Origin of the sequence: Geodermatophilus sabuli (genome assembly GCF_900215145.1) — a bacterium.
GTDB classification, from domain to species: Bacteria; Actinomycetota; Actinomycetes; order Mycobacteriales; family Geodermatophilaceae; genus Geodermatophilus; species Geodermatophilus sabuli.
This window is the reverse complement of record NZ_OBDO01000001.1, coordinates 1-56,511: the sequence shown is the minus strand read 5'-3', so window position 1 is coordinate 56,511 and position 56,511 is coordinate 1. Positions and strand designations below refer to the sequence as shown.

At 74.5% G+C, this 56,511-nt stretch carries 55 protein-coding genes, 1 other RNA gene and 1 pseudogene (1 of these 57 only partly in view); 26 read left to right on the top strand and 31 right to left on the bottom strand.

The window, feature by feature from the left end; translation table 11 throughout:
- Window positions 1-619, top strand: partial view of a response regulator gene (locus CRP39_RS00275; protein WP_097203400.1) — the 3' portion only. It extends 80 nt beyond the left edge of the window; only the last 619 of its 699 coding nucleotides appear in the window; its start codon lies off the left edge, out of view; the stop codon is at window positions 617-619.
- On the opposite strand, the gene CRP39_RS00270 is transcribed toward CRP39_RS00275, so the two are convergent.
- A complete protein-coding gene (locus tag CRP39_RS00270; RefSeq protein ID WP_097203399.1) occupies window positions 620-1,420 on the bottom strand; it encodes an ArsR/SmtB family transcription factor in 801 nt (266 codons plus the stop codon).
- 225 nt (window positions 1,421-1,645) lie between these two features.
- On the opposite strand from CRP39_RS00270, the gene CRP39_RS00265 reads away from it, so the two are divergent.
- Both CRP39_RS00265 and CRP39_RS00260 read left to right on the top strand, forming a co-directional pair.
- Window positions 1,646-2,398 (top strand): ABC transporter ATP-binding protein, encoded by a 753-nt coding sequence (locus CRP39_RS00265; protein WP_097203397.1) that lies wholly within the window; start codon window positions 1,646-1,648, stop codon window positions 2,396-2,398.
- Between the two features lies 1 nt (window position 2,399).
- Entirely contained in the window at window positions 2,400-4,868 is a 2,469-nt protein-coding gene (locus tag CRP39_RS00260; RefSeq protein WP_097203396.1) for an FtsX-like permease family protein, read from the top strand.
- A 42-nt stretch (window positions 4,869-4,910) separates the two neighbouring features.
- Here the strand turns inward: CRP39_RS00260 and hrpB are convergent, their stop codons facing one another.
- The 7 genes from hrpB to CRP39_RS00225 all read right to left on the bottom strand — a co-directional run bounded on the left by hrpB (window position 4,911) and on the right by CRP39_RS00225 (window position 14,220).
- Window positions 4,911-7,388, bottom strand: a complete 2,478-nt coding sequence (gene hrpB / locus CRP39_RS00255; RefSeq protein ID WP_097203394.1) for an ATP-dependent helicase HrpB — start codon at window positions 7,386-7,388, stop codon at window positions 4,911-4,913.
- A 74-nt stretch (window positions 7,389-7,462) separates the two neighbouring features.
- Window positions 7,463-9,571, bottom strand: coding sequence for a xanthine dehydrogenase family protein molybdopterin-binding subunit (locus CRP39_RS00250; protein WP_097203392.1), 2,109 nt, complete (start codon window positions 9,569-9,571; stop codon window positions 7,463-7,465).
- Window positions 9,568-10,563: an FAD binding domain-containing protein gene (locus tag CRP39_RS00245; RefSeq protein WP_097203391.1), complete on the bottom strand. Its 996-nt coding sequence runs from the start codon at window positions 10,561-10,563 to the stop codon at window positions 9,568-9,570. Before CRP39_RS00245 ends, CRP39_RS00250 begins: the two co-directional genes overlap by 4 nt.
- Window positions 10,560-11,084: a 2Fe-2S iron-sulfur cluster-binding protein gene (locus tag CRP39_RS00240; protein ID WP_097203389.1), complete on the bottom strand. Its 525-nt coding sequence runs from the start codon at window positions 11,082-11,084 to the stop codon at window positions 10,560-10,562. The genes CRP39_RS00245 and CRP39_RS00240 overlap by 4 nt, the downstream gene beginning before the upstream one ends.
- Before the next feature lie 51 nt (window positions 11,085-11,135).
- A complete protein-coding gene (locus tag CRP39_RS00235; protein WP_097203388.1) occupies window positions 11,136-12,017 on the bottom strand; it encodes an enoyl-CoA hydratase-related protein in 882 nt (293 codons plus the stop codon).
- The gene (locus CRP39_RS00230) at window positions 12,014-13,003 is read right to left on the bottom strand and encodes an acyl-CoA dehydrogenase family protein (protein ID WP_097203386.1); all 990 of its coding nucleotides are present in this window, start codon (window positions 13,001-13,003) and stop codon (window positions 12,014-12,016) included. Before CRP39_RS00230 ends, CRP39_RS00235 begins: the two co-directional genes overlap by 4 nt.
- Window positions 13,000-14,220: an acyl-CoA dehydrogenase family protein gene (locus tag CRP39_RS00225; protein WP_097203384.1), complete on the bottom strand. Its 1,221-nt coding sequence runs from the start codon at window positions 14,218-14,220 to the stop codon at window positions 13,000-13,002. Before CRP39_RS00225 ends, CRP39_RS00230 begins: the two co-directional genes overlap by 4 nt.
- Window positions 14,221-14,327: 107 nt before the next feature.
- Here CRP39_RS00225 and CRP39_RS00220 point away from each other — a divergent pair, with 107 nt between their 5' ends.
- Together CRP39_RS00220 and CRP39_RS00215 are read left to right on the top strand one after the other, a co-directional pair.
- Entirely contained in the window at window positions 14,328-14,960 is a 633-nt protein-coding gene (locus CRP39_RS00220) for a TetR/AcrR family transcriptional regulator (RefSeq protein ID WP_097203383.1), read from the top strand.
- Between the two features lie 163 nt (window positions 14,961-15,123).
- Window positions 15,124-16,695, top strand: coding sequence for a long-chain-fatty-acid--CoA ligase (locus CRP39_RS00215; RefSeq protein ID WP_216359554.1), 1,572 nt, complete (start codon window positions 15,124-15,126; stop codon window positions 16,693-16,695).
- A gap of 34 nt (window positions 16,696-16,729) precedes the next feature.
- On the opposite strand, the gene CRP39_RS00210 is transcribed toward CRP39_RS00215, so the two are convergent.
- Complete coding sequence (locus tag CRP39_RS00210; RefSeq protein ID WP_097203379.1) at window positions 16,730-17,581, bottom strand: patatin-like phospholipase family protein; 852 nt, start codon at window positions 17,579-17,581, stop codon at window positions 16,730-16,732.
- 83 nt (window positions 17,582-17,664) lie between these two features.
- On the opposite strand from CRP39_RS00210, the gene CRP39_RS00205 reads away from it, so the two are divergent.
- Window positions 17,665-19,410 (top strand): class I adenylate-forming enzyme family protein, encoded by a 1,746-nt coding sequence (locus tag CRP39_RS00205; RefSeq protein ID WP_097203378.1) that lies wholly within the window; start codon window positions 17,665-17,667, stop codon window positions 19,408-19,410.
- A 69-nt stretch (window positions 19,411-19,479) separates the two neighbouring features.
- A complete protein-coding gene (locus CRP39_RS00200; RefSeq protein ID WP_245853443.1) occupies window positions 19,480-20,553 on the top strand; it encodes a potassium channel family protein in 1,074 nt (357 codons plus the stop codon).
- 31 nt (window positions 20,554-20,584) lie between these two features.
- Here the strand turns inward: CRP39_RS00200 and CRP39_RS00195 are convergent, their stop codons facing one another.
- Both CRP39_RS00195 and CRP39_RS00190 read right to left on the bottom strand, forming a co-directional pair.
- Window positions 20,585-22,096, bottom strand: a complete 1,512-nt coding sequence (locus CRP39_RS00195; protein ID WP_216359553.1) for an adenylate/guanylate cyclase domain-containing protein — start codon at window positions 22,094-22,096, stop codon at window positions 20,585-20,587.
- A gap of 31 nt (window positions 22,097-22,127) precedes the next feature.
- The gene (locus CRP39_RS00190) at window positions 22,128-22,754 is read right to left on the bottom strand and encodes a PadR family transcriptional regulator (RefSeq protein WP_097203376.1); all 627 of its coding nucleotides are present in this window, start codon (window positions 22,752-22,754) and stop codon (window positions 22,128-22,130) included.
- 280 nt (window positions 22,755-23,034) lie between these two features.
- Between CRP39_RS00190 and ssrA the strand changes: the two genes are divergently transcribed.
- From ssrA to CRP39_RS28270, 9 genes and pseudogenes are all read left to right on the top strand, one after another.
- Window positions 23,035-23,409: a transfer-messenger RNA gene (gene ssrA, locus CRP39_RS00185) on the top strand.
- A 427-nt stretch (window positions 23,410-23,836) separates the two neighbouring features.
- Entirely contained in the window at window positions 23,837-25,471 is a 1,635-nt protein-coding gene (locus CRP39_RS00180; protein ID WP_097203375.1) for a sodium-dependent transporter, read from the top strand.
- Window positions 25,468-25,602, top strand: a complete 135-nt coding sequence (locus CRP39_RS00175) for a methionine/alanine import family NSS transporter small subunit (RefSeq protein ID WP_097203373.1) — start codon at window positions 25,468-25,470, stop codon at window positions 25,600-25,602. The genes CRP39_RS00180 and CRP39_RS00175 overlap by 4 nt, the downstream gene beginning before the upstream one ends.
- Window positions 25,603-25,788: 186 nt before the next feature.
- The gene (locus CRP39_RS00170; protein WP_097203371.1) at window positions 25,789-26,304 is read left to right on the top strand and encodes an RICIN domain-containing protein; all 516 of its coding nucleotides are present in this window, start codon (window positions 25,789-25,791) and stop codon (window positions 26,302-26,304) included.
- A 150-nt stretch (window positions 26,305-26,454) separates the two neighbouring features.
- Complete coding sequence (locus tag CRP39_RS00165) at window positions 26,455-27,447, top strand: alpha/beta hydrolase (protein ID WP_097203370.1); 993 nt, start codon at window positions 26,455-26,457, stop codon at window positions 27,445-27,447.
- A 183-nt stretch (window positions 27,448-27,630) separates the two neighbouring features.
- The gene (locus tag CRP39_RS26540) at window positions 27,631-27,795 is read left to right on the top strand and encodes a hypothetical protein (protein WP_172442188.1); all 165 of its coding nucleotides are present in this window, start codon (window positions 27,631-27,633) and stop codon (window positions 27,793-27,795) included.
- An 83-nt stretch (window positions 27,796-27,878) separates the two neighbouring features.
- On the top strand, window positions 27,879-28,169 hold the full coding sequence (locus CRP39_RS28275) for a CocE/NonD family hydrolase (RefSeq protein ID WP_101811037.1): 291 nt from the start codon (window positions 27,879-27,881) through the stop codon (window positions 28,167-28,169).
- A gap of 108 nt (window positions 28,170-28,277) precedes the next feature.
- Complete coding sequence (locus tag CRP39_RS00155; RefSeq protein ID WP_097203368.1) at window positions 28,278-29,189, top strand: dioxygenase family protein; 912 nt, start codon at window positions 28,278-28,280, stop codon at window positions 29,187-29,189.
- A gap of 58 nt (window positions 29,190-29,247) precedes the next feature.
- A pseudogene (locus CRP39_RS28270) lies at window positions 29,248-29,343 on the top strand (2Fe-2S iron-sulfur cluster-binding protein); the annotation flags it as partial.
- 9 nt (window positions 29,344-29,352) lie between these two features.
- Here CRP39_RS28270 and CRP39_RS00145 read toward each other — a convergent pair.
- The 4 genes from CRP39_RS00145 to CRP39_RS00130 form a co-directional block, all read right to left on the bottom strand.
- Window positions 29,353-30,492, bottom strand: a complete 1,140-nt coding sequence (locus CRP39_RS00145) for a magnesium and cobalt transport protein CorA (protein WP_097203364.1) — start codon at window positions 30,490-30,492, stop codon at window positions 29,353-29,355.
- Window positions 30,493-30,722: 230 nt separating this feature from the next.
- On the bottom strand, window positions 30,723-32,339 hold the full coding sequence (locus tag CRP39_RS00140) for an SLC13 family permease (protein ID WP_097203362.1): 1,617 nt from the start codon (window positions 32,337-32,339) through the stop codon (window positions 30,723-30,725).
- 46 nt (window positions 32,340-32,385) lie between these two features.
- Window positions 32,386-32,925, bottom strand: coding sequence for a carboxymuconolactone decarboxylase family protein (locus CRP39_RS00135; protein WP_097203361.1), 540 nt, complete (start codon window positions 32,923-32,925; stop codon window positions 32,386-32,388).
- Window positions 32,922-33,788: an SCO6745 family protein gene (locus tag CRP39_RS00130; RefSeq protein WP_172442185.1), complete on the bottom strand. Its 867-nt coding sequence runs from the start codon at window positions 33,786-33,788 to the stop codon at window positions 32,922-32,924. The genes CRP39_RS00135 and CRP39_RS00130 overlap by 4 nt, the downstream gene beginning before the upstream one ends.
- A 201-nt stretch (window positions 33,789-33,989) precedes the next feature.
- Here CRP39_RS00130 and kaiC point away from each other — a divergent pair, with 201 nt between their 5' ends.
- Genes kaiC through CRP39_RS00110 form a run of 4 tightly spaced genes read left to right on the top strand, consistent with a single transcriptional unit; the run spans window position 33,990 to window position 38,128 of the window.
- A complete protein-coding gene (gene kaiC / locus CRP39_RS00125) occupies window positions 33,990-35,735 on the top strand; it encodes a circadian clock protein KaiC (RefSeq protein ID WP_097203360.1) in 1,746 nt (581 codons plus the stop codon).
- Between the two features lies 1 nt (window position 35,736).
- Complete coding sequence (locus tag CRP39_RS00120; RefSeq protein ID WP_097203359.1) at window positions 35,737-36,069, top strand: circadian clock KaiB family protein; 333 nt, start codon at window positions 35,737-35,739, stop codon at window positions 36,067-36,069.
- A complete protein-coding gene (locus tag CRP39_RS00115) occupies window positions 36,066-36,404 on the top strand; it encodes a circadian clock KaiB family protein (protein ID WP_097203357.1) in 339 nt (112 codons plus the stop codon). Before CRP39_RS00120 ends, CRP39_RS00115 begins: the two co-directional genes overlap by 4 nt.
- Window positions 36,401-38,128 (top strand): SpoIIE family protein phosphatase, encoded by a 1,728-nt coding sequence (locus tag CRP39_RS00110; protein WP_097203355.1) that lies wholly within the window; start codon window positions 36,401-36,403, stop codon window positions 38,126-38,128. The genes CRP39_RS00115 and CRP39_RS00110 overlap by 4 nt, the downstream gene beginning before the upstream one ends.
- A gap of 24 nt (window positions 38,129-38,152) precedes the next feature.
- Here the strand turns inward: CRP39_RS00110 and CRP39_RS00105 are convergent, their stop codons facing one another.
- The gene (locus CRP39_RS00105) at window positions 38,153-38,560 is read right to left on the bottom strand and encodes a protein-tyrosine phosphatase family protein (protein WP_097203354.1); all 408 of its coding nucleotides are present in this window, start codon (window positions 38,558-38,560) and stop codon (window positions 38,153-38,155) included.
- Window positions 38,561-38,576: 16 nt separating this feature from the next.
- Window positions 38,577-39,560, bottom strand: coding sequence for a GNAT family N-acetyltransferase (locus tag CRP39_RS00100; RefSeq protein WP_097203352.1), 984 nt, complete (start codon window positions 39,558-39,560; stop codon window positions 38,577-38,579).
- A gap of 167 nt (window positions 39,561-39,727) precedes the next feature.
- On the opposite strand from CRP39_RS00100, the gene CRP39_RS00095 reads away from it, so the two are divergent.
- A complete protein-coding gene (locus tag CRP39_RS00095) occupies window positions 39,728-40,048 on the top strand; it encodes a GYD domain-containing protein (protein WP_097203351.1) in 321 nt (106 codons plus the stop codon).
- A gap of 4 nt (window positions 40,049-40,052) precedes the next feature.
- On the opposite strand, the gene CRP39_RS00090 is transcribed toward CRP39_RS00095, so the two are convergent.
- The 8 genes from CRP39_RS00090 to prfB all read right to left on the bottom strand — a co-directional run bounded on the left by CRP39_RS00090 (window position 40,053) and on the right by prfB (window position 46,140).
- A complete protein-coding gene (locus CRP39_RS00090; RefSeq protein WP_097203349.1) occupies window positions 40,053-40,421 on the bottom strand; it encodes a VOC family protein in 369 nt (122 codons plus the stop codon).
- Window positions 40,421-41,311, bottom strand: coding sequence for an amidohydrolase family protein (locus CRP39_RS00085; protein WP_097203347.1), 891 nt, complete (start codon window positions 41,309-41,311; stop codon window positions 40,421-40,423). The genes CRP39_RS00090 and CRP39_RS00085 overlap by 1 nt, the downstream gene beginning before the upstream one ends.
- Before the next feature lie 85 nt (window positions 41,312-41,396).
- A complete protein-coding gene (locus CRP39_RS00080) occupies window positions 41,397-42,320 on the bottom strand; it encodes an NADP-dependent oxidoreductase (RefSeq protein WP_097203346.1) in 924 nt (307 codons plus the stop codon).
- On the bottom strand, window positions 42,317-42,793 hold the full coding sequence (smpB, locus tag CRP39_RS00075; protein ID WP_097203344.1) for an SsrA-binding protein SmpB: 477 nt from the start codon (window positions 42,791-42,793) through the stop codon (window positions 42,317-42,319). The genes CRP39_RS00080 and smpB overlap by 4 nt, the downstream gene beginning before the upstream one ends.
- A gap of 10 nt (window positions 42,794-42,803) precedes the next feature.
- Entirely contained in the window at window positions 42,804-42,983 is a 180-nt protein-coding gene (locus tag CRP39_RS00070) for a hypothetical protein (protein WP_097203343.1), read from the bottom strand.
- A 192-nt stretch (window positions 42,984-43,175) separates the two neighbouring features.
- Window positions 43,176-44,060: a permease-like cell division protein FtsX gene (gene ftsX / locus CRP39_RS00065; protein WP_097203341.1), complete on the bottom strand. Its 885-nt coding sequence runs from the start codon at window positions 44,058-44,060 to the stop codon at window positions 43,176-43,178.
- Between the two features lie 90 nt (window positions 44,061-44,150).
- Window positions 44,151-44,840, bottom strand: a complete 690-nt coding sequence (ftsE, locus tag CRP39_RS00060) for a cell division ATP-binding protein FtsE (RefSeq protein ID WP_097203339.1) — start codon at window positions 44,838-44,840, stop codon at window positions 44,151-44,153.
- A 181-nt stretch (window positions 44,841-45,021) separates the two neighbouring features.
- Window positions 45,022-46,140, bottom strand: a complete 1,119-nt coding sequence (prfB, locus tag CRP39_RS00055; RefSeq protein WP_097203337.1) for a peptide chain release factor 2 — start codon at window positions 46,138-46,140, stop codon at window positions 45,022-45,024.
- Window positions 46,141-46,185: 45 nt separating this feature from the next.
- Between prfB and CRP39_RS00050 the strand changes: the two genes are divergently transcribed.
- Window positions 46,186-46,497: a DUF6343 family protein gene (locus tag CRP39_RS00050; protein ID WP_097203336.1), complete on the top strand. Its 312-nt coding sequence runs from the start codon at window positions 46,186-46,188 to the stop codon at window positions 46,495-46,497.
- A 48-nt stretch (window positions 46,498-46,545) separates the two neighbouring features.
- On the opposite strand, the gene CRP39_RS00045 is transcribed toward CRP39_RS00050, so the two are convergent.
- Together CRP39_RS00045 and cutA are read right to left on the bottom strand one after the other, a co-directional pair.
- Entirely contained in the window at window positions 46,546-48,318 is a 1,773-nt protein-coding gene (locus CRP39_RS00045; RefSeq protein ID WP_097203334.1) for a putative bifunctional diguanylate cyclase/phosphodiesterase, read from the bottom strand.
- A 125-nt stretch (window positions 48,319-48,443) separates the two neighbouring features.
- On the bottom strand, window positions 48,444-48,776 hold the full coding sequence (gene cutA / locus CRP39_RS00040; protein WP_097203333.1) for a divalent-cation tolerance protein CutA: 333 nt from the start codon (window positions 48,774-48,776) through the stop codon (window positions 48,444-48,446).
- Window positions 48,777-48,839: 63 nt separating this feature from the next.
- On the opposite strand from cutA, the gene CRP39_RS00035 reads away from it, so the two are divergent.
- Window positions 48,840-49,076 (top strand): hypothetical protein, encoded by a 237-nt coding sequence (locus CRP39_RS00035; RefSeq protein WP_143426491.1) that lies wholly within the window; start codon window positions 48,840-48,842, stop codon window positions 49,074-49,076.
- A 16-nt stretch (window positions 49,077-49,092) separates the two neighbouring features.
- Here the strand turns inward: CRP39_RS00035 and CRP39_RS27130 are convergent, their stop codons facing one another.
- The gene (locus tag CRP39_RS27130; RefSeq protein ID WP_216359552.1) at window positions 49,093-49,254 is read right to left on the bottom strand and encodes a hypothetical protein; all 162 of its coding nucleotides are present in this window, start codon (window positions 49,252-49,254) and stop codon (window positions 49,093-49,095) included.
- A gap of 50 nt (window positions 49,255-49,304) precedes the next feature.
- Here CRP39_RS27130 and CRP39_RS27125 point away from each other — a divergent pair, with 50 nt between their 5' ends.
- Entirely contained in the window at window positions 49,305-49,502 is a 198-nt protein-coding gene (locus tag CRP39_RS27125; RefSeq protein ID WP_216359551.1) for a hypothetical protein, read from the top strand.
- Between the two features lie 235 nt (window positions 49,503-49,737).
- Here the strand turns inward: CRP39_RS27125 and CRP39_RS00025 are convergent, their stop codons facing one another.
- Together CRP39_RS00025 and CRP39_RS00020 are read right to left on the bottom strand one after the other, a co-directional pair.
- The gene (locus CRP39_RS00025) at window positions 49,738-50,604 is read right to left on the bottom strand and encodes an alpha/beta hydrolase (protein WP_097203329.1); all 867 of its coding nucleotides are present in this window, start codon (window positions 50,602-50,604) and stop codon (window positions 49,738-49,740) included.
- 11 nt (window positions 50,605-50,615) lie between these two features.
- Entirely contained in the window at window positions 50,616-51,437 is an 822-nt protein-coding gene (locus CRP39_RS00020; RefSeq protein ID WP_097204983.1) for an alpha/beta fold hydrolase, read from the bottom strand.
- 228 nt (window positions 51,438-51,665) lie between these two features.
- Between CRP39_RS00020 and CRP39_RS00015 the strand changes: the two genes are divergently transcribed.
- Complete coding sequence (locus CRP39_RS00015) at window positions 51,666-52,613, top strand: AraC-like ligand-binding domain-containing protein (RefSeq protein WP_097203328.1); 948 nt, start codon at window positions 51,666-51,668, stop codon at window positions 52,611-52,613.
- A 19-nt stretch (window positions 52,614-52,632) separates the two neighbouring features.
- Here CRP39_RS00015 and CRP39_RS00010 read toward each other — a convergent pair whose 3' ends face one another.
- Window positions 52,633-55,302 (bottom strand): putative bifunctional diguanylate cyclase/phosphodiesterase, encoded by a 2,670-nt coding sequence (locus tag CRP39_RS00010; RefSeq protein ID WP_097203326.1) that lies wholly within the window; start codon window positions 55,300-55,302, stop codon window positions 52,633-52,635.
- 216 nt (window positions 55,303-55,518) lie between these two features.
- Between CRP39_RS00010 and CRP39_RS00005 the strand changes: the two genes are divergently transcribed.
- The coding region (locus CRP39_RS00005; protein ID WP_097203323.1) for a flavin-containing monooxygenase at window positions 55,519-56,511 on the top strand (993 nt) is incomplete at its 3' end.

Sequence of the window (56,511 nt, the reverse complement as noted above, 5' to 3'; positions counted from 1 at the left end):
GCCCGACCTGACCGTCGTCGGCGAGGCCGGCACCGGGGCGGACGCCGTCGAGCTGCTGCGGCGCACCCCCGCCGACGTCGTCCTCATGGACATCCGCATGCCGGCGATGGACGGCATCGAGGCCACCCGGCAGGTGACCGCGCTACCGGAGTCCCCGCGCGTGGTGGTGCTCACGACGTTCGACCTCGACGAGTACGTGGTCTCGGCGATCGGCGCGGGGGCCAGCGGGTTCCTGCTCAAGGACGCCCCGCCGGAGGAGATGCTCGCCGCCGTCCGGACGGTGCACGCCGGCGACTCGGTGATCGCGGCCAGCTCCACCCGTCGGCTGCTGCAGCACGTCGCGCCGATGCTGCGCGGCTCCTCGCCGCGATCGGCCGTGGCGGCCGACGAGCTGGCCGAGCTCACCCCCCGCGAGCGCGAGGTGCTGGAGCTGATGGCCTTCGGCGCGACCAACACCGAGATCGCCGGGGAGCTCGTCGTCAGCGAGGCCACGGTGAAGACCCACGTGGGCCGGGTGCTGGCCAAGACCGGCTCCCGCGACCGCGTGCAGGCCGTCGTCCTCGCCTACCGCACCGGCCTGGTGCAGCCGGCCGACCTGCTGCGCGACGCGCCCGCCTGACTACGCGGACGCCGGCTCGGGGACAGGCAGCGTCTCGCCGGTCTCCAGCAGCGTCTTCAGGTCCGACAGCAGGTGCGGCCAGCCCTCGCCGACCATCGTGACCACGGTGCTGCCCGGGTCGAAGCCGTCGTGGACGACGGTCAGCCGGACCACCTCCCCCATCGGCTCGATGGCGAAGGTGACCTTCGAGCGGCGCTCGCCGCGCAGCCGGCCGAGCAGCTCGTCGTCGAACCCGTGGGCGGCCGCCCACTCCGGCGTGAAGGTGTGCCAGGTGTAGGCCAGCCGGCGGCCGGGCTCGGCTTCGAGCACGACCTGGTCCGGGTCGGTGATGGTCACCCCGCCCTCCTCCCAGGTCACCGGCGACCCGACCGCCCAGTCCGAGTCGAGGGCCACGCCCCAGTAGCGACGCGTGAAGGCCGGCTCGGTGAGCGCCTGCCACAGCCGATCGGGCGTGGTGCGGATGTAGGTGGTGTAGACGAACTCGGGGGTGCTCATCTGCTGCTCCAGTGCGGTCGTGAGGTCCGCGAGGGCACGCACCCGCTCGCGGTCGTACCGGCTGATCCACCGGTCGGAGATGGCCTGGATCGGAGCGGCGTTGAGGTGGTGCACCTTCTCCCTGCCGCGCCGGACCGTGGTCACCAGCCCCGCCGACTCGAGCACGGCCAGGTGCTTGCTCACCGACTGACGGGCCATGTCGAGCCCGGCGCACAGCTGGCTCAGGGTCTGCCCCGGCCGCTCCTCGAGCCGGTCGAGCAACTGCCGACGGGAGGGGTCGGCCAGCGCGCGGAACGTGCGGTCCACTCCGCCTCCCTCCATGCAGCCATCCGGCTGCATGAACCATAGGCAGCCGGACGGCTGCACGTCAACGTGCGGCGGCATCAGTCCCCGGATGGACGGCGGATCGGCCTCGGGGCGGACACCGGGATCAGCTCCCGCTCCGACGCGGGAGACCTCCCCCACCGGCAGCGTGATCAGCGTTTCCCGATCCCCTCCGGAGGTAGCCCCGTGTCCGCTCCCGTCCCTGTCATGACCGTCCCCGGCGCGCCGCCGGCCTCGGCCGCCGCCGTGCGGGCCCGCGGCCTGACGAAGACCCACGGCAGCGGGGAGACGGCCGTGCACGCCCTCGCCGGGGTGGACGTCGACTTCGACCGGGGCGCCTTCACCGCGATCATGGGCCCGTCCGGGTCGGGCAAGTCGACGCTCATGCACTGCCTGGCCGGGCTGGACGCGGCCTCCGGCGGCTCGGTGTGGCTCGGCGACACCGAGCTGACCAGCCTGCGCGACGACCAGCTCACCCGGCTGCGCCGCGACCGGATCGGCTTCGTCTTCCAGGCGTTCAACCTGCTGCCGGTCCTCGACGCCCGGGAGAACATCGTGCTGCCGCTGCAACTGGCCGGCCGGCGTCCCGACCCCGCCTGGTTCGACGCGGTCATCGCCCGCCTCGGGCTGCGCGAGCGGCTGCGGCACCGCCCGCACGAGCTCTCCGGCGGCCAGCAGCAGCGGGTCGCCGTCGCCCGGGCGCTCCTCCCCCGCCCCGACGTTGTCTTCGCCGACGAGCCGACCGGCAACCTCGACTCCCGCGCCGGCGCCGAGGTGCTCGACCTGCTGCGCAGCAGCGTCCGGGAGACCGGCCAGACCGTCGTCATGGTGACCCACGACCCGATCGCCGCCGCCTACGCCGACCGCGTGGTGCTGCTCGCCGACGGCCGGCTGGCCGGCGAGATCCAGCGACCCACCGCCGACTCCGTCGTCGCCGCGCTGCGCGGACTGGGGGCCTGAGGTGCGATCGGTCGTCCTCGCCCAGCTCCGCACGCACGCCGCGCGGCTGGTCGCCTCGACGCTGGCCGTGGTCATCGCGGTCGGCTTCGTCGTCGCCACGCTCGTGCTCAACCAGACCGCCCGCAGCACCGTGCTCGCTGCGGTCGGCGCCCAGTACGTCGACACCGCCGCCGTCGTCACCTCCGACGACGGCACCCCGCTGGACGGCGCCGTCGACACCGTGGCGGCGCTGCCCTCGATACGCGCGGTCGCCCCCACCTGGGAGACCTCGGTGCAGGCCACCGTGCCCGACCGCACCGGGTCGCAGTACCTGCTCATCGGCGCCGTCGCCGCCGACCCGGGCCTGCGCTGGCAGCAGCTGTCCGCCGGGTCGCTGCCCGACGCCCCGGGGGAGGTCGCCGTCAGCGACCGCGCCCGCGCCGACGTGGGCGACGTCCTCACCGTCACCGCCTCCGCCGCCGACGGGCAGGAGGCCACCTCGCAGGTCACCGTCACCGGCATCGTCGACCTGCGCGGGGACCCGGAGGCCGGGCTCCACGGACGCGGCTTCGTCGTGCCGGAGCAGGCCCTGGCCTGGGGCGCGACCGACCCCGTCGAGCTGCGGCTCGCCGCGGCGCCAGGCGTCTCCGACGAGCAGGTCCGCGCCGACGTCGCCACGGCACTGCAGGACTCCGCGGTCACCGTGCGCACCGGCGACCAGCAGGCGGTCGCGGCCGCCGCCGCGATGATGGGCAACGCCTCGGCGCTGGCCGCCGTGCTGCTGGTGTTCGGCACCGTCGCGGTCCTCGTGGCCGGGCTGGTCATCGCCAACACCTTCGCCGTGCTGCTGGCCCAGCGCACCCGTGAGCTGGCGCTGCTGCGCTGCGTGGGCGCCACCGCCCGCCAGGTGCGGCGCAGCGTGCTCGGCGAGGCCCTGGTCACCGGACTGGCCGCCTCGACGATCGGTGCCGTGGCCGGCGTCGGCCTGGCCGCCGCGGTGTCGGCCATGGTCGGAGACCTCGACTCCCCCATCCCGCTCGCCGGGATCTCGGTGCCCTGGTACGCCGTGGTCATCGGGCTGGCCGTCGGCACGCTCACCACCCTGCTGGCCGCGCTCGCCCCGGCACGGGCCGCCACCCGCGTGGCCCCGCTGGCCGCGCTGCGGCCCGCGGACCAGGCGCCGCTGCGCTCGCGGCCGGGCGTCCTGCGGCTGGCGCTCGGGCTGGTCCTGCTGCTGCCGGGCATCGCCCTGATGGCGCTCGGGGTCGTCATGGCCTCGGTGCTGGTCGCCCTCCCCGGTGGGGTGCTGAGCTTCCTCGGCGTCGTGCTGCTCGCGCAGCGCGCCGTCCCCCCGGTGGTCGCGGCGGCCGGCCGGCTGGCCGCGTGGTCCGGCGGCGTGCCGGCCCGCCTGGCCGCCGGCAACGCCACCCGCGACCCCCGGCGGACGGCGGCGACCGCGACCGCCCTGCTCATCGGCGTCACCCTCACCACCGCGATGGTCGTCGGTGCGGCGTCCACCAAGGCCTCGGCGACCGCCGGGCTGGAGGCGGAGTTCCCGGCCGACGTCGTCGTCGAGGGACTGTCCTCGTCGCTGCCGGACGGGCTGCTGACCGACCTGCGGGCGCTCGAGCTCGTCACCGCCGGCACCGCCCTCACCGCCGCCGAGGTCACCGGCCCGGACGGCGAGCAGTGGGAGGCCACCGGGGTGGACCGCGCGACCGCGCTGCCGGCGCTCCGGTCGACCGACGACCTGGCGCTGCCCGACCCGGGCGAGGTGCTGCTGCCCGAGTGGCTCGCGGAGAGCTGGTCGGTCACCGACGGCGACCGCGTGCAGCTGGCCGCGGGTGACCGGACGGGGTCCTTCCTCGCCCAGGTGGTCGGCGAGACGCCGCTGCTCATGACGGCCGCCGACCTGGCCACGGTCGCGCCCGATGCCGGCGTCGGCGCGCTGTGGCTGCGGCTGGCCGACGTCGACGACGCGGCACGAACCGCGGCGGTCGACGCGGTCACCGACACGGTGGGGTCGGCGAGCTCCGACGTCTACGTCGGGGGCATCCTCACCGTCCGGGCACAGCTCGAGCAGGTGCTCGACACCCTGCTGCTGGTCGTCACCGGGCTGCTGTCGATCGCCGTGGTCATCGCGCTGATCGGTGTGGGCAACACGCTGGCGCTGTCGGTGGTCGAGCGGCGCCAGGAGAACGGGCTGCTGCGGGCGATGGGGCTCACCCGGCGGCAGCTGCGCGGGCTGCTGGCGTGGGAGGCGGCGCTCGTGGCGGGGGTCGCCGCGGTCCTGGGCGTGCTGCTGGGCACCGCCTACGGGCTGGTCGGCTCGGCGTCGGTGCTGGGGCAGGTGGCCGACATCGTGCTGGTGGTCCCGTGGCTGCGGGTGGCGGCGATCGTCGTCGTCGCCACCGTCGCCGGGCTGCTCGCCTCGGTGCTGCCCGCCCGCCGCGCCGTCCGCGCCTCACCGGTGGCTGCGATCGCGGGGTGAGCGGAGGCTGGGAGTGCAGGTTTCCTGCACTCCCAGCCTCCGCTACCTGCGGGGTGCGGCGCGGCGGGTGGGCGGAGCGGTCGCCGGGTCCTCCGGCCAGGGGTGCCGCGGGTACCGGCCGCGCAGCTCGGCGCGGACGCCGGGGTAGCCGGTGACCCAGAAGCCGGCCAGGTCCGCGGTCGTGGCCACCACCCGGTGCGCCGGGGAGAGCAGCTGCAGCCGCAGCGGCCGCCCGGCCACCACCGGCGCCGCCGCCCACCCGAACACCTCCTGCACCCGCACCGACAGCGTGGGCACCGCGGGGTCGGTGTAGTCCACCCGCACCCGCGAGCCGGTCGGCACCTCCACCCGCTCGGGCACCAGCTCGTCGAGCCGGCCGGCCAGCTGCCACGGCACCAGCGCCCGCAGCGCCGCGACCACGTCGATCCGGGTCAGGTCGGCGCGGCCGCGGGCGGCGGAGACGGCCGGGGTCGCGGCGAGCGCGGTGCCCAGCGCGTCGTCGTCCACCGCCGGCCAGGGCTCCCCGAGACCGGCGTGTGCCGCGGCCAGCCGCTCGCGCAACGCCCGGGCGGCCGGGGTCCAGCGCAGCAGCGCGAGCCCCTCGCGGCGCAGGCCCTCGGCGACCGCGGCGGCGACCGCGGCCGGATCCGGATCGGGCAGCGGGCGCTCGGTGAGCACGATCGCGCCGAGGCGCTCGACGCGGGCCGCGGCCACGTCGCCGTCCCGCCAGGTCACCTCGGGCCCGTCGCGGACGCTCCCGACCTCCCGGGCGGTGGCCTCGTCGACGGCCACCGCCGCCCGCACCCGGGCGTCGCGCCGGCCCGGCTGCCGGTCCGCGGCGGCCACCGCCAGCCAGGGCGCCCCGGCCAGCGCGGTGCCCGGGGTCAGCTCCGCGCCGGTGCCGGCCGCCAGCAGGTAGGTGCGTTCGGTGCCGGGGCGCCGGCGGGCCAGCCAGTCGGGATGGGCGAGACCCACGACCAGACCGGCGGCGACGTCGCCGGGCACGCCGGGATCCGGCGCCGGCGGGACGGCGCGGGCCAGCCGGGCCACCTCCTCCCGCCAGCGGGCCGCCGCCCCGCCGCGGCCCGCGCGCAGCGCCCGCCACTCGGCGACCAGGTCGTCGGAGCCGGCGGGGAGGTCCGCCGAGAGCAGCGCCACCACCTCGGCCGCACGGCGCGAACCGACCCGTGGGGCGCCGTCCAGCAGCGCGCGCGCCAGGCGGGGGTGGGCGCCGACGGCGGTGAGCGACCGGCCGCGGGCGGTCACCCGGCCGGCGTCGTCCACCGCGCCGAGGTCGTGCAGGGCCGCCCGGGCGACGGCGAACGCGGCGGCCGGGGCCGGGTCGGGCAGCGCGAGGCCGGTGCCCTCGGGCGCACCCCAGCAGGCCAGCTCGAGGGCCAGGCCGGTGAGGTCGGCGACGGCGATCTCCGGCTCCGGCGCGGCCGGCAGGCGGGCGTGCTCGGCCTCCGACCACAGCCGGTACACCCGGCCCGGCCCCTCGCGTCCGGCCCGCCCCGCCCGCTGGACCGCGGAGGAGCGCGACACCCGCACCGTCGCCAGCGCGCCGAGCCCGCGGGACACGTCGAACCGCGGCACCCGGGCCAGCCCCGCGTCGACGACGGTCCGCACCCCGGGCACGGTCAGGCTGCTCTCGGCGACGTCGGTGCTCAGCACCACCCGCCGCCGCGGGCCGGGGGTCAGCGCGGCGTCCTGGTCGGCGGCGGGCAGCCGTCCGTGCAGCGGCCGGACGTCGGCATCGACCCCGCGCAGCCGGCCGGTGACGCCGGCGATCTCGGCGGCGCCGGGCAGGAAGACGAGGACGTCGCCCGCGGTCCCGGCCAGGGCGCGGCGGGTGGTCGCGGCGACGGCGTCGAGCAGCCGCGGGTCGACCCGGCCGCCGTGCGGGGGCGGCAGCGCGGGCTCCGGCGGGCACCACACCGCCTCGACGTCGTGCAGCGTGCCGGTCGCCTCCACCACGGGCGCCGGGTCCGCCCCGCCCAGCAGGACCGCCAGCCGGCCGGCCTGCGCGGTCGCCGACATCGCCAGCAACCGCAGCTCCGGGCGCAGCGCGGCCCGCGCGTCGAGGGTGAAGGCGAGCGCCAGGTCGGTGTCCAGGTGCCGCTCGTGGCACTCGTCGAGGACGACGGCGGCCACCCCGGCCAGCTCGGGGTCGGCCTGCAGCCGGCGCACCAGCAGTCCGGTGGTGACCACCTCGACGCGGGTGTCCTCGCTGCGCCGGCTGTCCCCGCGCACGCTGTAGCCGACCGACCGGCCCACCGGCTCGCCGACCAGCGCGGCCATCCGGTGGGCGGCGGCGCGGGTGGCGACCCGGCGCGGCTCGGCCACCAGCACCCGGCCCGGGAGCGCCCCGGCCAGGGCCAGCGGGACGAGGGTCGTCTTCCCGGTACCCGGCGGGGCGACCAGCACCGCGCTGCCGGTGCCGGTCAGCGCGGCGTCCAGGGCCGGCAGCACCGCGCGGACCGGGAGGTCGGTGCCCGGCGTCCCGGGTGGTGGCAGCACGCAGGTCAGTCTCCCGGAGCGCCGATGGGGTGGTTCCGTCGGCGTGACCCCGGCGGAACCACTCCATCAGCGGCTCAGCGGAAGTACTTGTCGGGGGTGATGGGCAGGTCGCGGATGCGCTTGCAGGTGGCGTGCCAGTAGCCGTTGGCGACGGCGGCCGCGGCGCCGGTGATGCCGATCTCGCCGATCCCCTTCAGCCCGAGCTCGTTGACGTACGGGTCGTCCTCGTCGAGCCAGGCGATGTCGATCTCGCCGATGTCGGCGTTGGTGGCCACGTGGTACTCGGCGAGGTCGTGGTTGGCGTAGTGGCCGTGCACCTCGTCCTGCACCGACTCCTCGTGCAGCGCCATCGACAGGCCCATGCAGAAGCCGCCGAGGAACTGCGACCGGGCGGTCTTCGCGTTCACGATCGTCCCGGCCGCGTACACGCTCGTCGCCCGCGGCACCCGCACCTCGCCGGTGTCCGCGTCGACCCGCACCTCCACGAAGTGCGCGCCGAAGGAGTGCATCGACCGCTCCTGCGCGTGCGGCGAGGGCCCGGGGACGCCGCCGTCCACGGTGACCCCGTCGGGCGGCACCTGGCCGCCGTACTCGTCCTCCAGCCGGCGGCGCAGCTCCCGCGCGGTGAGCACGATCGCCGATCCCCACGAGGCCAGCCCGGTGGAGCCGCCGGCGCCGCCGGCGAAGGGCAACCGGCTGTCGCCGATCCGCAGCTCGACGTCGCCCATGCCCACCCCGAGCGCGTCGGCGGCGATCTGGGTCAGCGCGGTCCACGCGCCGGTGCCGATGTCGGACCCGTCGATCTCGACGACGTACCGGGCGGGACCCGCCGGTGTGCCTGCGACGGAGATGCGGCAGTCGGCCTTGCGCCGCCGGGCCGGGTAGGTGGCCGCGGCGACGCCGGTGCCCACCAACCAGCGGCCGTCGGTCCGCACGCCCGGCCGCAGGTCGCGCCCGGCCCAGCCGAACCGCTCGGCGCCGGTGCGCAGGCACTGCACCAGCGACCGCGAGGACCACGGGATGTGCCGCTCGGGGTCCTCGGTCGGCTCGTTGCGGATGCGCAGCTCGACCGGGTCGATGCCGAGCTCGTGCGCCAGCTCGTCCATCGCCGACTCCAGGGCGAACATGCCCGGGGTCTCCCCCGGCGCCCGCATGATCGTCGGCGGCGGGACGTCGAGCCGGGCCAGCCGGTGCGTCGTCCGCCGGTTCGGGGCCGCGTACAGGACCCGCGTGGGGGTGGCGGTCTGCTCGGCGAACTCGTTGACCCGCGAGGTGTGCTCGACGACCTCGTGGCTGATCGCGGACAGCCGGCCCTCGGGGTCGGCGCCCAGCCGGACCCGCTGGATGGTCGGCGTCCGGTGCCCGACCAGGCTGAACATCTGCTGCCGGGTCAGCTCCAGGACGACGGTGCGCCCGACCACCCGCGCGGCCATCGCGGCCACCATCTGGTTGGGGTGGGTGAACGCCTTGGACCCGAACGCCCCGCCGACGTAGGGCGAGATGATCCGCACCTGGTGCCCGCCGTCGAGGGCGAAGCCGGCGACCAGGTCGTTGACGATGTTGTGCGGGCCCTGGTTGGCGTCCCACATCGTCAGCTGGTCACCGTCCCAGCGGGCCATCGAGGTGTGCATCTCGATGGGGTTGTTGTGCTGGGTCGGCGTCTCGTAGGTGGCGTCGACGGTGACGGCCGCGGCGGCCAGCGCGCCGTCGACGTCGCCGATCACCGAGTCGGTCTCGTAGCCGGCCATGATCTTCTCCGGCGCGTACAGGTCGGGCCGGTCCACGGCCAGCCGCACGTCCGGCGGCTCGGCGGCGTACTCGACGGACACCTCCCCGACGGCGGCCTTCGCGACCTCCGAGGTCTCGGCCACGACGACCGCGACCACCTGCCCCTGGTAGTGCACGTCGAGGGATTGCAGCACGGGCAGGTCGGAGGCGAGGTCGCCGGACAGCCGCGGCGCGTTGGCCGGGGTGAGGACGGCGAGCACGCCGGCCATCGCCTCGGCGCGGGTGGGGTCCAGCTGGGTGATCCGGCCGCGGTTGACGGTGCTCTGCACGAGCGCGACGTGGGCGATCGGCTCGCCCGGGTCGTGCTCGTAGGCGTAGGGCGCGGTGCCGCGCACCTTCGCGGGGCCGTCGATGCGGTCGATGCCGGCGCCGACGACGCGGTCGACGGTGGTCATGCGAGGCCTCCGGTCAGCTCGAGGAGCGTGCGGACGACGACGTTGCGGGCCAGCGGCACCTTGTAGCCGTTGCCGGGCAGCGGGGTGGCCGCGGCGAGCTCGGCGTCGGCGGCCGCGGCGAACGACTCCTCCGTGGCCGGCCGCCCGCGCAGCGCCCCCTCCGCGACGGCCGCCCGCCACGGCTTGTGCGCGACCCCGCCGAGGGCCAGCCGCACGTCGGCGACCACGCCGTCCTCGACCCGCAGTGCCGCGGCCACGCTGACCAGCGCGAAGGCGAACGAGGCGCGGTCGCGCACCTTGCGGTAGCGGCTCGGCATGTCCATGGGCGGCAGGTCGACGGCGGTGACGAGCTCGCCGTGCCGCAGCGTGGTGTCGCGGGAGGCGTCGTCCCCGGGCAGCCGGTGCAGCTCGCCGATCGGGATGCTGCGCGCGCCGTCCGGGCCGAGCACCTGCACCACGGCGTCCAGCGCGACCATCGCCACCGCCATGTCCGACGGCTGGGTGGCCACGCAGGTGCCGGGGCCGTCGAGGGTCTGCCCGAGGACGGCGTGGTTGCGGTGCAGGCCGCGCAGCGCGCCGCAGCCGCTGCCGGGACTGCGCTTGTTGCACGGCCTGGTGACGTCGGTGAAGTAGCCGCAGCGGGTGCGCTGCAGCAGGTTGCCCGCGGTGGTGGCGCGGTTGCGCAGCTGCCCGGAGGCGGCGGCCAGCAGCGCCTGGGCCAGCACCGGGTAGCGCTCCCGCACCCGCCGGTCGGCGGCCAGGTCGGCGTTGGGGACGCCCGCGCCGATCCGCAGACCGCCGTCGGCCGCGTCGGTCACCTCGCGGGAGGTGAGCGTGCGGACGTCGACGAGCACGTCGGGCGTGGCGACGCCGAGCTTCATGAGGTCGACGAGGTTGGTGCCCCCGCCGAGGAAGGCCCCCGAGGGTTCGCCGGCGAGCAGGGCGACCGCGGCGGCGGGGTCGGTCGCGGCCGCGTAGCGGAACTCCCTCACCGGCGCACCCCGCTCGCCTGCGCCACGTCGGCCACCGCCGGGACGATGTTCGCGTAGGCGGCACAGCGGCAGAGGTTGCCGCTCATCCGCTCGCGGATCTCGGCGTCGGTGAGCTCGGCGTCGGCCGCGGTGAGGTCGGCGGTGACCGCGCTGGGCCACCCGGCCCGGGCCTCCTCGATGACGCCCGCGGCCGAGCACACCTGCCCGGGGGTGCAGTAGCCGCACTGGAAGGCGTCACGCTCGACGAAGGAGCGGTGCAGCGGGTGCGGCTGCCCGCCGGCAGCGAGGCCGTCGGAGGTCGTGACCTCCGCGTCGCCGACCGTGACGGCCAGGACGAGGCAGCTGTTCACCCGGCGGCCGTCGAGCAGCACGGTGCAGGCGCCGCACTGGCCGTGGTCGCACCCCTTCTTCGGGCTGGTGTTGCGCAGCCGTTCGCGGAGGGCGTCCAGCAGCGTCGTGCGGGTGTCGACGGTCAGCGGGTGCGCCGCCCCGTCGACCCGCAGGGTGATCTCGGTGTCCACACCCGCGCTCCTGCCCGGACGACCGGTGCGGCCAAACGGCCCGCTCTCCGGTCAGGGCACGAGGTCCGGCGGCGGCTGCGGCCAGCGGGTGACGCCGGCGACCGCGCCGTCCCCCAGCGGGGCGGTGAAGCGCGGCGGCCGCTTCCCCAGGAACGAGGCCACCCCCTCCGCGGCGTCCGGCCCGGCGCCGAGCTCGACCAGCGCGCGGGACTCGGCGCGGTGCGCGTCCCACGGCGAGGCCGCGCCGAGCATCGACCACAGCATCTGCCGGGCCGCCGCGACCGCCACCCCGGAGGTGTTGTCGGCGATCTCGCGCGCCAGCTCCAGCGCGGTGGGCAGCAGGTCGGCATCGGGCACCACGCGGGAGACCAGCCGCCCGCGCAGCGCCTCGGCGGCGTCGAACACCCGGCCGGTGGCGACCCACTCCATCGCCTGGCTGATGCCGACCACCCGCGGGAGGAACCAGGTCGACGCCGCCTCCGGCACGATCCCGCGGCGGGCGAAGACGAACCCGAAGCGGGCGGACTCCCCCGCGATCCGGACGTCCATGGGCAGGGTCATCGTGGCGCCGATGCCCACGGCCGGGCCGTTGACCGCGGCGATGACCGGCTTGCGCAGCGCCGCGAACGGCAGCGACGCGATGCCGCCCCAGTCCCGCGGGACGCCGTCCACCGTGCCACGGGGCAGCGCGTCGACCGCGGACCGGTCGGCGAAGGTGCCCTCCCCGCCGCCGAGGTCGGCGCCGGCGCAGAAGGCCCGCCCGGCACCGGTGACGACGACCACCCGGACGGCGTCGTCCGCGTCGGCGGCCGCGGCGGCGGCGGCCAGCTCGGCCGCCATCACGGTGGTGAACGCGTTCATCCGGTCGGGCCGGTCGAGGGTGATCGTGGCGACGCCGTCGGCCACCTCGTACCGGAGCTGGGTGGGGGTCACCCGAGCGCGCCGGCGACCGCGAGGCGGGCGACGGCGTCCAGGTGCTCGGCGGCGTCGCCGAGCAGCAGCCGGTCCACCTTGGCCCGCCGCCAGTACAGGTGGGCGTCGTGCTCCCAGGTGAACCCGATGCCACCGTGCACCTGGATGCAGGTCTCGGCGGCCCGCTCGAGCACCTCGGCGGCGGACGCCTTCGCGGCCGACGCCGCCAGCGGCAGCTCGGCGGCGGCCGCGTCGGCGGCCCACGCCGCCCACCACACCAGCGAGCGCAGCTGGTCCACCCCGACCCAGGCGTCGACGAGCAGGTGCTTGACCGCCTGGTAGGAGCCGATGCGACGGCCGAACGCCTCCCGCTGCTGCGCGTACCCGACCGCCAGCTGCACCGCGCGGTCGGCGGCACCGAGGTCCTCGGCGGCCAGCACGACGGCGGCGACCTGGCGGGCGCGGGCCCACAGCTCACCGGCGTCCTCGGCCAACACGCGCCGGGAGGTCAGCCGGACCGAGGCCAGCCCGCGGGTCGCGTCCATCGGCGGGCCGGCCGTCGCCTCGCCCTCACCGACGACGAGGGCGCCGCCGTCCAGGCCCAGGAAGAGCGTCGCGCCGGCGGCGTCGATCGACGGGGCCGAGCCGGTGACCGGGCCGTCGACGACGGCGAACCGCGCCGACCCGTCGGCCAGCCGCGCCGCCAGGTCGGGGTGCTCGCCCAGCAGCACCGCCGCCCGCGCCGCGGTCACCAGCGACGGCCCGGCGAGCACCGCGCCGCCCTGCTCGGCGACGACGGCGAGGTCGAGCAGGCCGGCCCCCGCGCCGCCCGCGGACTCGGGCACCGTGATGCCCAGGAACCCGATGGCCGCCAGCGCCTCGTGCCCGGGCTCCACCGGGCCGCCCTCGAGCGCGGCGCGGGCGGCGGCCGGCGACGCCGAGCCGCGGAAGAAGTCGCGCGCACCGGCGGCGGCGTCGCGCTGGTCGGGGCCGAGGTCGAAGTTCACCGCCGACCTCCCGCGAAGGGCGCGTCCTTGTCGCTGCGCGGTTCCGGCGGCAACCCCAGCACGCGCTCGCCGAGGATGTTGCGCAGCACCTGGTCGGTGCCGCCGGCGATCGCCAGCCCGGGCAGGTACCCCTGGCTGCGCTGCCAGGTGGCGTCGCCGTCGGCGGTCGCGGCGTAGACGGCGTCGTCGCCCAGCAGCCGGACGCCGGCGTCGGCCACCAGCTTGGCCGCGGCGGTGCCGGCCAGCTTGCCGGCGCTCGCCTCCGGCCCGGGCAGGCCGCCCTGGCTGAGCACGGTGAACCGCCGGTACCCGGTGTAGCGGGCGGCCAGCGAGGCGACCACCGCGCGGCCCACCGCCTGCCGGGCGAGCACCTGGCGCTCGGCGTCCAGGTGCGGCAGCCGCTCCCGGGCCAGGGCGGCCAGCCGCTCCACCGGGACGCCGAGGTCGCTGCCGGCGCCCCCGATGGTCACCCGCTCGTTCATCAGCGTGGTGATGGCGACCCGCCACCCCTCGCCGGGCTCGCCGAGCCGCTCCTCGTCGGGGATGCGGACCTCGTCGAAGAACACCTCGTTGAACCCGGCGGAGCCGACCATCTGCCGCAGCGGCCGGACCGTCACCCCGGGGGCGTGCATGTCGACGACGAACATCGTCAGCCCGGCGTGCTTGGGACGGTCGGGGTCGGTGCGGGTCAGCAGGATGCCGAGGTCGGCGACGTGCGCGAGCGTCGTCCAGACCTTCTGGCCGTTGACCACCCACTCGTCGCCGTCCCGGACGGCGGTGGTGCGCAGGGCCGCCAGGTCCGAGCCGGACGCCGGCTCGCTGAACAGCTGGCACCAGACGTCGTCGGCACGCAGCAGCCGGGCGAGGTACCGGCGCTTCTGGTCGTCGCTGCCGTGGGCGATGACCGTCGGCCCGCACATGCCCAGGCCGATGTGGTTGATCAGCGTCGGCACCCCCGCGCGGGCCAGCTCCTGCGTCACGATCGCCTGCTGCACCAGCGTGCCGCCCTGCCCCCCGTGCTCGCGTGGCCAGGTGATGCCGACCAGGCCGGCCTCGGCGAGCACCCGCTGCGTGCGCCGCAGGCCCGCCTCGTGCGTGCGGGCGTCGACCGCCTCGCCGCCCGGGGCGACGTGCAGCAGCTCGGCCGCGTGCTCCTCGAGCAGCGTCCGGACCGCGGCCCGGTAGGCCGCCTCGTCGGGGGTGTCGTCGAAGTCCACGGGCGGCGCCTCTCTGCGGTGGTCGCGTCGGCGGCAGCGTGACAGCGGTCCCCCGGAACGGTCAACGGTGACTGTTCGGCTCCCTCGGGCGGACCTACGCTCGCGCGGTGACCGCCGACCCCGCCGCGCCCGCCGGGCCCCGGTCCCGCTCCGCGCGGACCGCCGACAGCCGGGCGCTGATCCTCGACGCGGCGGTCGCCTGCCTGGTCGAGGACGGCTACGCCGGCGCCTCCACGCTCGCCGTCCAGGCCCGGGCGGGGGTGTCGCGCGGGCGGCTGCTGCACCACTTCCCGTCCCGCGCCGAGCTGCTGGTGGCCGCCGCCGAGCACCTGTCGGGCACCGTGCTGGCCGACGTCCGGCAGCGCGCCGCGGCGCTCATGGCCGACCAGCCGGCCGGCCGCGAGCGGGTGGACCGCGCGATCGACCTCATGTGGGCGACGTTCCACGAGCCGCCGTTCTGGGCCGCGGTCGAGCTGTGGACGGCGGCGCGCACCGACCCGGCGCTGCGGGCGGCGCTGCGGGACGGCGAGCGGCGGCTGCGGGCATCGATCCGGGCCGTCGCCGACGGGATCTGGGGCCCGGAGATCGCCGCCGCCGAGCTCTACGCCGAGCTGTGCGAGCTGCTGTTCACCAGCATGCGCGGGGTCGCGATCGTCTACGCCTTCGAGGACCGGCCGCCGGCCACCGACCCGCACCTCGCGCTGTGGAAGCGGCTCGCGGCCCGGATGCTGCTCGCCTGAGCACCGGCCCGACCGCGCCGTCGCCGTCCGCACCGCCCGGCGCGAGGGCGGCGACGCGGGGGTGGGACGGCGGTTCCCCGGCACCCGGCAGTCAGGGTTGACCGCTCCCGGCTCCCCGGCCAGCATGACGCGCGTCACACCCGGCGCGCGTCAGGAGACCTCCGTGAGTGTCGAGATCCCCCGGCTCCTCGGCCGCGGCATGACGATGGCCGACCAGCTGGCGCGCTGGGCGCGGAGGACGCCGGGAGCCACGGCGCTGCGCTTCGACGGCGCCGGCCGCAGCTACGCCGAGCTCGACGAGCGGGTCACCCGGCTGGCCCGGGCCCTGGCCGACCGCGGCGTCGGCGTCGGCGACCGGGTCGCGGTCCTGGCGCTGAACGGGATGGAGGTGTGGGAGGCCTACCTGGCCGGCGTGCGGCTGGGCGCGGTCGTCGTCCCGGTCAACTTCCGGCTGGTCGCCGACGAGGTGGCCTACGTGCTCACCGACAGCGGCGCCACCGCGCTGGTCGTGGACGCCACGCTGGCGCCGCTGGCGGCCAAGGCCCGCGAGCAGGCGCCCGCGGTGCGCACCGTGCTGACCATCGGCGGGGACTACGAAACGGCGCTGGCCGCGGCCGCCGGCACGCCGCTGGACCTCGATGTCGACGAGGAGGCCGCCGCCTTCATCATGTACACCTCGGGTACGACCGGGCGGTCCAAGGGCGCGGTGCTGACCCACCGCAACCTGCTGTTGCACGCCTTCAGCCAGACCGCGCACCTCGGCGGCGGCCCGTCCGACCGGGTGGGGGTGCCGGGCGCGCCGATGTTCCACATCGCCGGGCTGGCCGGCGGGCTGCCGATGCTGCTGATGGGCGGCTGCCACGTCATCACCCGCTCCGGCGGCTTCGACCCGGTGGCGACCCTCGATCTCATGGAATGCGAGCGGGTGACCAGCATCTTCCTGGTGCCGTCGATGTGGGCGGCGGTGTGCGCGGTCCCGGGCATCGCCGACCGCGACCTGTCCAGCCTGCGCCGCATCTCCTGGGGCGCGGCCCCGGCGTCGACCACGCTGCTGCGCACCATGATCGACACCTTCCCGCAGGCCGAGGTCGTGACCGCGTTCGGGCAGACCGAGTGCAGCCCGGTCACCTGCTTCCTGCGCGGCGAGGACGCCATCCGGAAGATCGGGTCGATCGGCACCCCGATGGTCAACGTCGAGGTACGCATCGTGGACGACGCGATGGACGACGTCCCCCGCGGCGAGGTGGGCGAGATCGTCTACCGCGGCCCGATGGTGATGAAGGAGTACTGGGACAAGCCGGACGAGACGGCGATCGCCTTCACCGGCGGGTGGTTCCACTCCGGCGACCTGGTCCGCGAGGACGAGGACGGCTACCTCTACGTCGTCGACCGCAAGAAGGACATGATCATCACCGGCGGGGAGAACGTGTACTGCGCGGAGGTGGAGGACGTGCTGGCCGCGCACCCCAAGGTCGGCGAGGTGGCGCTGATCGGCGTCCCGGACACCCGCTACGGCGAGGCGCCGCTGGCCGTCGTCGCCCCGCGGGACCCCGCCGACCCGCCCACCCCGCAGGAGCTGACCGCCTGGTGCCGGGAGCGGCTGGCGCACTACAAGAACCCGCGCGAGTACTCACTCGTCGCCGCCCTGCCCCGCAACCCCAGCGGCAAGGTGCTCAAGACCCGGCTGCGGGAGGAGCACTCGGCCGGCGCGCTGGTCGCCGACCCCGCGGTCTGAGCTGCACGGGGTCGGCTCCGGGCCGGGGCCGCGCTCAGCCCTGCCAGGCCTCGGCGACCTGCTCGGCGACGCCTCCGGCCTGGGCCCGACCGGCGCGGGCGGACCCCGCGCGGGCTGCGGGGTCGAGCACGTTGCGGCCGATCGCGGTGCGGCTGGCCTGGTCGGGCGCGACGACGGCGACGCGGGCCACCATCCCGGTCACCTGGGCGTCGACGCTGGCCAGCGGCCCCACCCCGCGCGGGACGGGCGCGAGGACGACGACCCGGTCGTACCCCTCGGCGAGGTCGGCGTTGGCCGCCGACCGCATGCCGCCGTCGACGTAGCGGCGCCCGTCGATCGTCACCGGCGGGTAGACGCCGGGCACCGCGCAGCTGGCCGCCACGGCGTGCAGCAGCGGGACGCCGGAGTCGCGGTCGAAGGTGCGGAACTCGCCGGTGTGCGCGTCGACCGCGGTGACGGTGAGCGCGCGGTCGGGCCACTCGGTGCCGACCAGCCGGCTGCCGATGACGTCCAGCCGCTCCTGCTCCGGCGGCGTGAGTCCGGCCTGCTCGGCGGCCAGCGCCAGCGCCCCGACCCGCCGGCGGAACTCGACGTCCTTCCCGCGGCTGCGCACGAGGGCCCAGGCGTACCGGGCCAGCCCGGCGCGGGTCATGCGGGCGGCCTTCTCCCCGGTGGGCGGCTCGAGCTGGCGGGCGAACAGGGTCTCCAGGTCCGCGCCGCCGGTGACCTGCGCGCCGACCACCGACCCGGCGGAGGTGCCGACGACGAGGTCGGCGCCGGTCAGGTCGACCCCGGCCTCCGCGAGTCCGGCGAGCACGCCGATCTCCCACGCGATGCCGGTGATCCCGCCGCCGCCGAGCACGAGGGCCGCGCGCTGGTCGCTCATGCCGCCATCCTCACCCACCGTGGGCTCTCGACACCGGTTGTGACGTACGCCACGCTGGGAGCTCCCGGACAGGAAGGTCCCGCATGACCGCCACGCAGGCCCCGCCGACCCCCGACGCGAACAGCTGGCCGCCGGGCCTGCCGCGCTCGCTGGAGTACCCGCAGGTGCCGGTCGGGTCGATCCTGCGCGCGGCGGTGCGCCGCTGGGGTGAGCGGGAGGCGTTCGTCGACCACGACGTCCCACTGACGTTCACCGAGCTCGGGGCGCGCGCCTCCGCGGTGGCGAACTGGCTGGCCGAGGCCGGCGTGGGCCGCGGTGACGTCGTCGCCGTGCACATCCCGAACTGCCGGCAGTACCCGGCGGTCTACTACGGGGTCCTGATGGCCGGGGCGACGTTCTCCCCCACCAACCCGCTGCTCCCGGCCGCCGACCTCGCCGCCCAGCTGACCGACGCCGGCGCCCGGGTCCTGGTCACCTGGGACCAGGTGCTGCCGTTCGCCCGCCCGGCGCTGGCCGGCACGCCGGTGGAGACCGTCGTCGTCACCGGGGAGGCGCACACCCTCGACCTCGCCGCTCGGCTCGACGGCCTCGCGGACGGCGACGTCGACCTTGCCGACCTGCTCGCCGCCGACCCCACCGACCGGCACCACGACGCCGGGGTCGACCCCGCCACGGACCTCGCGCACCTGGCCTACACCGGCGGGACCACCGGGGTGAGCAAGGGCGTGGAGCTGGTGCACCGCAACGTGGTCACCAACGTGCTGCAGTCGGCCTGCTGGTCGTCGGGGTCGCTGCCGGAGCTCGACGCGGCCGGCGACGTCACGCTGCGCCAGGTGCTGGGCCCAGACGAGTCCCCGACCCGCCTGGGCGAGGCGCGGATGATCAACCTCACCCCGTGGTTCCACGCGATGGGCGCCATCGGCTACCTCAACGGCCTGGTCATGGCCGGGACGACGACGGTCGTCCACATGCGCTTCGACCCCGTGCGCTACGTCGAGGACGCCGTCCGGTACCGCGTCACCAGCATCGGCGGCGCGCCCCCGGTGTTCGTCGCGCTGCTGCAGGTGCCCGGCATCGCCGACGCCGACCTGTCGTCGGTGCGCGGCGTGTCCAGCGGGGCGGCCCCGCTGCCGACACCGCTGATCGAGCGGCTGCAGGCCCTGCTGCCCGATGCGGTCATCGGCGAGGGCTACGGCCTCACCGAGGTCACCATGCAGGCCACCGGCAACCCGTCGTTCCGCTCCGGCACCCGCAAGCCGGGCACGGTCGGGGTGCCGGTGTTCGACACCGAGGTCACCATCCGGCCGCTGGGCGGGGGTGACCCGCTACCGCCGGGCGAGCGCGGCGAGGTCTGCATCCGCGGGCCGCAGGTGATGCGCGGCTACGCGCGCAGGCCCGAGGCCACCGCCGAGGCGATCGACGCCGCCGGCTGGTTCCACACCGGCGACGTCGGCGTCCTGGACGGCGACGGGTACCTGTCGATCGTCGACCGGACCAAGGACATGCTGCTCTACAAGGGCTACAACGTCTTCCCGCGCGAGCTGGAGGAGATCCTGTTCGGCCTCCCCGGGGTGGCCGGGGCGGCCGTCGTCGGCCGGCCGGACGAGGATGCCGGGGAGCTGCCGGTGGCCTACGTGGTCCGCCGGGCCGACGACGCCGGGGCCGCGCTGACCGCGGAGTCGGTGATGGCCGCGGTCAACGACCGGGTGACGCCCTACAAGCGGTTGCGGGACGTCGTGTTCATCGACGCGATCCCGGTGTCGGCCGCGGGCAAGGTGCTCAAGCGGGAACTCGCGGCGCGGGAACGGGCGGCCGGCACCGGCGGCTGAGCGGCGCGCGGGCTCACCCCGACGGGTGCGGCGCACGAGCCACAGCGGCCGGGCCTCACTATCGTCCGCGTGGTGGAGAACGGAGGCGGGTCCCTCGAGACCGAGCACACCGGGGTACGGATCGCCCACGTCGAGCACTCCCCGGTGCGGCAGGTGTGGCGGCGGGTCCTCATCGCCGCCGTCGTCCTGGTCGTGGTGGTGCTGATCGTCTGGATCGACCGGGACGGGTACGACGACAGCAAGGGCGGCCCGATCTCCCTGCTCGACGCGACGTACTACGCCACCGTCACACTCTCCACGACCGGTTACGGCGACATCACCCCGGTCACCCCCGAGGCGCGGTTGGTGAACATCCTGGTCATCACGCCGCTGCGCATCATGTTCCTGATCGTCCTCATCGGAACCACCCTCGAGGCGCTCACCGCGCGCTCGCGGGAGGAGTTCCGCATCCGTCGCTGGAGGTCCCGCGTGCGCCAGCACGTCATCGTGTGTGGTTACGGCACCAAGGGCCGCAGCGCGATCCGCTCGTTGCAGGCCAACGGCACGCCGCTGGAACAGATCGTCGTCGTCGACCCCGAGCCGCGGGCCATCGACGAGGCCAACTCCGTGGGCCTCACCGGCATCGTCGGCGACGCCGGCCGCACCGAGGTGCTGCGCCGAGCCTCGGTGGAACGGGCGCGCGCGGTCATCGTGGCCGCCAACCGGGACGACGCCTCGGTGCTCATCACCCTCACCGTCCGCCAGCTCAACCCGAGCGTCCCCATCACCACGTCGGTGCGCGAGGAGGAGAACGCCAACCTGCTGCGGCAGTCCGGCGCGGACACGGTCATCACCACCTCGGCCACCTCCGGCCGGCTGCTCGGGCTGTCCACCGACGCCCCGCGGGTGGTCGCGGTCGTCGAGGACCTCGTCACCGGTGGCCAGGGGCTGGACCTCCAGCAGCGCCGGACCACCGCGGGTGAGGTCGGGCTCGGCCCGCGGCAGCTGCGCGACGTCGTGCTGTCGGTGACCCGGGGCGGGCGGACGCTGCGGTTCGACGACCCGCTGATCGGCACCCTGCAGCCCGACGACGTCCTCGTGGTGGTCAAGGCGCACGCCAACCCCGGGCAGCAGCAGATGGGTGGCCAGACCGCCGCGGTGTGATGCCGGCGGCCGCCCTGCAGGGGGTCCTCGTTCAGCCGATGGTGAGCACCCAGGTCTGCGTCGGCTCGCCCCGGCCACGCAGCTCGACCACCGTGCCGGGCGCCCAGTGCTGCACCTCGTGGCCACGGGCGGCCCGGATCACGTTGTCCGAGACCACGGCACGGCCGGGATGGTCCTTGGCGAGGTCGGTCAGCCGGGCGGCCTCGTTGACCGGGTCGCCGACCACCGTGTACTCCAGCCGACTGGCCGCGCCCACCTGGCCGGCCCACACCGGCCCGCAGGCGACCCCCACGCCGACGTCGACCTCGCCCGCGGCCGCGACGGCCGTGCAGATGCGTCGGGCCGCCCGCAGCGCCGCCCCGGCCGGGTCCGGGTGGTCGGCGGGGGCGCCGAACACGCACAGCGCGGCGTCACCCTCGAACTTGTTCACCAGGCCGCCCTCGTCCTCGACGGTGGCGACGACGATCGCGAAGAACCGGTTGAGCAGGCCGACCATCTCCTCCGGCCCGGTGCGCCGGACCAGCGTCGTCGAGCCGGCGATGTCGACGAACAGCGCGGCCACCGTGCGCACCTCGCCGCCCAGCGAGACGCCGGTGTCCAGCGCCCGTTCGGCGACCGTCGTCCCGACGTGCCGGCCGAACAGGTCCCGCAGCCGCTCCCGCTCGACCAGCCCGTCGACCATGGAGTTGACGCCCTCCTGGAGCAGGCCGATCTCCCCGGCGTCGTCCACCGGGACGCGCACGTCGTGGTCCCCCCGCCCGACCCGCTGCACGGCGCGGCGCAGCTCGTGCAGCGGCGTGCCGACCGAGCGGCCGGCCTGGTTGGTCGTGTACAGCCCGACGACCAGGGCGACGACGACCAGGAACACGACCGCGTCCTCGCGCGGCCCCTCGGGGTTGCTGGGGTCCAGGAACAGCAGCGTCAACCCCATGAGCGGGACCCCGCTGGTCAGTGCCCAGGTGAGCAGCAACCGCGGACGCACGCCGAGGACCAGCGCACCGGCCGGGGGGTGGGCGGCCAGGGCCCGGGCGGTGAGCCGGCGGGCCAGGCGGAGGGTGAGCAGGTAGCTGTGGCCGGCCGTCGCGACCCCGCCGAGCAGCGCGGCCAGCGCCAGGCGCAGCCCGACCAGGGACAGGTGCGAGGCGACGGCGCCGACGACCCCGACGACGATGCCCCCGCCGAGCCAGCCCAGCCCGACGACGAACGCCACGTCGGCCGGCAGCCGGAGCGCCTGGGCCGCCTCCTCGGGGGTCGGCGACCGGCCGGCGCGCAGCCAGGCCGCGGTCAGCCGCTGCCGGCGCAGCACGGCCAGAACGCCGAGCGGGAGGGCCACGGCGAGGTAGCCGACCGCGCTCACGATGACCGCCGTGCGGCCGGCGGGGTCCCGGGCGCCGGCCGACAGGCCCACCAGGAGCAGCGACACGATGGCCACGCCCACGAGATTGGCGCCGAGGACGTGCAGGACGATGTACGGCACCGCCCGGCGCCCCTGCGGGGCGAACTGCAGGGCCGCGTCCACACGCCGCAGCGCCGTTCCGCTCACGACGCCCCCGGCGGGGTCCCGGGGCCGGCGCTCACCACCGGGCCCGGCGCGCGGTCTCGGCCACCTGCGCTCCGTCGGCGGAGGCCCGCCCCGGGTCCTCGGGCCACTGCTGCACCTGGGACGTCGCCCAGTCGGCCCACTCGGCGACCAGCCGGTAGAAGTCGGTGAGGAACCGGCCCACCAGCAGGTTCTCGGGGAGCCGCTCGGGGAACGGCCCGTCCCCCGGGGCGTACGCCTCGGCGGCGGTCCGGTTGGCCACGTTCCGCTCCTCGGCCCAGCGGCGGGCGGCTGCGAGCGTGCCGAGGGCGTCGGCGGTCGTCCCGTGCTCGGCGAAGGCCAGCTTCAGCAGCTGCTCGAACTCCAGCACCGGACCGTTGCCGGGCTCCCGGTGCCAGGCGGCCAGGGCCTGCCGGCCCTCGTCGGTGATCGCGTAGATGGTGCGCGAGCGCTGGCCGACCGCCTCCGACCGGGCCGTGGCCAGGCCGTGGGCGACGAGTTTCTTCGGCTCCTCGTAGAGCTTGCTCTGCGCGCGGGGCCACATCCGCCCGACGCTGCGGTCCATCTGCCGGGTGAGCTCGTAGGTGCTCCATGACGGCCGCACCGCGAGCAGGCTGAGGATCGCGTACGAGGTGGTGGTCAGCGCACCGGCGCTCGACATGTCCCTCCCTGTGGGAGTAGGCCGTTCGACACAGTCCCAAGGGGAGCAGACTAACCGCCGAGAAGGTGGTCACGAGGACGGAGACGACGACGCTCCGGATCAACCTCGCCAGCCCCACCACCCGCCCGCACGGGACGGCGAGGTCCGCCTCGCGCAGCTCACCGCGCACGAGTCACCGGACGGCGTCTCCGGTACCCCCTCGACCGTGTCGCCCGATGGAGGGGTGTCCCGGGGAACACCTGCGGCCCGGAGACCGTTACGCTGGTCGCACAACTACACAGGGGGTGAATGGTCTCGACTTCGGTCGGGTGGCCAGGGGAAGCGAGCCGAGGAAGGCAACGATGAGCTCGTTAACCACGCGTTGCACACCAATCAAGCGCCGACTCCAGTCAGCGCGACTTCGCCCTCGCTGCCTGAGCAGCGTAGGCGGGTCTGTCAGCCCGGGTTCGTCATCGGCCCGGATCCTGGCATCAGCTAGATGACTCACCGTGCGTGCCGGTCGCGGGCGCGCACGGGACACCGCACAGCGACTGGGCCCGTCACACCGTCTCGTCCGTGAGATCGGTGGGGTCGAGCAGAGACGAAGCGGACTGCGCTCGGAGAAGCCCTGGACATGCGTCGGAGGACGCGGGTTCGATTCCCGCCACCTCCACCCCACCCCAACCCCGAGGTCTTCGCAGATCTCGCGGACGAACCGCCCCGGACCTCCAGGTCCGGGGCGGTTCGTCGTCTTGCGCGGTGCCAGGCGGCCTCGGCGACAGGTGGTGGGCCTGACCTCCGCTCAAGTCGGTACTCCTGGCCATGGAGGTCGTTGGCGGCGCACTGACGATGGTCCCCGGATGCGTCGTCCGGTCTCGGCTCCGTCCCGGCGAGGTCCGCGTGAGCGTGCGCCCGTGCAGGTGCGCCGGGAGGCCAGGCCGAGGTGACGAAGACCCGTGGCGTCGAGCCACGGCTCGACCGTGGAGTCCGGGGCTCTCCACAGCCGAGGCGCCTGAGTCCTGACATCCTCTCTTCGAATGCACGACGTGGACCACTGCCGCGTGAGCTTGCAAGGCTCGGCGGATCGCGACACCGGAGGCCGCATGAGCACGACGGCGGGACGAGCGACGGGACAGGCTGACGAAGAGCGCCGCCGCGGCGCGTTCAGCTCCAGGCGCGTCTTCATCCTGGCGGCGATCGGGTCGGCCGTCGGGCTCGGCAACATCTGGCGGTTCCCCTACGTCGCCTACGAGAACGGCGGCGGTGCCTTCGTGGTGCCCTACCTGGTCGCGCTGCTGACCGCCGGCATCCCGTTCCTGCTGCTGGACTACGCGATCGGCCACCGCCACCGCGGCTCTGCACCGCTCTCCTTCGCCCGGCTTCGCCGCGGCACCGAGGGACTGGGCTGGTGGCAGGTGGGCATCTGCTTCGTCATCGCCATCTACTACGCGGCGGTCATCGCCTGGGCGCTGCGCTACACGTTCTTCTCGCTCGATGAGGCATGGGGCGCCGACCCCGAGGGGTTCTTCTTCGGCGAGTTCCTCCAGGCCGGGGATGTCCAGGTCACCGCCGACGTGGTGCCCGGGGTGCTCGTACCCCTCGTGCTCGTCTGGCTGGCCGTCCTCGTGATCATGGCCCTCGGCGTCCAGCGCGGTATCGGTGCGACCTCGCTGGTCTTCATCCCGGTGCTGGTGCTCGCCTTCGCCGCCCTCGTGGTGCGGGCGCTGCTGCTGCCGGGCGCGGCCGCCGGCCTCGACGCGCTCTTCACGCCCGACTGGTCGGCACTCACCTCGGCTCCCGTCTGGGCCGCCGCGTTCGGCCAGATCTTCTTCTCGCTGTCGATCGGCTTCGGCATCATGATCACGTACGCCTCGTACGTCGGCCGTCGCGAGGACATGATCGGCTCCGGCCTCGTCGTCGGCTTCTCGAACTCCGGCTTCGAACTGCTCGCTGGCATCGGCGTGTTCGCCGCCCTCGGCTTCATGGCCCAGGCCGGCGGGGTCGCGGTCGGCGAGGTCGCCAGCGACGGGATCGGACTGGCCTTCATCGCCTTCCCGACGATCATCAGCGAGGCCCCGGCCGGCGCCCTCATCGGCGTGCTGTTCTTCGGCTCGCTGGTCATCGCCGGCATCACCTCGCTGGTCAGCGTGATCGAGGTCGTGATCTCCGCCGTCCGCGACAAGCTCGACACCAGCAGGCTGACCGCGACCCTCGTGGTCGGCGGTCCCGCGGCCGTGCTGAGCCTGGTGCTCTTCAGCACGACGAGCGGCATCTACGTGCTCGACGTCGTCGACCACTTCGTCAACCAGTACGGCATCCTCGTCGTGGCGCTGATCAGCATGCTCATCGTCGCCTGGGCGGTCCGGGCCCTGGCCGGTCTCGGCGAGCACCTCAACGTCCACGGCCGTCCCCGGGTCGGCGCCGGCTGGCGCGTGCTGACGAGCCTCGTCGCCCCGGCAGGCCTGGCCGTCGTGCTCGTCTTCGCGCTGCGAGACGACCTCGCCGCGCCCTACGGGGACTACCCCGGCTGGCTGCTGCTGGTCTGCGGTTGGCTGCTGGTCGCGGTGCTGCCGCTGGTCGGCTTCCTCCTCGCCCGACTGCCGTGGCGCGCCGGGACCCACCTGGACGGGCCGCCACCCGGCTCCGATCCGGCGGCGCCGTTGCACGCGACCCCGGCGACGGACCCGCCCCCAGGCAACCGCCCAGTGACCGGGCACGATGAGGGAGGACTCCGATGAGCACGGCCGCGCTCGTGATGATGGTGGTGGCGATGGTCGTGATCTGGGGCGGCCTCGTCCTGGCCATCGTCAGCCTGATACGCCACGGCGCCGTCGAGGACCGCGCCGAGGAGCTGCCCCGGAACGTCTGACCTCGGCGGACGACCGGTCGAGGAGGCGCGGTCGCTCGGGCAGGCACCGGCGCTACCGACACCCCACCCCGTTCGACCACGTAGGGCCCGGTCGGACGACCGAGCCCTACGGCCGGCCGGTATCAGGACCACCCGCACGCGCTCCTCTCTAGTGACCACCCGCACCGATCCCTGGAGAACAGACGCATGTCCAAGTCGTCCTGGCTCAAGCGCACCGCCCTGCTCGTCGTCCTGGCCGGTAGCGCAGCCCTCGTGGGGTCGTCTCCCGCCGCGGCCACCCCGTCCGCGGCCACCTCGTCGGCGCCGGCCGCGGCGGCAGCCCTGCCCGCCCGGACCACCCTGCAGGACCTCGCCACCGGGTTCGTCCTGGACAGCAACCACAGCGGCGAGGTCTACGCCATCGGCCGCAACGGCGGCGCGTACCAGACGTGGATCGTCACGCCCTCGGACCACGGCACCGTCACGCTGCACAGCGCGGCGACCAACCGCTGCCTGGACAGCAACACGAGCCGGCAGGTCTACACCCTCGGCTGCAACGGCGGGTCGTTCCAGAAGTGGCTGGTGAAGTCGAGCGACTTCGGCACCGTCGTCCTGCAGAACCTGGCCACCGGCTTCGTCCTGGACAGCAACCACGAGCGCAGCGTCTACACCATGCCGTTCAACGGTGGCTCGTACCAGAAGTGGATGCCGGCCGGGGCCTGACCGGAGCCGGCCGACCGCAGGAGAGCCCCGTGAGGACCCCGGTCCTCACGGGGCCCCCGCACGTCCGAGCCCGCGCCGGGACCGTGGTCGGCCGGCCGTCCCAGCCGCTACGTTCGCGGCTCGACGTCGACCGGTGGTGAGGAGCTGGGCATGGCCGAGATGGACCTGCGCGTGCGGCTGGTGGGGCGAGCGCTCCGGGCGGCGTCGATCGCCCGCATGGACGACGCCCGCATCGCCCGCGCGCAGCAGTCGAGGATCGGCCACAACCCGGTGACCGACCTGCTGTTCGGCGGCGTGGCGCCCGGTGTCTCGCTCCGCGACGGAACGGTGGCCGGCGCGACCGAGCCGATCCCGGTCCGGGTCTACCGCCCCGAGGACGTCACCGGGTCGCTGCCGCTGGTGGTCAACATCCACGGCGGCGGCTGGGTGCTCGGCTCGCTGGACCAGTCCGACTGGCTGTGCAGCAACGTCGCCGCGACGGTGGGCGCCGTTGTGGTGTCGCTCGAGTACCGGCTGGCCCCGGCGCACCCCTGGCCGGCCGCACCCGAGGACTGCTACGCCGCGCTCGTGGACATCGCCGCCCGCGCTGCCGAGTTCGGCGGCGACCCGCAGCGCCTGGCCGTCATGGGCGACAGCGCCGGCGGCAACCTCACCGCCGTCGTCACGCTCATGGCCCGGGACCGGGCCGGCCCCGCGATCACCCACCAGGCGCTGCTGTACCCGGCGACCGACCTCACCTTCGCCAGCCCCTCGGTGGCGGAGAACGCCGAGGCGCCGGTCCTCACCCGGCGCGACATGGACGCCTTTCGCGCCCACTACCTGGGCGGGCAGGACCCCACCGACCCGTACGTCTCCCCGCTGCTCGCGGCCGACCACAGCGGCCTGCCCCCCGCCCTCGTGCAGGTGGCCGAGCACGACCCCATCCGCGACGACGGGCTGCGCTACGCCGCGGCCCTCCGGGCGGCCGGCGTCCCGGTGCGGACGACGACCTACGTCGGGATGCCGCACGGTTACCTGGCCTTCCCGAAGCTGTGCCGCAGCGCTCCGCAGGCGCTGGGCGAGCTCTGCACCGAACTGCGCTCCGCGCTCGTGCCGGCGACCGCCGGGGACCCCGCCCGTCAGGGGCACGTCCCGGCGGGCTGACGGCGACTGGCGCACCGGCCGGCGGGGTGGCCGGTGCGGCCGCGCCGGTCACCCGTCGACGCCGACGGCACGGGGCGGGACGAATGTGACGTCTGCCCCCTGCGGATGACGTTCTCGTGTCGCGGGTGGAGTCCCGACGCGCCGGTGCCGATCCCCTGGGCACCGGACGAAGAGGAGCTCCCCATGCGGAACACGGCGTGCAGGGCCGTCGCCCAGGCCTCGCTCAGCGCGGCGACGGCGTCCCTGGACCACGAGCAGCCGTGGCCGCTGCTCCTGGTCGCGGGGTGGCTGACCACCGCGACCGACCTCGTGCTGCAGGCCGACGCCGCGGACGCCGTCCTGCTCTGACCGGGGCGACGACCGGTTCGTCGCGGTTCCCGGCTGCCGCCCCCGCTGGGCGGACAGCCCGGCCGGCAGGGCGTGGCTAGCGTGTGCGGGCTTCCACCCGCCCGACGAGAGGCCCCGACCCCGATGCCGACGCTGCCGCCGTCCCCCCGCAGCCGGCCTGGTCGCCCCTGTGGAGAAGGTCCGATGGAGGCCGGGGACACCCGCTTCCTCGTCTCCCGCGGCTACGTCCACGTGATCGGGATGCCGCGCGGGGGTGGGCAAGTCCGACAGCGGGGCTCACGGACCTGGACTCCTACGACCTCATCGAGTGGATCGCCGAGCAGCCCTGGTGTGACGGCAACGTCGGCATGGTCGGCATCTCCGGCACCACGTGACCAGCGCGACGACGACGCTGCACACCATCTACCACGACACGGCGCGGCGCCGGCGCTGCTGCTACCCGTCATCCCCCTCGACCCGCCGGCACCCGGAGGAAGCGACTCATGACCACCCACCAGGACCCCACCGCCGTCGACCCCGAGGACATCACCGAGGAGACCGTCACCGACGCCACCGTCGAGAGCTTCGCCGAAGCCCCCGACCAGCGGCTGCGGGAGCTGCTGCAGGCCGTGGTCCGCGGCCTGCACGGCGCGATCCGGGAGGTCGAACCGACCATCGCGGAGTGGGAGGCGGCCATCGACTTCCTCACCCGCACCGGCCAGAAGTGCGACGACGTCCGGCAGGAGTTCGTGCTGCTGTCCGACGTCCTCGGGGTGTCGGCGCTGGTCGAGAACATCAACCACCGCAAGGTCGCCGGCGCCACCGAGGCCACCGTGCTCGGGCCGTTCCACATGACCGTCTCCCCGCAGCGCGAGAACGGCGACTCGATCGACGAGGTCGGCGGGCGGGAGGTGTGCGTCGTCTCCGGGCGGGTGCTCTCCACCGAGGGCACCCCTCTCGCGGGTGCGGTCGTCGACGTCTGGCAGGCTGACGAGGACGGCTTCTACGACGTGCAGCGGCCCGACGTCCAGCCGCCGGGCAACGGCCGCGGGCTGTTCACCACCGACGACGAGGGCCGTTTCTGGTTCCGCACCGTCGTCCCGGCGCCGTACCCCATCCCGACCGACGGCCCCGTCGGCGAGCTGCTGGCCGCCACCTCGCGGCACGCCTTCCGGCCCGCGCACATCCACTTCATCGCCCAGGCCCCGGGCCACACGCCGGTCACCACCCACATCTTCGTGGCCGGCAGCCCCTACCTGGATTCCGACGCCGTGTTCGCGGTGAAGCGCAGCCTGGTGCGGGACTTCGCGCCGGTCGACGACCCGGAGCAGGCGGCCCGCCACGGGGTGGCCAACCCGTTCCGGCACGCGGTGATCGACCTGATCGTGCAGCCGGAGGGGGCGCCGCACCCGTGACGGCGACGGTGCCCGACCGGCTGGTCGGGCAGCGGGTCAGCGGGTCGCGGCGCCGACCGAGGCGGAGGTCCGGGAGGCGCTCAGCGGCAACCTGTGCCGGTACACCGGCTACGACGCCATCGTCGACGCGGTGCTCCGCTGCACGGAGGGGTGAGCGGGCCGGTCAGATCCAGCCGCGGCGCTTGAAGACGGCGTAGAGCGCCAGGCTCACCCCGACCATCGCCAGCAGCGCGAACGGGTACCCGAACGACCAGTGCAGCTCGGGCATGTCGTCGAAGTTCATCCCGTAGACGGTGCCCACCAGCGTCGGCGCGAAGAGGATGGCGGCCCAGGCGGAGATCTTCTTGACCTCCTCGCCCTGCGCGATCGAGGCCTCGGTGAGCTCGCGGATCTCCTCGTTCTGCCGCTGCGCCACCAGGGTGGCGTTCACGGTGAGGATGTCCCGCAGCTGCAGCCGGAAGCCCTCCACCCGCTCGGTGACCTGTACGACGTGGTCCTCGACGTCGCGCAGGTAGCCGCGCAGGTCCTCGTCGACGCCGTACTTGTCGAACCCGGCGGTGATCGCGGCGAGGATGCCGGTCAGCGGCTGGGCGGCCCGCTGGAACTCCAGCACCTCCTGGGACAGCTCGTAGATGCGCCGGGAGACGCCGGGGTCGCCGCGGAAGACCTCGGTCTCGATCTCGTCGATGTCGTTGGCCAGCCCCGCGACCACCGGCGAGTACCCGTCGACGACGGCGTCCAGGATCGCGTAGAGCACCGCCTCGCTCCCCCGCTCCAGCAGCGCCGGCTCGCTCTCCAGCCGGCGGCGCACCCGGGAGAGGTCCGGCGACTCGCTGTGCCGGACGGTGATCGCGAAGTTCGGGCCGAGGAACAGGTGCAGCTCCCCGAACTCGACCTCCTCGGCCGCGTCCAGGTACCGGGCGGCCTTGAGGACGACGAACAGGGTGTCGCCGTAGCGCTCGAACTTCGGCCGCTGGTGGGCCTTGATCGCGTCCTCGACGGCCAGCTCGGGCAGGTCGTACTGCTCGGCCAGCTCGCCGAGCTCCCCCGGCTCGGGCCGGTAGAGGCCCAGCCAGACCAGGCGCTCGGGGTCCTCGACGAGCCACTCGTGGCTCTCGGCGACGGTCTCCGGCGTCGCCACCCGCCGGCCGGAGGAGTAGACGGCGTTGTCGACGATCAGCGACTGCCGCTGCCGGTCGGCGGGAGCCGGCGCGGGCGCGGGCAGCGGCGCGAGGCTCAGCTCGGGCCGCGGACGGCGGCCGAGGGACAGGGCGGTGAGGGACGCACGGCGGCGGTCGACCACGACGGACTCCCAGGGGGGCGCTGGAGCGGGGGGACACACGGGGGTGTGCACCCGCGCGAGCGCGTCAGGCGGTGCGGACCCCGGTGCCGGTACTGGGCGGTTCGCTGCGCATGCGCTCGCACTCCCTCCCGTCCGTCGGCCGACCTCAGGTCAGCGGGCCGTCGTCCATCGTGACACGCGCTGTCCACTCGCCTCCCTCCGACGGGTGGACAGCGGTCGACGGGGCCCTGTCAGCCGACGCCCAGCACGAGGTCGATCAGCACCGGCAGCAGGACGACGATCAGCAGCGCGCCGAGGACGTCGAAGGAGATGCCCGACCGGATCATCTTGGTGATCGGCACGACGCCGGAGCCGTAGACGATGGCGTTCTGCGGCGTCGACACCGGCAGCATGAAGCCGAACGACGCCGCGAACGTCGCCGCCAGCGCGGGCACGAACGGGTTGATCCCGGCGGCCACCGCCACCGGGATGATGATCGGCACGACGACCGCGGCCGACGCGGTGTTGCTGGTCGTCTCCGAGATGATGATCGCCAGCAGCACCGCGAAGACGGTGATGGCGAACGTGCTGGTCAGTCCGAGGGTCTCCGCGGCGCTGGTACCGATCGTCTCGGCCAGCCCGGTGTCGGCGAGCAGTGAGCCGAAGATGATCCCGGTGCCGAACAGCAGGATCGTGCCCCAGTCGATCTTCGCGGCGTCCGACCAGTTGAGCGTGAACTCCCGCGCCTTCCAGTCCGTCGGCAGCAGGAACAGCAGCGAGGCCCCGAGGACGGCGACGATGCCCTCGTCGAGGCGGTCGCTGATCGTCGTGTAGAGGTCGGACTCTGTGCCGGCGGTCAGCGCGATGACGCCGGGGAAGATCCACAACGCGACGGTGATGCCGAAGGCGATCAGCGTGTTCTTCTCCGCCCGCGTGACCGGGCCGAGCTCCGCGCGCTCCTGCTGCACGTACTCGTGCACGCCCTCGATGCGGCGGATCTCCGGCCGGTTGAGCAGCAGCAGCACCGCGGCCAGCGCCACGAACATCAACGCGCAGATGGGCAGCGCCATCAGCATCCAGTCGAGGAAGCCGATCCGCTCGCCGGTCGCCTCCTCGATCAGGCCGCGGCCGATCAGGTTGGGCGGCGTGCCCACCGGGGTGAGCAGCCCGCCGACGCTGGCACCGTAGGCGAGCATCAGCATCAGCGCGACGCCGACCCGCAGCCGCAGCGGGTCGAAGTCCGGCGCGACCATCTCCTTGTCCTGCAGGAGCTTGGCGATCACCGAGAGGATGCCGATCGCCGTCGGCAGCAGCATCGCGACGGTGGCGGTGTTGGAGACGAAAGCCGACAGCAGCGCAGTGATCAGCCCGAACGCGATGATCACGCGCGCGGTCGAGCCGCCGACCCAGCGCATCGACAGGATCGTCATGGCGAACCGGCGCGCGACGCCGTGCTTGAGCATCGCCGCGGCGAGGATGAACGCGCCGATGAAGGTGAAGACCGTCGTCGACCCGAACGGCCCCAGTGCGTCGTCGGCCGGCACCACGCCGAGCACGACGATCGCCCCGACCCCGATGAGGCCGCCGACCGGGATCGGCACCGGCTCGGTGATCCACAGGACGATGACGCCGAGCAGCACGGCGGCGAGCAGGTGCTGGTCCCGCGGCAGGTCGAGGGGCAGGAACGCGAAGACGACGGTGACGACCGGGGCGAGGAACAGCCCGACGGTGCGCCGTCCCTTCTCGAACCGCTCCTCCGCCGGGCTGAGGGTCTGCTCCCCCAGGCTGCGGTAGGTGGCCGAGCCGCGGAACGCGGCATCGACGTCGGTCCGCTGTCCGGACCCGCTCCCCCGGTCGGTGGTCGTCATGACGCCTCCACGTGAGACTGGAACGCCGACCATAGGGAAGGCCGGCCTATCCGGCGACCTCACCGTCGGGCGGCGGTACCTCCAGCGCGACGAGGAAGCGCGACACCATCGCGTACCCGGCGACCAGCGCGACCAGCTCGACGACCTGCCGGTCGTCCAGGTGTGCCCGGACGGCGGCGAACACCTCGTCGGGGACGGCGACCGCGCGGGTGGAGGCGTCGGTGAACGCGAGCACAGCGGCCTGCACCGGCGTCCAGACCGGCTCGGCCCGGGCGTCGGGCAGTCGCAGCACCCGCAGCTGCAGGTCGACCAGCCCGGCGCGGCGGCCGATCGGCTCGTGGGCGGCCCACTCGAAGGCGGCGTCGTTGAGCACGGCGACGCGCAGGACGACCAGCTCCCGCAGGTCGGCCGGCAGCGTCGTCCCCCCGCGCAGCGCGCCCAGCAGCGCGTTCCAGCCCTCGGCGACCGGTGGGCTGTGCAGCAGGAGCCGGTCGAGCGTGGACAGCCGGCCGCCGCGGCGCGCCCTGAGGACCTCCGCGGACGGCCCCTCGTCAGCGGCCTCCGGGAGGCGGGGCGCGGGAGTCACCGGGCGGCGAAGGTGCCGGTCGGGTAGGCACCGGCCGCGACCAGCCGCCCCGACAGCAGCCGGCCCAGCTCCACCACCCGCGCGGTCCGCTCGGCGCCCAGGTGCCGCCAGGGCGCGGCGGACAGCTCGTCGGTCTCGGCCTCGATCGCGGCCCGCAGCTCCCGGCCGGCGTCGGTGAGCGCGCCGTCGGCGAGCAGGCCCCGCTCGCCCAGCGCGGCGCAGGCCGCGGCCCACTCCTCGTCGCTCCAGCCGCGGGTGGCCTTGGCCGCCGCCTCGGTGAAGCCCCGCCCGGTGACCGTGTGCGTCACCAGCGCCTCCAGGCCGCTCAGCCCGTGCCGCAGCAGGGTGGCGACGTGCCCGTCACCGCGGTGCTCGCGCAGCAGGGTGGCGCCGTGCCAGAGGGCCGGCAGCGGCTCGTCGGGCCAGGGCAGGTCGGCGTGCCCGGCGTAGAGGGGCCGCCCCTCCGGGGTGAGCGCGGCACACGCCTCCCGCACCAGCTGCGCGAGCTCGGCGACCTCCGGCGCGGCCGTGGCCTCCGGTCCACCGAGCAGCCGGGTCAGCGAGGCGCGGGCGGCGGCGAGACGGGCGGCGAGGACCTGCTCCGGCGGAGCCAGGGTCCAGGCCCGCGGCAGGTGGCGGGCCACGACCGCCGGCGCGAAGTTGTAGAAGGTCGCCGTCACCAGGCCGGGGCCGACCGCCCCCATCGGCGCGGCACGTCCGGCGAAGTAGCACATCCGCCCCGGCCGCAGGCCCGCCGCGGACAGGTGCTCGTCGTGCTCAGGTGCGAAGTAGAGGTGGTTGTGCAACGGCTCGACCGCCCGGTGGGCGCGGGCGACGTCGGCAGGGTGATCGGCGCTGACCATGCAGCGACCCTAGAAGCACCCCGTCCTCCCCACCCTTCGCAGGCTCGGGGCGGTGTCCCGGACGGGGCCGCCGTCCTCCCCTCCACAGGCCCGGGGCGGCACGCCGGACGGGGGCCGGCGTCGCACGTGTCTCCCGCGCCGAGTCCCTTCTCGCGGGCCGGTGATCGCCACTAGCTTGGGCACTCCAGGTAGGAGGTCCTCATGGCGCCGTCGATCCACGCGCCCAGGACGCGCCCGGCCGTCAGCTCCGGACTGGGGAAGGCGCCGACCGGCATCCGGGGGTTCGACGAGATCACCGGCGGCGGGTTGCCGCGCGGCCGGGCGAGCCTGGTCACTGGTGGGCCCGGTGCCGGCAAGACGTTGTTCGGCCTGGAGTTCCTCGCCCGTGGTGCACAGGACTACGACGAGCCGGGCGTGCTGCTGGCGTTCGAGGAGTCGGCCGCGGAGTTGGCGGACGACGTGGCCTCACTGGGTCTCGACCTGGCCGGGCTCGAGGCCTCGGGGGACCTGGTCGTCGACGCGTGCCGGGTCGACGCGACCGACTTCGTGACGACCGGGGAGTTCGACCTCGACGGCCTGTTCATCCGCCTGTCCGCCGCGGTGCAGGCCACCGGCGCACGGCGGGTGGTGCTCGACACCATCGAGGTGCTGTTCGGCGCACTGGACAACGAGGCGGTCGTCCGGGCGGAGTTCAGCCGCCTGCTGCGGTGGCTGAAGGACCAGGGATTGACCACCCTGATCACCGGCGAGCGCGGCCGCGAGGGACAGCTGACCCGGTACGGCATCGAGGAGTACGTCTCCGACTGCGTGATCGTCCTCGACCACCGGATGCACGACGAGATCGCCACCCGGCGGCTGCGCATCGTGAAGTACCGCGGATCCGGCCACGGCACCAACGAGTACCCCTTCCTGGTCACCGACCGCGGTCTGATGGTCTGGCCCATCACCTCGACCCAGCTCACCTACCCGGTCTCCACCGACCGGATCTCGCTGGGGGTGCCCCGGCTGGACGAGATGCTGACCGGCGGCGTCCACCGCGGCTCCACGGTGCTCATCACCGGGACCGCCGGCACCGGGAAGACGACGCTGGCCGCTGCGGCCGTCGATGCCGCCTGCGCCCGCGGCGAGCCCGCCCTGTTCGTGTCCTTCGAGGAGTCCCCCGACCAGCTCGTGCGGAACATGCGGTCGGTCGGCATCGACCTCGGCCGATGGGTGGACGCAGGGCTGCTGCGCCTGTGGGGCCAACGGGCCACCGCGTTCGGCCTCGAGAGCCACCTCGCCGCCATCGAACGGCTGCTGGACGAGACCACGCCGGCCATCGCCGTGCTCGACGCCGTCGGCAGTCTGACCCACGTCGGCGCGCAGTCCGAGGTCACGGCCGCAGTGGCCCGTGAGGTCGACATGATGAAGTCGCGCGGCATCACCGGGGTCCTCACCAGCCTGAGCCACGAGGGGCAGGCGGAGACCAGCTCGGTGGATGCCTCGTCACTGATCGACACCTGGCTCCTCCTGCGCAACGTGGAGAGCGACGGCGAGCGCAACCGGCTGCTGTTCGTGATCAAGAGCCGGGGGACGGCGCACTCCAACCAGGTGCGCGAGTTCATCCTGACCGACCACGGCGCCGAGCTGCTGGACGTCTCCGTGGGGCCGCGGGGCGTCCTGACCGGCTCCGCCCGGATGGCGCAGGTGGCCGAGGAGCGCGCAGCCGAGGCTGAGCAGAGCGCCGAACTCGAGCGGCGGCGGCTGGCCCTGGCACGACGCTCCGCCGAGGTCGAGGCCCAGATCGCGGTGCTGCGCGAACAGCTGGCGACCGAGACCGCCGCGCTGGACAGGTTGGTCGCCGAGGAGTCCCGTGGAGGGGACGCGCGCGCGGCGGTCCGGGCGACCCTCGCCCGCCGGCGCCAGGGCGGACGGGACGCCCCCCCACCAGCAGGACGGGAGGGGTGACGTGGAACCCGCCGGCGGTGCGCACGGCAACCGGGCCGACGACCCCCTGGAGGTGTACGAGCTGCGCCTCTACCTCGCGGGGCACAGCCCGAAGTCGGTGCGCGCCGTCGAGAACCTGCGCCGCACCTGCGAGGAGCACCTCGCCGGGCGGTACCGGATCGAGCTGGTCGACCTCCTGGAGAACCCGCAGCTCGCGCGGGGGGACGAGATCATCGCCGTCCCCACCCTGGTCCGCAAGCTCCCCCAACCCGTCCGCAAGATCATCGGTGACCTGTCGGACACCGAGAAGCTGCTGGTCGGGCTGCAGTTGCGCCCTGCGGGCGGCGGGCCGTGACCGGCCCCGCGGAGGGCGCCCCGCGCTGGTCGCTGACGCTGTACGTCAGCGGCGCCTCACCGCGCTCGGCACAGGCCCTCGACACGGTCCGGCGGGTGTGCGACGAGGCGCTCCCGGGCCAGGTCGACCTCCGGGTGGTGGACGTCGCTGAGGACCCGGACCTCGCCGGCGAGGACCAGGTCCTCGCCGTACCCACCCTGGTCAGGCAGCGACCCGCCCCCGTGCGTCGGCTCGTGGGTGACCTGGCCGACGCCGACCGCGTCCGCGCGGGGCTCGAGCTGGTGGCGCCGCCGTCCCCGTCGACCGCGCGCGGCCGGCTGCCGGGTGAGCCGTGACCGGCCACCCACCGGAGGACGGTGCCGTTCACCCGGCGGACGAGTTCGCCACTCTCCGTCTCCAGATCGAGGACCTGCGGCGAGCGCTCACCGCGATCCGCGGGGGGGACGTCGACGCGGTCGTCCTGAGCGGACCGCAGGGACAACAGCTGTACACGCTGGTCAGCGCCGACCGGCCGTACCGCGTGATCGTCGAGGAGATGGGCGACGGCGCGGCCACCGTCTCCGAGCGCGGGATCATCCTCTTCGCCAACCGGCGCATCGCCGACCTGGTCGGGACCGACCGCGCCGCGCTCCTCGGCAAGGACATCACCGGCCTCGTCGACGCCTCGGCGGCCGACACCCTGGCGTCCCTGCTGACGACCGTCCCCGGGACCACCCGCCACGGGGAGCTCGTCCTCGCCGGCGCGGCGGGATCGACCGTGCCGGCGCTGGCGTCGGTGACCGGACTGGACATCGAGGGCACCATCGTCCGCTGTCTGACCGTCTCCGACCTCACCGACCGGCGGCGCAACGAGCAGGAACTGGTCGGGGCCTACGCCGATCTGACCCGGTCCACGCGGGAACTGGAGGAGGCGCAGCGGATCGGGCGGATCGGCAGCTGGTTCTGGGACGTCGCCTCCGGCGAGCTCGACTGGTCGATCCAGATGTACCGCATCTTCGGCATCGATCCCGGAGCGACCGGGTCGACCGCCCAGCAGGCCCTGGCGACCGCCTCGCACCCCGAGGATGCCGCCGCGGCCACCGCCGCGTGGGATCGCGCGCTCGCCGACCACCAGCCGTTCGTGGTCCAGCAGCGGTTCATCCACGCCGACGGGAGCCTCCGGCACACCGTGACCCGCGGAGAGGTGATCTGTCGGCCCGACGGCACCGTGAGTGGGATGCGCGGCACGACACAGGACGTGACCGAACAGCGCCGGGCGGCCGAGGCAGTGGTCGAGGCCCGTGAGGCGCTGGTGCGCCAGACGATGGAGCTGGCCGAGGAGCACCGGGTCAAGGAGTCGCTGCAGCGGGCGATCCTGCCGGCGCGCCTCCCCACGGCGCCCCAGGTGGAGCTGGCGGCTCGCTATCTGCCCGCCGACCGGCCCTCGCTGGTCGGCGGTGACTGGTACGACGCCTTCTGGTTGCCGGACGGGTGCCTGGCGGTGGCCGTGGGGGACGTCGTCGGTCACGACCTCGACGCCGCCGCGACGATGGGCCAGGTGCGCAACGCCCTGCGGGCCTACGCGTTCAGCGAGGGCACGCCCGCAGCCGCCCTCACCAGACTCAACGCCCTGACCACCGGCCTGCACGACGGCGGGCTGGCCACCGCCGTGTTCGGCCGCCTGGAACCCTCCCGCCACTCGTGGCGGTGGGCGAGCGCGGGGCACCTCCCGCCCCTGTTGATCAGCCCCACCGGTGTCCGCCTGCTGGCCGACCCCGCCGGCATGATGCTGGGTGCCACCTCCGGGACCTCCTTCGCCGACGCCCTCACGCCCCTGTCGCACGACGACCTGGTGCTCCTGTACACCGACGGGCTCATCGAACGACGCGACCGGGACCTCGACGCCGGCTTCGCCGCGCTCGTCCACGCCGCCCACGACCTCGTCCGCCAGCCGGCGGAGGTCGTCTGCGACGCTCTCCTCGACCGGCTGCTGCCCGCCCACGGGCACGAGGACGACGTCTGCCTGCTCGCCCTCCGCCTGACATCCCGCGCGGGGGCGGCGCGCCCGGCGGCGAGGTGATCGGCGCCGACCGTGCGGCGGGACTCAGCCGGGCTCCCCCGGTGGACCGATCGATCGCAGCCAGCGGCGCTGCCAGGGCGTCTCCACCGCGCGGGGGTGGTATCGAGCACGGATCCACCGGACGGCGTCCGCGGCCGGGAGCCCGTCCAGGACGGCGAGGGCGGCAAGCGCCGTGCCGGTGCGGCCGACCCCGCCGGAGCAGGCCACCTCCACCCGTTCCCCCGCGTACGCCCGCCGGTGCGCCTCCCGCAGCGCGTCGAGGGCATCGGCGGTGTCGGTCGGCACCCAGAAGTCGGGCCAGCGCACCCGCCGGTACGGCCAGGGCGGGAGCGGGCCGGAGCCGAGGACGACGGTGAGGTCGACCGGGGACGCCGGCTCGCCGAGTCGCCGTCCGCGGACCCGCGCGCCGGAGGGCAGGGTCACCTCGGTCATCGAACGGTCGCCTCGCTCATCCCACCGGGGACAGGGAGTACGCCCACTCGGTGCGGGTGCGGACCGTCGCGAAGCCCATCCGCCGGTAGAGCGCCGGGGCGCCGGTGGCGTTCGCGGTGTCGACCTGCAGCCCGGCGGTCGCGCAGCCGTCCACCGCCGCTGCCCGCAGTGCGGCGGCGATCGCCACCGAGGCGATCCCCTGGCCGCGCGCGCCCGGCAGCACCCCGATCTGCCCCAGGTACGACTGGCGGGCGCCGGTGGCCCGCGTGTCGGCGTCGAAGACGTAGGCCAGCACGTAGCCGATGACCGCGCCGTCGGCCAGCGCCAGCACCGACAGCTCGGGGCGGAACGCCTTCTGCCCGGTGAACCAGGCCCGCCAGGAGACCTCGTCACGCTCGAGCGAGCCGAAGTGACCGGCGAAGGCGGTGTTGTGGGCCAGCCGCACCTCCTCGTCACGGTCCCAGGTGAAGGGCACCAGCTCGACGCCCGGCACCGCCGGCACCTCCGGCAGGCCGGTCAGGGGCCGCTCCATGTCGGAGTACCAGCGCTCCGGGGTGAACCCGGCCCGCCGCACCAGGCCCTCCAGTGCGGTCATCGCGGGGGAGACCGACACCAGCAGGCGCCCCTCCGCCTCGGGGTGCTCGCGGCGGTGCAGCTCGGCACCCCGGCCGACCTGCCAGTCCAGGAGGCAGCGCCCGATGCCGCGGCCCCGGTGGGCAGGGTGCACCCGGCCCTCCAGCCAGACACGGAAACCGTCGCGGACGCCGCCGGTGGAGACGGCGGTCGCCCAGCCGGCGAGGTCGCCGTCCGGACCGCAGACCGCGAGCCCGTCCGACCGCAGGTCGACCCGGTCGTTGACCCACCACTCCCGGAGGTCGTCGGCGTCCTCGTGCTCACCGGTCCGGTCCAGGGGCTCAGCGGCGGCGAGGAGCGCGGCCGCCGCGTCGACGTCCTCCGGGGTCAGGGGCCGGGCGGTGAGGCCCTCGGGCAGCTGCGGCACGGGATCGCAGCGTAGGGACGACTCCCCGCCGTGGCGACCCAGTTACGGCTCCCGACCATCCGTCGCCGCCACGCCGCGGCCGCCTCGACCCGCGCCCACGGGCGTTGCGCCCCCGGGAGGCCACCCGGAGCATCGCACGGGCACGGGGGCCGGACACGGAGGTCGCCATGCCCCGCTTCCTCATCATCGGCAACTACGCGCCGGTGGGCGCCAAGGCGATCATGTCGGCCGGCGGCACCGCCCGCCGTTCGGCGATCGAGAAGATGCTCTCCGACGTCGGCGGACGCGTGGAGACCTTCGACTTCGCCTTCGGCACCGACGACGTCTACGCGATCGTCGACCTGCCGGACCAGAAGACCGCCGCTGCGGTGAGCCTGACGATCAACGCCTCCGGGGTGGCAGCGACGCGCACGATCGTCCTGATGACTCCCGAGGAGGTCGACAGGGTGGGACAGGTGCACGCCAACTACCAGCCGCCGACCGCCTGAGGTCTCAGGGCACGAAGAGGCAGAACGGGTGCCCGGCCGGGTCCAGGCACACCCGGACGTCGTCCTGGGGCTGGAACGCAGCGACCGTCGCACCGGCCTCGACCGCGACCGCCACGGCCGCGTCGAGGTCGTCGACCTCGATGTCGAGGTGCAGCTGCATCCGGGGGTCGCCGGGGCCCGCCGGCCACACCGGGGGCACGTGGTGCTCCTCCCGCTGGAAGGACAGGCCCGGGCCGCCGTCCTCCGGGCGCAGGGTGGCCCACTCCGGGTCGTCGTCGCGCAGCGGCCATCCGAGCAGCTGCTGGTAGAAGCGCGCCAGGCCCTGCGGGTCCGGCGTGTCGAGGACGGCAGCGGTCAGCGAGAAGCTCGGCATCAGCCCGCCACCTCGAACAGGCGCGCCCCGTTGCCCCACAGGACGGCGCGCAGCCACTCCTCCCCCAGGTCCAGCCGGTGCAGCGCCTCGAGCTGGTGGGCGTAGGGGTACGGGATCGACGGGAAGTCGCTGCCCAGCAGGACCTTGTCCCGCAGCGCGGCCAGCCGCGGCCGGTCGGCCGGGTCGAAGGGCATGAGCCGCTCGGTGAAGTCTGTGGCGAACATCGTTGTGTCCAGGTGCACCCGCTCGTACCGCTCCGCCAGGTCGAGGAACTCGCGGTACTCCGGCATGCCCAGGTGCGCGATGACCAGCTGCAGCCGCGGGTACCGCTCGAGCAGCCCGGTCATCGGCTCCGGGCCGGTGTGCTCGCCGGCCAGCGGTCCCGACCCGCAGTGGATGACCACCGGGGTGCCGGCTACCTCCAGCCGCGCCCACACCGGGTCCAGCAGCGGATGCCGCGGGTCGAAGGCGCCGACCTGCACGTGCACCTTGAACACCCGCACCCCGCGGTCGAGCGCCTCGGCGACGTAGTGCGGCGCCTCGGGCTCGGGGAAGAACGTCGCCGACCGCAGCACCTGCGGGTGGGCGTCGGCGAACGCGTGCGACCAGTCGTTGAGCCAGGCGGCCATGCCGGCCTTGTGCGGGTACGGCAGCGTCGGGAACGCCCGGACGCCGAGCCGCTCGAGGAGCTGCAGCCGCTCGGCGTCGGGCAGCGGGTAGCGGATCGGCCAGGCGGACCCGTAGTGGGTCTCCGCCGCCTCGAAGTAGGCCCAGACCTTCGCCTGCACCCGCTCGGGCAGGAAGTGCACGTGCACGTCGACCAGCCCGGGCAGCCCCAGCTCCCGCCAGTAGCGCGGGACGTCGGCGTCGTCCACCGGCGGCTGTGTCATGGCTCGACTCCGCCCTCGTACGGCTCCTCGGTCGCTGGCGCTCCCTGCGCTGCTCGCTCGGGCGTCGTCTTCGGCGGGGAGACCGTCATCGCAGCGTGACGACGACCTTGCCCCGCACGTGGCCCCCCGCCACGAGCGCCTGCGCGTCGGCGACCTGCTCGAGCGGGAACGCCTTGGCGATCGGCACGCGGAGCTGGCCGGCGTCGGCCATCCGGCCCAGCTCCTCGAGGTCGTGGGTGTCGGGGCGGACGAAGACGTACCGGCCCCCCATGTCGTTGACCGCCGGGTCGACCACGGAGGCGACCCGGGCGACGTCGCGGACCTGCTTCGGCGCATCGGCCAGGGTGTCGCCCCCGACCAGGTCCAGGACGGCGTCGACCGGCTCGGACAGCTGGGCGCTGGCCGGCCCGGCGGAGTGGTCGAGCACCTCGGCGACACCGGCGTCGCGGAGGAAGCCGTGGTTGCGCGGGGACGCCGTGCCGAGGACGTGCGCCCCGAGCGCGACCGCGATCTGGACGGCGTTGAAACCGACCCCGCCGGAGGCCCGGTGCACCAGCACCCGGTCGCCCTCGCCGACGCCGAGCACCTCGGTCAGCGCCTGGTAGGCGGTCAGCCCGGCCAGCGGCAGCGCCCCGGCCTCGGCGAAGGACAGCGACGCCGGCTTGTGCGCCAGGCAGCGCTGCGGCGCGGGCACGAGCTCGGCCATGGCGCCCCACTGGACGTCGTCCCGGCGGACGTAGCCGAACACCTCGTCACCGGGACGGAAGTCCACGACCGCGGGGCCGGCCGCCTCCACCACCCCGGCGACCTCCCAGCCCGGGACGATCGGGAAGTGGTGCGGATAGGCCCCGGCGAGGAAGCCCTGCCGGATCGCCATGTCGACCGGGTTCACCCCCGCCGCGTGCACCCGCACCAGCACGGTGTCGGGGCCGACCGGCGGCTCGGGCAGGTCGTCGCGGACGGTCAGGACGTCGAGGTCCCCGAACCGGTCGTAGGCGGCACCCCTCACCGGCGTCCCTTCACGTAGCGGCCGAAGGCCTTCTGGATCTCGCGGCGGGAGTCGCGCTCGGCGAGGTCCTGCCGCTTGTCGTAGGACTTCTTGCCCTTCGCCAGTGCCAGGGTGGCCTTGACCTTGCCGTCCTTGAAGTACAGGTCGAGCGGCACGAGGGTCAGGCCGCCCTCCTTCGTCTTGCCGATCAGCTTGTCGATCTCGGCGCGGTGCATGAGCACCTTGCGCTTGCGGCGCGGGGCGTGGTTGGTCCACGTCCCCTGCGTGTACTCGGGGATGTGCACGTGCTGCAGCCAGACCTCGCCGCCGTCCACCGTGGCGAAGCCGTCGACGAGGGAGGCACGGCCGGCCCGCAGGCTCTTCACCTCGGTGCCGGTGAGCACCAGACCCACCTCGAAGGTGTCGAGGATCGAGTAGTCGTGCCGCGCCTTCTTGTTCTGGGCGATGAGCTTCCGCCCCTGTTCACGCGGCATGTCCCCCAGGTTAGGCGACGGACCGGAGCTGGGCCTCCACGTCTCCCGGCAGCGCCGTTGCGCGCGACGGCGCCCGTTCCCGGACCGCCGTCCAGGTCAGCATCAGAGCCGAGGTGACGCCCCAGCCCGCCGTGCAGGCCAGCCACAGCGGGGCGATGGCGACCTCTGCCGCCCGCTCCACCACGCTCACCGGTACTCCCCGCACGGACCGGCCCCCAGCCGGCGCAGCCGCTCTCCCCACACCGCACTCTCCGCTCATCCCACCGTTCGGCCTCGACGCTGAGGCGCCCTCCCCCTTACCCAGCGGTGACGAGAGGCAACCCCTCGTGTCGGGGACCGACGACCGTACGATGCGCCGGTCCGACGGCGGTGCGGAGGAGGGCTACAGGCGCACGTAGAGGCGCAGCGTCACGTAGGCGGCGATCGCGGCCAACCCGACGCCGGCACCGGCGATGATCGGGCTGATGAAGGCGATCGCGCCCCAGTCCACGGGCGGGATGATCCCGGCCTTGATGGGGCCGGCGAGGGTCTTGTCGACGAACAGCACCTTCGTGAGCACCAGCCCGCCGACAGCCAGCAGCGCACCGATCAGCCCCGCCAGCGCGGCCTCGAGGATGAACGGCAGCTGGGTGTACCAGCGCGAGGCGCCGACCAGCCGCATGATGTTGGTCTCGTTGCGCCGGTTGAACGCCGCCAGCTGGATGGTGTTGGAGATCAGCAGCAACGCCGCCAGCGCCTGGACGACGGCGACGGCGATCGTCGCGTTGCGGGCGCCGTTGAGCAGGCTGAACAGCCGGTCGAGGAAGTCGCCCTCGTCGCGGACCTGGTCCACGCCGTTCTGCCCGTTGGGGAACTCCGCGGCGATGACCTCGTAGCGCTCCGGGTTCACCAGCTCGACGCGGAAGCTCTCCGGCAGCGCGTCCGGCGGGGTGTTCTGCACGAGCTCCGGCTGCTGGCTGAACTGCTGCTGGAAGCGCTCGTAGGCCTCGTCCTTGGACTCGTAGAGGTAGGAGGCCACCTCCGAGGAGTCCGCGAGCTGCTGCTCGATCGCCGCGCGCTGCTCGTCGGTGACGTCGTCGGCCAGGAAGATGGAGACCTGCACCTTGTCGTAGTAGATCTCCTTCATGTCGGAGATCATCCCGGCGATCAGCAGGCCGGTGCCCATGAGGCCGAGCGAGATGGCCGTCGTCAGGATCATCGCGACCGTCATGGTCAGGTTGCGACGCAGCCCGGTGGCCACCTCGGAGAGCACGAAGTTGACGCGCATGGATTCCCTGTCTGGAGTTCAGCTGGCGGAGATCAGCGACCCGGCGGTCGAGCGCCGGCGATCAGCGACCCGGCGGTCGAGCGCCGGCGGTCAGCGGCCCACGCCGTACACACCGCGCGACTGGTCGCGGGCGATGACTCCCCCGTTGAGCTCGATGACGCGGCGACGCATGGAGTCGACGATGTGGTAGTCGTGCGTCGCCATGATCACGGTGGTGCCGGTGCGGTTGATCCGCTCCAGCAGCAGCATGATCCCCTCGCTGGTCTCCGGGTCGAGGTTGCCGGTCGGCTCGTCGGCGAGCAGCACCAGCGGCCGGTTGACGAACGCCCGCGCGATCGCGACCCGCTGCTGCTCACCACCGGAGAGCTCGCCGGGGAGCCGGTTGGCCTTGCCCTCGAGGCCGACCATCTCCAGCACCTCGGGGACGACCCGCTTGATGGTGCGCTGGGGCTTGTTGATGACCTCCAGCGCGAACGCCACGTTCTGGGCGACGGTGCGGTTGCGCAGCAGCCGGAAGTCCTGGAAGACGCAGCCCATGGTGCGCCGCAGCTTCGGCACCTGCCACTTGCTCATCGTGTTGAGCGTCTTGCCGTTGACCGTCACGGTGCCCGTGGTCGGGTCGTCCTCCTTCAGCAGCAGCCGGAGGAAGGTCGACTTGCCCGACCCGGAGGAGCCGATGAGGAAGACGAACTCCCCCTTGTCGATCTCCGTCGACACGTCATCGAGGGCCGGCCGGGAGCTGGCCGGGTAGAGCTTGGTGACGTGTTGCAGTTCGATCACGAGGCGCCACGGTACCTTCCCCGAGGCGCATCCTGGTCCGTTCGCCACGGAACGCCCCGGTCCAGGATCCGCGCAGCGTGACGGTCTCCCGGAAGTCCCAGGTGACCGCTCACCCAGCGTCGCCCATCCCGCGCTCCGCCGTGGGAGCGGTGTGACGAACGGGACTCCCGGGGCGGTCGGTTCACGACGCGGCGGAGACCGCCTCCTGCTGACGCCGCCAGCGGATACCGGCCTCGATGAAGCCGTCGATCTCCCCGTCGAGCACCGCCGCGGTGTTGCCGGTCTCCTGCTCGGTGCGCAGGTCCTTGACCATCTGGTAGGGGTGCAGGACGTAGGAACGCATCTGGTTGCCCCAGCTGCTGCCGCCTTCGCCCTTCAGCGCGTCCATCTCCGCCCGCTGCTCGGCCTGCCGCACCGCCAGCAGCCGCGCCTGCAGCACGCGCAGGGCCGCCGCGCGGTTCTGGATCTGGCTCTTCTCGTTCTGGCAGGAGACGACGATCCCGGTCGGGAGGTGGGTGATCCGGACGGCGGAGTCGGTGGTGTTCACGCTCTGCCCGCCGGGCCCGCTGGACCGGAAGACGTCGATGCGCATCTCGTTCTCGGGGATGTCCACGTGGTCGGTCTGCTCGACGACCGGGAGGACCTCGACGCCGGCGAAGGAGGTCTGCCGGCGGCCCTGGTTGTCGAACGGCGAGATGCGCACCAGCCGGTGGGTGCCCTGCTCGACGGAGAGGGTGCCGTAGGCGTAGGGCACCTTCACGGCGAAGGTCGCCGACTTGATGCCGGCCTCCTCCGCGTAGCTGACGTCGTACAGCTCGACGGGGTACTTGTGCCGCTCCGCCCAGCGCAGGTACATGCGCATCAGCATCTCGGCGAAGTCGGCGGCGTCGACGCCACCGGCCTCCGAGCGGATGGTGACCAGGGCCTCGCGGGAGTCGTACTCCCCCGACAGCAGGGTGCGGACCTCGAGCTCGTCGATCGCCTTGCGCAGGCTCTCCAGCTCATGCTCCGTCTCGGCGGTGGTCGCCTCGTCGCCCTCCTCGGCGGCCATCTCGTGCAGCAGCCCGACGTCGTCGAGCCGGCTGCGCAGCTCCTCGACCCGCCGCAGGTCACCCTGCAGGTAGGACAGCCGGGAGGTGAGCGCCTGCGCGGCCTCGACGTCGTTCCAGAGGTCGGGGGCGGCGGCCTGCTGCTCCAGCTCCCCGACCTCGCGGCGCAGTCGGTCGACGTCGAGGACAGCCTCGATCGACTTCAGGGTCGTGTCGAGTTCGTCCAGGACGACGGAGAAGTCAGCGGCCACGTCGACCCAGGGTAGTGCGCTCCCGCCCCGGGTAGGTGGCCCGGCATGAGCGAACCCCGAAGACCCCGGTCCCGGGAGGGCCACGAGCCACGGTCGCGGGAGGACTACGCCCGGGGCCTGCCCGACCACCACGACCCCACGGCCGGCATCGGCGGGGCGGCGCCGGCGCAGTCGGCGCTCACCCTGCGGCTGGTGCTGGCCACCTTCGGCCTCGTCGTCTGCCTCGGTGCCGCGGTGCTGTGGCTGGTCAGTGACCTGCCCGTGTGGCCCGCGGTGGTGCTGTTCGTCCTCGCCGCAGTGGCCCTGGTCGACCTGGGCGTGGTGATCCGCCGCAAGCGGCGCGGCGAGCCGGGCTGACGAGGGGCCTCCCTGCCCCCCGGGGGGAGGGCGCCTGGAGGAGGCGGGTCAGCGGCCGCTGGGGGTGAGCGGGCGGTCGCCGCGCGCGGCCACCCACTCCGCCAGCTGCTCCGGGGGCATGGGCCGGGCGATGTGGAAGCCCTGCGCGAGGTGGCAGCCCAGCTCGATGGCCATCTCCAGCTGCTCGGCGGTCTCGACGCCCTCCGCCAGCGAGCGCGCCCCGCAGGCCCGTCCGAGCGCGACCACCGCGGCGACGGCGGCGGCCGCCTTGCTCCGCCGTCCCTCGGGGTACGCGACGAGGCTGCGGTCGATCTTGAGGATGCCGGCCGGCATGGCGACCAGCTGGGCCAGCGAGGAGAAGCCGCTGCCGAAGTCGTCGATGGAGACCTCGACGCCGGACAGCCGCAGCTCGGCGAACTGGGCGGCGGCGCGCTCGGCGTCCTGCGCCACGGACGTCTCGGTCAGCTCCACCACCAGCTGCTCGGGCGGCAGCCCGGTCGCGGCGAGCGCGTCGCGGACGTCGCGGACGAGGGTGCCGGTGGAGAAGTGGCTGGCGCTGATGTTGACGCTGGTGATCAGCGGCATCCCGGCCCGCGTCCAGGCCACGGCCTGCCCGGTCGCCTCGCGCAGCACCCACCTGGCCAGCGGGGTCATGAGGTCGTGCTGGACCGCGACGGGGAGGAACTCCGACGGCGGGAGCAGCCCCCGCTTCGGGTGCTGCCAGCGGACCAGCGCCTCCACCCCGGTGCAGCGCAGACTGGGCAGCCGAAGGACCGGCTGGTAGTGCAGCACCAGCTGCTCGTCGAGGATCGCCTCGCGCAGCTCGTTGGCCACGGTGGCCCGCCGCTGGGCGGCCGTGCGCAGGTCCGCGGTGAACAGGCGCACCCGGTTGCGGCCGGCCGCCTTCGCCGCGTACATCGCCAGGTCGGCGTCCCGGACCAGATCGGTGGACCGGACCTGCGGCGCCTGCGGGTCCGCGGCGGTGGCGATGCCGATGCTCACGCCGAGCCGGACCATGCGGCCACCGAGGTCGAAGGGCCGGTCGATGCTGCTGCGGCAGCGGTCGGCCAGGGTCTGCGCCCCGGGGGTGTCGCAGTCGCGGCAGAGGACGACGAACTCGTCACCGCCGAGCCGGCCGACGGTGTCGTCGGCGCGGGTCGAGCCGGTCAGCCGCCGGGCGATCTGGCGCAGCAGGTCGTCGCCGGCGTCGTGGCCGAGGGAGTCGTTGACGTCCTTGAAGCCGTCGATGTCGAGGAAGAGGACCGAGACCGGACCGCGGTCCGGCCGGTGCAGCTCGGCGTCGATGAGCTCGTGCAGGTGGGCGCGGTTGGGCAGGTCGGTGAGGGTGTCGTGGCGGGCCCGCCAGTCCGAGGCGCGCTCGGCGGCGACCCGGGAGGTGACGTCGGTGTGGGTGACCACCACCTGGCCGGCCTGGTCGACCCGGGAGGCCTGCAGGTGGAGCCAGCGGGTGCCGTCGGGGTGCTCGAGGGCGTAGTCGGCCTGCACCGAGGAGCACTCGCCGCGGGACAGCGCCCGCAGCCGGTCGACGAGCGAGAGGGTGCCGGCGTCGCCGCTGAGCCGGCGGGCCATGGCGAAGTAGTCGCCGTCCACGCCGATCCGCATGCGCTCGTCGCCGAGGACGTCGGCGGCGTTCTCCCACGCGGTGTTGGCCAGCAGCACCGTGCCCTCGGCGTCGATGAGCAGCGTCGGCGACGGCAGGGCGTCGAGGACCGCCTCGACGACGACCGCCGAGCTGGTCGGCGCGTGCACCCGGCGGCGGACGTCGAGGGGCAGGTCGGACTGCCCCTGGCGTCGTGCCACGTGCCCTCCTGCGGGGTGCGGGCCGCCTCGTCCGGCGGCCGGTCGGTCGGGTGGCTCGATGGTCGGGGCGCCCGTGTCGCGCGACCGCCGGTCGCGCTGCGGTCCGGGCGTCAACGGTCCGGGCGTCAGCGGTCCGGCTCCCTGGTCTCGGCCACGACCCACCGCAGGTACTCCGGGTTGCCGTCGACCAGCGGCAGCGCGATCACGCAGGGCACGTCGTAGGGGTGCAGCTCGGCGGTGCGGGCCACGACCGCCGGCACGAGCGAGCGGCGGGTGTGCAGCGCGACCCGCGTCTCCGGCTCGTCGTGCACCGCGCCCTCCCACCGGTAGACCGACCGGATGGCGGTCAGCTGGTGACCGCAGGCCGCCAGCCGTTCACCGACCAGCGTCCGGGTGTACCCGGCCAGCCAGTCGGCGTCGGCGGCGGTGACGACGACCTCGCAGCACTCCTCCTGCACGCGGCCATCCTCTCCCCCGCCGTCGGGCGTGCAGCAACCGCCGTGCGGGGTAGGGGCCCTCCCATGAGCGACGAGATGACCATCCGGCTCGACAGCGAGGAGTACGTGCTGCGCCCCGACGGCGCCGCGCTGCAGGTGGGGCGCCGGGTGGGCGGCGACGTGACCTGGCTGGACACCGTGGACACCGGCCTGCTGCCGGAGCGGGCGCGGGGCGCGCTCGAGCGCGGGGACACCGGCGACGCGGAGCTGCTCACCGCGCTGCGCGGGGTGGTGCAGGCGGAGGTGCAGCGGGGCGGCTGAGCGCCGTCCGGACGGCTCAGGCCGGCAGCTCCACCGGCTGCCCGACCGGCACCCAGCGGAAGAGCTCGTGCAGGTCGCGCGGCGCGGCGGCGAGTTGCCGCTCGGCGGCCGCGCGGCCCTGCCGGAAGTGCGTCCACCCCTCGTAGTGCACCGGGACGGCGGTGCGCGGGCGCAGCACCCCGCACAGCCCGACCGCGTCGCGCGGTCATCGACCAGCGCAGCGGCCCGGTGACCGGGAAGCGCACCCCCACCCGCCGGACGCCGTCGAACGGGACGGTGTCCCCGGAGATCCACAGCACGCCGTCGGCCTGCCCCGCCCAGCGCAGCGCGAAGCCGGTCACCTCCCCGGAGATCGGCCGGGTCAGCGGCGGGCCGTGCCGGGCCGGGGTCGCGGTGACCTCGATCGAGGGCGTCCGGGCGCGGTGAGCACCGTCGTCCCCCAGGGCCGCAGCCCGCGGGCGCCGTCGCCGAGCCGCCGCGCGCCGGAGGCCGTCGTCGAGGTTGTCGCCGTGCCTGTCGTGGCTGAGCAGGACGGCGTCCACCGGCGGCAGGTCCCCGGCGGGGAACGCCGGGTCGGTGAGCAGCCGCCAGCCGCCGACCTCGACGAGGACGGTGGGCCCGCCGACGTGGGTGAGCCGGACGGTCGCCGCCGACCCGGCGGTCACTGCGCCCCGGCGACCTCGGGCCGGGTCCCTCGTGCGTGGCCGATCGCCCACTCGAGCGCGGAGTCGGCGATCGCCTCCCAGCCCTCCTGCGCCGGGAGCAGGTGCGCGTAGCCGGGGTGCTCCCGGTGCTCCACGACGCCCGACCTGTAGTGCTTGACGTTGGACCGCTGCACGCTCGGGGGCTGGATGTGGTCCTCTCCGCCGGAGATGAACAGCAGCGGGGCGCGGTCGGGCTTGGCGTAGTCGACCGCGGCGTCCTGCGGGCCGGGCATGACGTTGGCCAGCACCGAGTCCCAGAGGATCCGGCCGGACGCCGGCACGTGGTAGCGCTCGTAGAGCCGCCGGGACTCGTCCTCGGGGAACGTGTTGGTGAAGGCGTAGTGCCACTGCTCGTAGGTGAGCGGCACGGCGCGGTGGCGGTTGGCCGGGTTCTTGAAGGCGGTGAACACCGACCTCAGCTGCGACAGCGGCAGCACCCGCACGCCCTCCGTGGGCGCGGAGTTGAGCACCACGCCGACCGCGCCGTGGCCGCGGTCCAGCAGCAGCTGCACGAGCGCCCCGCCCGCGGAATGGCCGATGAGGATCGGCGGCTCGTCCAGCGCCTCGACGACGGACTCCAGATGTGCCGTGATCGTCTCCAGCGTCAGTCCCGCGATCACCGTCGGGTCTGCGTTGAGCTCCTCCACCTCGACCTCGAAGCCCGGGTAGGCCGGCGTCAGCACGCGGTGGCCCTTCGCCTCGTAGTGCGCCTTCCAGCCCTCCCAGCTGCGCGGCGTCACCCAGAAGCCGTGCACGAGGACGATCGTGCCGGGGCCGTTCGTCGGCGGCCCCGCGGACGGTCGCGGGGTGGGGATGTCGGTCATGTCGATGCCCTTCAGGCCCGCGCGAACGCGAGCAGGTCGGCGTTGAACTCCTGTTCGTGCGCCCCGGTCAGGCCGTGCGGTTGGCCGGGATAGACCTTGAGCTCCGCGTCCTCGAGCAGCTCGGCGGTCTTGGGCGCCGCGTCGTGGAACGGCACGATCTGATCGTCGTCACCGTGCGCCACGAGGACCGGGACCTCGATCTGGCGCAGGTCCTGGGTGAAGTCGATCTCGCTGAACTGCTCGATGCACTCGTAGGCACCCTTGAGGCCGGCCATCATGCTCATCCGCCAGAAGTCGTCCTTCTGGCCCTGCGACACCTCGCTGCCGGGCCGGTTCGCGCCGTAGAAGGGCTCGGCGAGCTGGCGGTAGAACTCCGATGGCCCGCGGAGCAGGTCGGTCCGGAGCCCGTCGAACACCTCGATCGGCAGCCCCTCGGGGTTGGCCTCCGTCTTGAGCATCAGCGGCGGGATGGCGCTGAGCAGGACCGCCTTGGCGACCCGGCCGGTGCCGTGCCGGCCCATGTACCGGGTCACCTCGCCCCCGCCGGTGGAGTGCCCGACCAGGACCGCGTCGTGCAGGTCGAGGTGCTCGATCACCTGGGCGAGGTCGTCGGCATAGGTGTCCATGTCGTTGCCGTCCGACGGCTGGCCGGAGCGGCCGTGCCCGCGGCGGTCGTGGGCGATCGCGCGGAACCCGTTGCCGGCCATGAAGACCATCTGACCGGCCCAGGCGTCGCCGTTCAGCGGCCAGCCGTGGCTGAAGACGACCGGCTGTCCGTCACCCCAGTCCTTGAAGAAGATCTCCGTGCCGTCGGTCGTGGTGATCGTGGGCATCGTCAGGCTCCCGTCGATGGTGTCGGCCACGTCCGACGCGGAGCCTGGCAGCGGCCGACGCCGGGTACCGGTCCCTGCCCGCACACCTCTGGTCCGTGCGTGCACGCGCAGGGGTTCACCGCCGAGCGCCGTGCTGCCAGACTCGTGCCGCGAGCGGGGGCGCCGTCCCGGTCGGCGTGCGACGACGACGTCCCGCCGGCCGCCCTCCGTCGCCCGTGAGGGAGTCCGATGCTGCTCCTGGACACCGCCGCCCTGCCGCCCGAGCACCGGGTCGACGCCTTCCGCGCCGCGTTCGGACAGGCGTCGGTCCCCTGCCGCATCGAGCACCTGGGCCCGCCGGCCGAGGTGCGCACCCGCATGCACCTGTGGCGCTACGGCCAGGCCAACCTCTTCACGACCGACTCGTCGGGGTTCCGGCTGCTGCGCACCCCGCGGCACGTACGGCAGGAGGACCCCCCGGTGGTGGCGCTGGCCGTGCAGTCCCGTGGGCTCGGACGGTTCAGCCAGTTCGGCGCCGACCACGCCGTGGGCAGCGGCCAGCTGATGCTCAACGACCTCCGGGCGCCGTACGCGTTCTCCTGGTCGGGCACCGGTGGCTCACGTGCCTTCCAGGTCCCCTCCGACCAGCTGGGCCTCCCGCCGGACGTCGTCCGCGCCGCCGCACCCCGGCTGGGGGCCAGTCCGCTGCACGACCTGGTGCGTGACCACCTGGTGCGGATGGTCCGCGACGCCGAGCGACTCAGCCAGGACCCCGCCGCGGCCATCCTCGGGACGGCGACGACGGAGCTGGTGCGGGCGCTGCTGGTCTCGGCCGCGGCGCCCGAGCCGCTGGTGGCCGCGGTCCGCGCCGAGACGCTGGCGACCCGCGTGCTCGCCTACGTCCGCCAGCACCTGACCGACCCGGAGCTGACCCCGGAGCGGATCGCGGCCGCCCACAACGTCTCGGTGCGTCAGCTGTACAAGGTCTGCGCCGGTGTCGGCGTGTCCCTGGAGCAGTGGGTCATCGAGCAGCGGCTGGAGGCGGCGCGGGCGGAGCTCGCCTCACCGGCCGGACGGCGCCGGTCCATCGCGGCCGTCGGCCGGGCCTGCGGGTTCGCCGACCCCTCCCACTTCGCCCGGCGGTTCCGCGCGGCCTACGGGACCACCCCGCGGGAGTGGCAGCGGTCGGCCGGCTGACCGGGGCCGCCCGCAGGACTCAGCCGCGCGACTGCTCCACGGCGGCACCCGGCCGCTGGCCGACCAGGAGGAGCTCGGCGTCGGTGGCCTCCAGCGGCGCGGCGAACAGGTACCCCTGCGCCCGCGCGCACCGGCCGGCCTGCAGGCGGGCCCGCTGGGCCGGCGTCTCCACGCCCTCGGCCACGACCTCGAGGTCCAGCGCGCGGGCGAGGTCGATGAGGCCACGCACGATCGGCGGCAGCTCGCCGTCGGCGGGGATGGTGGCCACGAAGGAGCGGTCGATCTTGAGGACGTCGACGGTGAACTCCTGCAGGTAGCCGAGCGACGAGTAGCCGGTGCCGAAGTCGTCGAGGGCCAGCTGGACACCGAGGGCGCGCAGGGCGGTGAGCGAGGCGGCGGCCCGTTCGGGGTCGTCCACGAGCGCGGTCTCGGTGACCTCCAGGACCAGCGCGGAGGCCGGCAACCCGCTGGCGGCCAGGGCGGCGCGGACGTCCTCGAGCAGCTGCGGCGAGGCGAGCTGGACCGCCGAGACGTTGACGGCCATCGTGGCGTCCGCGGCGACGCCGTGCTCCCGGCGCCAGGCGGCAGCGGTGCGGCAGGCCTCCCTCAGCACCCACGCGCCGATGTCGCCGATCAGGCCGAGGTCCTCGGCCACGGGCACGAAGACGTCCGGGGGGACGGCGCCGAGCTCGGGTGAGCGCCAGCGCAGCAGCGCCTCGAAGCCGACCACCCGGTCGTCGGCGAGGTCCACGACGGGCTGGTAGACCAGCCGGAACTCGTCGCGGGCGAGCGCCCCGGTGAGCTCCTGCTCCAGCCGGCGCCGCTCCACCGCCGCCGTGCGCATCGCCGGGTCGAAGACGACCGCGCGGCCGCGCCCGGCGACCTTGGCCGCGTACATGGCGATGTCGGCGTCCCGGACCAGGGACTCACCGGTGGCGTCGTCGTGGGCGACGGCGATGCCGATGCTGCCGGTGACGGCGACCCGCTGGCCGGCGAGCTCGATCGGCCGGGCCAGCACGTCCAGCACGCGCGCGGCGGTGGCGCCGGCCTCGTCCTGGCGGTCGCCGGGCTGCTGGACCAGGACGGCGAACTCGTCACCGCCGAGGCGGGCGACGGTGTCGCCGGCACGGACGGCGGACCGCAGCCGGTCGGCCACCTGCCGCAGCAGCGCGTCCCCGGCCTGGTGCCCCAGGGTGTCGTTGACGGCCTTGAACCCGTCGAGGTCGATGAAGACGACGGCCGCCGAGGGCCCACCACGGGCGCGGTTCTGCAATGCCCGGTCCACGGAGTCGGCGAACAGGGCCCGGTTGGCCAGCCCGGTCAGCGTGTCGTGGAAGGCCTGGTGGGCCAGCGCCTCCTCGGCGCGCTTGCGGTCGGTGATGTCGGTCAGGTGGACGACGACGCCGCCGACGTCCGGGTCCGTGCGCAGGTCGGCCAGCCGGACGCCCATCCAGCGCAGCTCGCCGTCCCGGCGGCAGGGCAGTTCGGCGTCCACCACGGCGCCACCGGCCTGCAGGGCCTCCCGCAGCACCGCCCCGGAGAGGGCTCGGTCGACCCCGGACAGCTCCAGCAGCTCCCCGCCGCTCAGCGTGGCCACCGGGGCCACGCCGAGCAGGGTGGTGAGCGTCGTGGGGTCGCTCAGGAGGCGCCCCTCCTCGTCGAGGACGAGGACGGCGTCGGAGGAGTGCCGCGCCAGCGCCGCGCTGTGCCGCTGCTGGGAGCGGACCAGCGCACGGGCGGCGGCCTCGGCACGCAGCACGCGGGCGACCCGCAGGAAGACCAGCGATGCCAGCACCGCGGTGCCGCCGAGGACGGTCACCGGCGCACCGTCGGCACCGGTGACCCCCCGGAGCACCTCGAGCCCGGCGGGCACCAGCAGGGCGCCGAGGCTGACCGCGAGCCGGGCCAGCGACGGGACGGCGTCGACCGGCTCGGCCGGGGTCCGCTGCAGCCGGCCGCGGGAACCGGCGGCCGCCGCGAGCAGGAGCGCGCCGAGCAGCCAGCCGGTGTCGAACGAGACGCTGACGACCTCGACGTCGGCCATGAGCAGGAAGCCCAGGTCGGAAGCGAGCCAGCAGGCGGCGCCGGCGGCGACCGCGATGGGGGCGCGCTCCCCGCGGGAACGGGTGGTGACCAGCCGGAAGACCAAGCCGATGAGGGCGGCGTCCAGCGCCGGGTACAGCGCCCAGACGACGCGACTGAGCACCGGGAGCGAGCTGTCGGTGACCGTGCCGGCGACCGACAGCTGCCAGACCAGCATGAGCACCGCGACGAAGACACCCGCTCCGTCGAGCCAGCCGTCGAGCTGCTGCCCCCGCGAGCGGCCCCGCGTGTTGGCCATCCGCCACAGGCCGACAGCGAGCGCGAGGTAGCCGGTGAGGTACGCGGCGTCGCCGACGGAGACGTCGGGGACGCCGCCGGTCCACTTGTAGAGGAACCAGACCACGTCGCCGACGACGGTGAGGCTCAGGCCCAGCGCGACCGGGACGGCGGCGGACCGCACGCCCTGCCGGGCCGCGCCCCACCAGGCCACCGCCGCCGCGATTCCCATGACGAGGAGGTACACCACGTCGGCGGCCCAGGTGCCGTGCACCGAGGCATAGGTGACGAGGGCGGCGGCGGCGAGCGCCGGCCAGCCCGCGGCCGACCTCGCCCGCCGGCCCGTCCGATGGAACGACGCTGTGCCCACTGCCACCGCCTCTGTCGGTCTGTCGCGGAGGCATCGACGGTTCGGGGGCACCGCTGTACGGGCGGCGGTCGGGGCTCATCCCGGCGGGTGAGACCGACGTCTTCGCGTGAGCACGCGAGCACCCTCCGTACAAGTCATACGGACGTGGTTGTGATGCACACCACAACTCCGCCAAGGTGCACGCGGGACCACGGACGCACCGAGGGGAGCTGGCACATGACCATGACGCAGGAGTCCAGGACGGCGGTGGCCGAGGACGTCGAGCACGTGGACGTGCTCGTCGTGGGCGCGGGGATATCCGGGATCGGCGCCGGCTACCACCTGCTGACCCAGCGCCCGGGCACGAGCTTCGTCATCCTCGACGCACTCGAGGGCCACGGCGGGACGTGGTGGACCCACCGCTTCCCGGGGGTCCGTTCCGACAGCGACCTGTTCACCTTCGGCTACCGGTTCAAGCCCTGGCGCGGCCCGTCGATCGCGACGTCGGAGGAGATCCTCGCCTACCTCGACGAGGTCGTCGCCGAGAACGGCCTGGACCGCCACATCCGCTACCGGCACCAGGTCACCTCCGCGAGCTGGTCGACCGACGACCGCCGCTGGACCGTCGAGGTCACCCGCGGCGACACCGGCGAGCAGCTGCAGTTCACCACCGGCTTCCTGTGGATGTGCCAGGGCTACTACAAGCACGGGGAGCCCTACCGCCCGCAGTGGCCGGGCATGGACCGGTTCCGCGGGGTCGTCGTCCACCCGCAGCAGTGGCCCGAGGACCTCGACCACGCCGGCAAGAAGGTCGTGGTGATCGGCTCGGGTGCGACGGCGGCGACGGTGGTGCCGGCGATGGCCGAGACCGCCGCGCACGTGACGATGCTGCAGCGGTCGCCGACCTACTTCATCGCCCGGCCGAAGACGCACGAGCTGGCGACGACGCTGCGGGCGCTGGACGTCCCCGAGGAGTGGACGCACGAGATCCTCCGCCGGCAGCACATCGCCGAGTTCAACGAGCTGGCCCGGATGTCCTACGAGGCCCCCGACGAGCTGCGGACCTTCCTCATGGAGTCGATGCGGCCCCAGCTCCCCGAGGGGTACGACATCGAGAAGCACTTCACCCCGACCTACCGGCCCTGGCAGCAGCGGATCGGCGTCCTGCCCGACGGCGACATGTTCACCGCGATCCGTGAGGGCAGGGTCTCGGTGGTCACCGACACCATC

Excerpts from the sequence above, each read along its gene's own strand:
- CRP39_RS00105 (WP_097203354.1), bottom strand. The coding sequence starts at position 38,560 with ATGACCGAGGTGACCCTGCCCTCCGGCGCGCGGGTCCGCGGACGGCGA.
- ftsX (WP_097203341.1), bottom strand. The coding sequence starts at position 44,060 with ATGCGCGTCAACTTCGTGCTCTCCGAGGTGGCCACCGGGCTGCGTCGC.
- CRP39_RS00015 (WP_097203328.1), top strand. The coding sequence starts at position 51,666 with ATGCTGCTCCTGGACACCGCCGCCCTGCCGCCCGAGCACCGGGTCGAC.
- CRP39_RS00205 (WP_097203378.1), top strand. The coding sequence starts at position 17,665 with ATGACCGCCACGCAGGCCCCGCCGACCCCCGACGCGAACAGCTGGCCG.
- CRP39_RS00165 (WP_097203370.1), top strand. The coding sequence starts at position 26,455 with ATGGCCGAGATGGACCTGCGCGTGCGGCTGGTGGGGCGAGCGCTCCGG.
- CRP39_RS00130 (WP_172442185.1), bottom strand. The coding sequence starts at position 33,788 with ATGGTCAGCGCCGATCACCCTGCCGACGTCGCCCGCGCCCACCGGGCG.
- CRP39_RS00175 (WP_097203373.1), top strand. The coding sequence starts at position 25,468 with ATGAGCACGGCCGCGCTCGTGATGATGGTGGTGGCGATGGTCGTGATC.
- CRP39_RS00050 (WP_097203336.1), top strand. The coding sequence starts at position 46,186 with ATGAGCGAACCCCGAAGACCCCGGTCCCGGGAGGGCCACGAGCCACGG.
- CRP39_RS00250 (WP_097203392.1), bottom strand. The coding sequence starts at position 9,571 with ATGACCACCGTCGACCGCGTCGTCGGCGCCGGCATCGACCGCATCGAC.
- CRP39_RS00025 (WP_097203329.1), bottom strand. The coding sequence starts at position 50,604 with ATGACCGACATCCCCACCCCGCGACCGTCCGCGGGGCCGCCGACGAAC.
- CRP39_RS00210 (WP_097203379.1), bottom strand. The coding sequence starts at position 17,581 with ATGAGCGACCAGCGCGCGGCCCTCGTGCTCGGCGGCGGCGGGATCACC.
- CRP39_RS00180 (WP_097203375.1), top strand. The coding sequence starts at position 23,837 with ATGAGCACGACGGCGGGACGAGCGACGGGACAGGCTGACGAAGAGCGC.
- CRP39_RS00140 (WP_097203362.1), bottom strand. The coding sequence starts at position 32,339 with ATGACGACCACCGACCGGGGGAGCGGGTCCGGACAGCGGACCGACGTC.
- CRP39_RS00095 (WP_097203351.1), top strand. The coding sequence starts at position 39,728 with ATGCCCCGCTTCCTCATCATCGGCAACTACGCGCCGGTGGGCGCCAAG.
- CRP39_RS00035 (WP_143426491.1), top strand. The coding sequence starts at position 48,840 with ATGAGCGACGAGATGACCATCCGGCTCGACAGCGAGGAGTACGTGCTG.
- CRP39_RS00170 (WP_097203371.1), top strand. The coding sequence starts at position 25,789 with ATGTCCAAGTCGTCCTGGCTCAAGCGCACCGCCCTGCTCGTCGTCCTG.
- CRP39_RS00190 (WP_097203376.1), bottom strand. The coding sequence starts at position 22,754 with ATGTCGAGCGCCGGTGCGCTGACCACCACCTCGTACGCGATCCTCAGC.
- CRP39_RS00265 (WP_097203397.1), top strand. The coding sequence starts at position 1,646 with ATGACCGTCCCCGGCGCGCCGCCGGCCTCGGCCGCCGCCGTGCGGGCC.
- CRP39_RS00020 (WP_097204983.1), bottom strand. The coding sequence starts at position 51,437 with ATGCCCACGATCACCACGACCGACGGCACGGAGATCTTCTTCAAGGAC.
- smpB (WP_097203344.1), bottom strand. The coding sequence starts at position 42,793 with ATGCCGCGTGAACAGGGGCGGAAGCTCATCGCCCAGAACAAGAAGGCG.
- CRP39_RS00085 (WP_097203347.1), bottom strand. The coding sequence starts at position 41,311 with ATGACACAGCCGCCGGTGGACGACGCCGACGTCCCGCGCTACTGGCGG.
- CRP39_RS26540 (WP_172442188.1), top strand. The coding sequence starts at position 27,631 with ATGCGGAACACGGCGTGCAGGGCCGTCGCCCAGGCCTCGCTCAGCGCG.
- CRP39_RS00155 (WP_097203368.1), top strand. The coding sequence starts at position 28,278 with ATGACCACCCACCAGGACCCCACCGCCGTCGACCCCGAGGACATCACC.
- CRP39_RS00090 (WP_097203349.1), bottom strand. The coding sequence starts at position 40,421 with ATGCCGAGCTTCTCGCTGACCGCTGCCGTCCTCGACACGCCGGACCCG.
- kaiC (WP_097203360.1), top strand. The coding sequence starts at position 33,990 with ATGGCGCCGTCGATCCACGCGCCCAGGACGCGCCCGGCCGTCAGCTCC.